This is a genomic window from Thermoflavifilum thermophilum (assembly GCF_900116565.1).
GTDB classification, from domain to species: domain Bacteria; phylum Bacteroidota; class Bacteroidia; order Chitinophagales; family Chitinophagaceae; genus Thermoflavifilum; species Thermoflavifilum thermophilum.
This window is the reverse complement of the sequence record NZ_FPCJ01000001.1, coordinates 2,091,554-2,149,224: the sequence shown is the minus strand read 5'-3', so window position 1 is coordinate 2,149,224 and position 57,671 is coordinate 2,091,554. Positions and strand designations below refer to the sequence as shown.

The 57,671-nt window shown below is 45.7% G+C and carries 46 protein-coding genes and 1 tRNA gene (2 of these 47 running past the window's edge); 25 read left to right on the top strand and 22 right to left on the bottom strand.

The genetic code is table 11. The features are described from left to right. The 5 genes from BM367_RS09195 to BM367_RS09175 form a co-directional block, all read left to right on the top strand. On the top strand, positions 1–1,834 hold the 3' portion of the coding sequence (locus BM367_RS09195; RefSeq protein WP_092460037.1) for a helicase-related protein. Its footprint begins 1,382 nt before the window's first position; the window shows 1,834 of its 3,216 coding nt (coding positions 1,383–3,216); its start codon lies beyond the left edge, outside the window; it ends in the stop codon at positions 1,832–1,834. Positions 1,835–1,837: 3 nt separating this feature from the next. Then, positions 1,838–5,416: an Eco57I restriction-modification methylase domain-containing protein gene (locus BM367_RS09190; RefSeq protein WP_092460034.1), complete on the top strand. Its 3,579-nt coding sequence runs from the start codon at positions 1,838–1,840 to the stop codon at positions 5,414–5,416. Further along, a complete protein-coding gene (locus BM367_RS09185) occupies positions 5,413–6,333 on the top strand; it encodes a DUF3800 domain-containing protein (protein WP_092460032.1) in 921 nt (306 codons plus the stop codon). Before BM367_RS09190 ends, BM367_RS09185 begins: the two co-directional genes overlap by 4 nt. Then, positions 6,317–6,532, top strand: coding sequence for a hypothetical protein (locus BM367_RS09180; protein WP_092460030.1), 216 nt, complete (start codon positions 6,317–6,319; stop codon positions 6,530–6,532). The genes BM367_RS09185 and BM367_RS09180 overlap by 17 nt, the downstream gene beginning before the upstream one ends. Positions 6,533–6,640: 108 nt before the next feature. Then, positions 6,641–7,021 carry a transposase gene (locus tag BM367_RS09175; protein ID WP_092460028.1) on the top strand — a complete coding sequence of 127 codons (381 nt, stop codon included), beginning with the start codon at positions 6,641–6,643 and terminating at the stop codon, positions 7,019–7,021. 67 nt (positions 7,022–7,088) lie between these two features. Here BM367_RS09175 and BM367_RS09170 read toward each other — a convergent pair whose 3' ends face one another. From BM367_RS09170 to BM367_RS09160, 3 genes are all read right to left on the bottom strand, one after another. After that, on the bottom strand, positions 7,089–7,760 hold the full coding sequence (locus BM367_RS09170; protein ID WP_245759953.1) for a 7-carboxy-7-deazaguanine synthase QueE: 672 nt from the start codon (positions 7,758–7,760) through the stop codon (positions 7,089–7,091). Between the two features lie 10 nt (positions 7,761–7,770). After that, positions 7,771–8,718, bottom strand: coding sequence for a bifunctional methylenetetrahydrofolate dehydrogenase/methenyltetrahydrofolate cyclohydrolase FolD (gene folD / locus BM367_RS09165; protein WP_317039285.1), 948 nt, complete (start codon positions 8,716–8,718; stop codon positions 7,771–7,773). 77 nt (positions 8,719–8,795) lie between these two features. Continuing rightward, positions 8,796–10,406: a phosphoenolpyruvate carboxykinase (ATP) gene (locus BM367_RS09160; RefSeq protein WP_245759952.1), complete on the bottom strand. Its 1,611-nt coding sequence runs from the start codon at positions 10,404–10,406 to the stop codon at positions 8,796–8,798. 276 nt (positions 10,407–10,682) lie between these two features. On the opposite strand from BM367_RS09160, the gene BM367_RS09155 reads away from it, so the two are divergent. The 7 genes from BM367_RS09155 (at position 10,683) to BM367_RS09125 (ending at position 19,014) form a co-directional block, all read left to right on the top strand. Then, a complete protein-coding gene (locus BM367_RS09155; protein ID WP_092460024.1) occupies positions 10,683–11,972 on the top strand; it encodes an aminopeptidase P family protein in 1,290 nt (429 codons plus the stop codon). Continuing rightward, on the top strand, positions 11,969–12,805 hold the full coding sequence (locus BM367_RS09150) for a CDP-alcohol phosphatidyltransferase family protein (RefSeq protein WP_092460022.1): 837 nt from the start codon (positions 11,969–11,971) through the stop codon (positions 12,803–12,805). Before BM367_RS09155 ends, BM367_RS09150 begins: the two co-directional genes overlap by 4 nt. After that, positions 12,802–13,071, top strand: coding sequence for a phosphoribosylformylglycinamidine synthase subunit PurS (gene purS / locus BM367_RS09145; RefSeq protein ID WP_092460020.1), 270 nt, complete (start codon positions 12,802–12,804; stop codon positions 13,069–13,071). Before BM367_RS09150 ends, purS begins: the two co-directional genes overlap by 4 nt. Positions 13,072–13,074: 3 nt before the next feature. Next, positions 13,075–13,785, top strand: coding sequence for a 16S rRNA (cytidine(1402)-2'-O)-methyltransferase (gene rsmI, locus BM367_RS09140; protein ID WP_092460017.1), 711 nt, complete (start codon positions 13,075–13,077; stop codon positions 13,783–13,785). 86 nt (positions 13,786–13,871) lie between these two features. Continuing rightward, positions 13,872–14,330 (top strand): PepSY-like domain-containing protein, encoded by a 459-nt coding sequence (locus BM367_RS09135; RefSeq protein WP_177224173.1) that lies wholly within the window; start codon positions 13,872–13,874, stop codon positions 14,328–14,330. Positions 14,331–14,359: 29 nt separating this feature from the next. Next, positions 14,360–16,300 carry a M1 family metallopeptidase gene (locus BM367_RS09130; protein WP_245759951.1) on the top strand — a complete coding sequence of 647 codons (1,941 nt, stop codon included), beginning with the start codon at positions 14,360–14,362 and terminating at the stop codon, positions 16,298–16,300. Positions 16,301–16,722: 422 nt separating this feature from the next. Then, positions 16,723–19,014, top strand: coding sequence for a bifunctional alpha,alpha-trehalose-phosphate synthase (UDP-forming)/trehalose-phosphatase (locus BM367_RS09125; RefSeq protein ID WP_092460011.1), 2,292 nt, complete (start codon positions 16,723–16,725; stop codon positions 19,012–19,014). On the opposite strand, the gene BM367_RS09120 is transcribed toward BM367_RS09125, so the two are convergent. Beyond that, the gene (locus tag BM367_RS09120) at positions 19,001–20,779 is read right to left on the bottom strand and encodes a glycoside hydrolase family 15 protein (protein ID WP_092460010.1); all 1,779 of its coding nucleotides are present in this window, start codon (positions 20,777–20,779) and stop codon (positions 19,001–19,003) included. The genes BM367_RS09125 and BM367_RS09120 overlap by 14 nt on opposite strands. Positions 20,780–20,928: 149 nt before the next feature. On the opposite strand from BM367_RS09120, the gene mnmA reads away from it, so the two are divergent. Further along, complete coding sequence (gene mnmA, locus BM367_RS09115; RefSeq protein ID WP_092460009.1) at positions 20,929–22,035, top strand: tRNA 2-thiouridine(34) synthase MnmA; 1,107 nt, start codon at positions 20,929–20,931, stop codon at positions 22,033–22,035. Between the two features lie 183 nt (positions 22,036–22,218). Here mnmA and BM367_RS09110 read toward each other — a convergent pair whose 3' ends face one another. Beyond that, on the bottom strand, positions 22,219–23,490 hold the full coding sequence (locus BM367_RS09110; RefSeq protein WP_092460008.1) for an alpha-hydroxy-acid oxidizing protein: 1,272 nt from the start codon (positions 23,488–23,490) through the stop codon (positions 22,219–22,221). Between the two features lie 280 nt (positions 23,491–23,770). Between BM367_RS09110 and BM367_RS09105 the strand changes: the two genes are divergently transcribed. Then, positions 23,771–24,505 (top strand): hypothetical protein, encoded by a 735-nt coding sequence (locus tag BM367_RS09105; RefSeq protein ID WP_143103997.1) that lies wholly within the window; start codon positions 23,771–23,773, stop codon positions 24,503–24,505. Here the strand turns inward: BM367_RS09105 and BM367_RS09100 are convergent. Genes BM367_RS09100 through BM367_RS09090 form a run of 3 tightly spaced genes read right to left on the bottom strand, consistent with a single transcriptional unit; the run spans position 24,502 to position 30,157 of the window. After that, complete coding sequence (locus BM367_RS09100; RefSeq protein WP_092460004.1) at positions 24,502–25,725, bottom strand: RsmB/NOP family class I SAM-dependent RNA methyltransferase; 1,224 nt, start codon at positions 25,723–25,725, stop codon at positions 24,502–24,504. The genes BM367_RS09105 and BM367_RS09100 overlap by 4 nt on opposite strands. Positions 25,726–25,736: 11 nt before the next feature. After that, complete coding sequence (odhB, locus tag BM367_RS09095; protein ID WP_092460002.1) at positions 25,737–27,392, bottom strand: 2-oxoglutarate dehydrogenase complex dihydrolipoyllysine-residue succinyltransferase; 1,656 nt, start codon at positions 27,390–27,392, stop codon at positions 25,737–25,739. A 23-nt stretch (positions 27,393–27,415) separates the two neighbouring features. Beyond that, positions 27,416–30,157, bottom strand: coding sequence for a 2-oxoglutarate dehydrogenase E1 component (locus tag BM367_RS09090; RefSeq protein WP_092460000.1), 2,742 nt, complete (start codon positions 30,155–30,157; stop codon positions 27,416–27,418). A gap of 225 nt (positions 30,158–30,382) precedes the next feature. Between BM367_RS09090 and rpsT the strand changes: the two genes are divergently transcribed. Beyond that, the gene (rpsT, locus tag BM367_RS09085) at positions 30,383–30,655 is read left to right on the top strand and encodes a 30S ribosomal protein S20 (RefSeq protein ID WP_092459998.1); all 273 of its coding nucleotides are present in this window, start codon (positions 30,383–30,385) and stop codon (positions 30,653–30,655) included. 176 nt (positions 30,656–30,831) lie between these two features. Here the strand turns inward: rpsT and BM367_RS09080 are convergent, their stop codons facing one another. From BM367_RS09080 to pruA, 3 genes are all read right to left on the bottom strand, one after another. Then, positions 30,832–31,782, bottom strand: coding sequence for an aldo/keto reductase (locus BM367_RS09080; protein ID WP_092459996.1), 951 nt, complete (start codon positions 31,780–31,782; stop codon positions 30,832–30,834). Between the two features lie 91 nt (positions 31,783–31,873). After that, the gene (locus BM367_RS09075) at positions 31,874–32,284 is read right to left on the bottom strand and encodes an OsmC family protein (protein WP_092459995.1); all 411 of its coding nucleotides are present in this window, start codon (positions 32,282–32,284) and stop codon (positions 31,874–31,876) included. 139 nt (positions 32,285–32,423) lie between these two features. After that, positions 32,424–34,055: an L-glutamate gamma-semialdehyde dehydrogenase gene (pruA, locus tag BM367_RS09070; RefSeq protein WP_092459994.1), complete on the bottom strand. Its 1,632-nt coding sequence runs from the start codon at positions 34,053–34,055 to the stop codon at positions 32,424–32,426. A gap of 98 nt (positions 34,056–34,153) precedes the next feature. Here pruA and BM367_RS09065 point away from each other — a divergent pair, with 98 nt between their 5' ends. After that, complete coding sequence (locus BM367_RS09065) at positions 34,154–35,173, top strand: hypothetical protein (protein ID WP_092459993.1); 1,020 nt, start codon at positions 34,154–34,156, stop codon at positions 35,171–35,173. On the opposite strand, the gene BM367_RS09060 is transcribed toward BM367_RS09065, so the two are convergent. Both BM367_RS09060 and BM367_RS09055 read right to left on the bottom strand, forming a co-directional pair. Further along, complete coding sequence (locus BM367_RS09060; RefSeq protein ID WP_143103995.1) at positions 35,160–36,182, bottom strand: hypothetical protein; 1,023 nt, start codon at positions 36,180–36,182, stop codon at positions 35,160–35,162. The two genes, BM367_RS09065 and BM367_RS09060, sit on opposite strands and share 14 nt — an antisense overlap. Before the next feature lie 252 nt (positions 36,183–36,434). Next, the gene (locus BM367_RS09055) at positions 36,435–39,734 is read right to left on the bottom strand and encodes a TonB-dependent receptor (protein WP_092459990.1); all 3,300 of its coding nucleotides are present in this window, start codon (positions 39,732–39,734) and stop codon (positions 36,435–36,437) included. A gap of 200 nt (positions 39,735–39,934) precedes the next feature. Here BM367_RS09055 and BM367_RS09050 point away from each other — a divergent pair, with 200 nt between their 5' ends. Continuing rightward, positions 39,935–41,155, top strand: coding sequence for a bifunctional 3,4-dihydroxy-2-butanone-4-phosphate synthase/GTP cyclohydrolase II (locus BM367_RS09050; protein WP_092459979.1), 1,221 nt, complete (start codon positions 39,935–39,937; stop codon positions 41,153–41,155). Between the two features lie 129 nt (positions 41,156–41,284). Next, positions 41,285–44,821: a chromosome segregation protein SMC gene (smc, locus tag BM367_RS09045; RefSeq protein ID WP_092459977.1), complete on the top strand. Its 3,537-nt coding sequence runs from the start codon at positions 41,285–41,287 to the stop codon at positions 44,819–44,821. Between the two features lie 5 nt (positions 44,822–44,826). Here smc and BM367_RS09040 read toward each other — a convergent pair whose 3' ends face one another. Beyond that, complete coding sequence (locus BM367_RS09040; RefSeq protein WP_222842607.1) at positions 44,827–45,618, bottom strand: NIPSNAP family protein; 792 nt, start codon at positions 45,616–45,618, stop codon at positions 44,827–44,829. Between the two features lie 215 nt (positions 45,619–45,833). Here BM367_RS09040 and BM367_RS12115 point away from each other — a divergent pair, with 215 nt between their 5' ends. From BM367_RS12115 to BM367_RS09020, 4 genes are all read left to right on the top strand, one after another. Next, entirely contained in the window at positions 45,834–46,034 is a 201-nt protein-coding gene (locus BM367_RS12115; protein WP_143103994.1) for a hypothetical protein, read from the top strand. A 127-nt stretch (positions 46,035–46,161) separates the two neighbouring features. Next, positions 46,162–46,443, top strand: a complete 282-nt coding sequence (locus BM367_RS09030) for a sterol desaturase family protein (RefSeq protein WP_092459963.1) — start codon at positions 46,162–46,164, stop codon at positions 46,441–46,443. 58 nt (positions 46,444–46,501) lie between these two features. Continuing rightward, positions 46,502–46,924, top strand: a complete 423-nt coding sequence (locus BM367_RS09025; protein WP_092459962.1) for a DoxX family protein — start codon at positions 46,502–46,504, stop codon at positions 46,922–46,924. A gap of 68 nt (positions 46,925–46,992) precedes the next feature. Continuing rightward, positions 46,993–47,718 (top strand): hypothetical protein, encoded by a 726-nt coding sequence (locus BM367_RS09020; protein WP_092459961.1) that lies wholly within the window; start codon positions 46,993–46,995, stop codon positions 47,716–47,718. 7 nt (positions 47,719–47,725) lie between these two features. Here BM367_RS09020 and BM367_RS09015 read toward each other — a convergent pair whose 3' ends face one another. Further along, positions 47,726–49,897 carry a beta-glucosidase gene (locus BM367_RS09015; RefSeq protein ID WP_092459953.1) on the bottom strand — a complete coding sequence of 724 codons (2,172 nt, stop codon included), beginning with the start codon at positions 49,895–49,897 and terminating at the stop codon, positions 47,726–47,728. Positions 49,898–50,038: 141 nt separating this feature from the next. Between BM367_RS09015 and BM367_RS09010 the strand changes: the two genes are divergently transcribed. Beyond that, positions 50,039–50,131, top strand: a tRNA-Ser gene (locus tag BM367_RS09010). A gap of 168 nt (positions 50,132–50,299) precedes the next feature. On the opposite strand, the gene BM367_RS09005 is transcribed toward BM367_RS09010, so the two are convergent. Genes BM367_RS09005 through BM367_RS08980 form a run of 6 tightly spaced genes read right to left on the bottom strand, consistent with a single transcriptional unit; the run spans position 50,300 to position 54,232 of the window. Next, a complete protein-coding gene (locus BM367_RS09005) occupies positions 50,300–51,085 on the bottom strand; it encodes an anti-sigma factor (protein WP_092459951.1) in 786 nt (261 codons plus the stop codon). A 60-nt stretch (positions 51,086–51,145) separates the two neighbouring features. Further along, entirely contained in the window at positions 51,146–51,703 is a 558-nt protein-coding gene (locus BM367_RS09000) for an RNA polymerase sigma factor (RefSeq protein ID WP_092459949.1), read from the bottom strand. Between the two features lie 36 nt (positions 51,704–51,739). Next, a complete protein-coding gene (gene def, locus BM367_RS08995; RefSeq protein ID WP_092459948.1) occupies positions 51,740–52,321 on the bottom strand; it encodes a peptide deformylase in 582 nt (193 codons plus the stop codon). Positions 52,322–52,351: 30 nt separating this feature from the next. Then, positions 52,352–52,765 carry a Holliday junction resolvase RuvX gene (ruvX, locus tag BM367_RS08990; protein WP_092459947.1) on the bottom strand — a complete coding sequence of 138 codons (414 nt, stop codon included), beginning with the start codon at positions 52,763–52,765 and terminating at the stop codon, positions 52,352–52,354. A 10-nt stretch (positions 52,766–52,775) separates the two neighbouring features. Then, positions 52,776–53,645, bottom strand: coding sequence for a 4-hydroxybenzoate octaprenyltransferase (locus BM367_RS08985; protein WP_092459946.1), 870 nt, complete (start codon positions 53,643–53,645; stop codon positions 52,776–52,778). Beyond that, complete coding sequence (locus BM367_RS08980; RefSeq protein WP_092459945.1) at positions 53,642–54,232, bottom strand: RNA methyltransferase; 591 nt, start codon at positions 54,230–54,232, stop codon at positions 53,642–53,644. Before BM367_RS08980 ends, BM367_RS08985 begins: the two co-directional genes overlap by 4 nt. A gap of 22 nt (positions 54,233–54,254) precedes the next feature. Between BM367_RS08980 and mutS the strand changes: the two genes are divergently transcribed. Together mutS and BM367_RS08970 are read left to right on the top strand one after the other, a co-directional pair. Continuing rightward, on the top strand, positions 54,255–56,918 hold the full coding sequence (gene mutS / locus BM367_RS08975) for a DNA mismatch repair protein MutS (RefSeq protein ID WP_245759950.1): 2,664 nt from the start codon (positions 54,255–54,257) through the stop codon (positions 56,916–56,918). 92 nt (positions 56,919–57,010) lie between these two features. Continuing rightward, complete coding sequence (locus tag BM367_RS08970; RefSeq protein ID WP_092459943.1) at positions 57,011–57,493, top strand: Dps family protein; 483 nt, start codon at positions 57,011–57,013, stop codon at positions 57,491–57,493. Positions 57,494–57,500: 7 nt separating this feature from the next. On the opposite strand, the gene kdsA is transcribed toward BM367_RS08970, so the two are convergent. Further along, positions 57,501–57,671: the final stretch of a 3-deoxy-8-phosphooctulonate synthase gene (kdsA, locus tag BM367_RS08965; RefSeq protein ID WP_245759949.1), read on the bottom strand. It continues 711 nt past the right edge of the window; only the last 171 of its 882 coding nucleotides appear in the window; its start codon lies off the right edge, out of view; its stop codon occupies positions 57,501–57,503.

Below are 57,671 nucleotides of genomic sequence, written 5' to 3'. Positions count from 1 at the left end.
AACAGAAATTGTGAAATATTTTTCAGAAGATATGAAAAAACAAGGCCTTAAATTTCCTGAGGTAAATGATCCCAAGCCCTTATACTATCAATTGAATGAAAAAGAAGATAGCATATTTAATGAAACCATAAAGCTGATATCGCAACAATTAACCTACGCACGTTACACACCCTTGCTACCTAAATATTACAAAAAGTCAATACAACCACTTGAGGAACAGTCCCAGATAAATATGGGGAGATTTATGAAGGTTTTGCTCGTCAAGCGGCTTGAAAGCAGTTTTCATGCTTTCAGAAAATCTATTGATAGATTTATTCACTCTTATGAAATTTTCATTGATGCATACAAAGAAGGATCTGTTTATTTTAGTAAAAAATATGCGAATAAAATTTTTGAATTCCTTGAAAACGATGACGATGAATCAATTCAACGTTTGCTTGATGAAAACAAAGCCGATTGTTATGATGCAGCCGACTTTTCAGAGGCTTTTTTAACAGACCTTACAAACGATTTGAAACAACTGAAAAAATTACAATCACTATGGTCACAAATTACACGAGATCCGAAACTGCTTGCTTTTCTGGATAAACTCTCAAAAGATAAAATTTTAAACACAAACAAGCTTATCATCTTCACTGAATCAAAAGAAACAGCAGAATATCTTACCGAAGAAATCAATAAAAAATTTGGCAATACAGGCAAATTCACCTATCCGGCCCTGTGTTATACCGGTTCCTCCCGTGAAAGTGTGCGTGACAAAGTCGTAGAAAATTTTGATGCAAAAGTGAAAAATCCTAAAGATGATTATCGAATTCTGATAACTACAGAAGTCCTTTCAGAAGGCGTAAACTTGCATCGGGCCAATGTGGTTATCAACTACGATATTCCGTGGAACCCAACCCGCATGATGCAAAGGGTTGGACGTATTAATCGGGTGGATACAAATTTTGATAAAATTTACACCTTCAACTTTTTTCCAACAACACAAGCTGATAATGAAATCAAACTTAAAGAAATTGCTGAAGCAAAGATACACGCCTTTTTCACCCTGCTTGGTGGTGATGCCGCACTACTGACCGATGGAGAACCTATTGGTTCGCATGAACTGTTTAACAGATTGATTTCCAAGAAAACACTTACGGGAGAAGACGAAGCAGAGGAAAGCGAATTGAAATACCTGAAGGTTATAAAAGATATAAGAGACAATGAACGAGATCTTTTTGAAAAAATAAAACGATTACCTAAAAAAGCCCGAACAGCTAAAGAAAGCCCCCAGGAGAAAGGCGCCCTCCTCACCTACTTTAAACTTGGGAAATTGCATAAGTTTTACTTGTCTTCCCCCAACAACGATACCCGGGAATTAGATTTTATAAGCGCTGCAGAATTGCTGGAGAGCTCACCGAATGAGAAAAAAGAACAATTGCCAAAAGATTTTTTTGAGCTTCTTGATAAAAACAAAGAAGCCTTCAGGATGGCCACAACACAAGAAACAGCAGAATATAGTCAGCGACGTGGCCGTGATAAAACATATCAGATACTGAGGATTATAAAAGCAACTTTACATCAATCGCAACAGCTTACTGACGAACAAGAAGAATATCTTAAACAGCTGGCAGAGCAACTGGAAGCCGGTGCAATACCTAAACAAACTGCCAACAAAGCATTTCATGCACTGCAACAGCTGCAACAGGAACTTATTCATCCGCTTAAAGTGGTAGCTGCTTTGCAAGCTCACATTCCCTTGCGCTTCTTACAAGCTCATTATGTCGGGCAAAACCTGAATTTAACTGCTAAACGGGAAGTTATTTTATCAATGTATTTAAAAGGAGAATAAACTATGGATAAGACGCAAGCACAAAAAATCATAAAGGATACCTTTGAGAATTCTTTTAATAAAGCAAATTTCCAAAACTTTGTCAAAAATCTCCTTAATAATGTCGAGTCCGCTCCATTTACCTATCAGGGCAATTATATTCCCGATGCTTACAAAGAATACATTATATCGCTGGAGCGTTTGTACAAATATACCGATGGAGAACATGAGATTGACATCCTCGTCGTACAACTAAAAAAACAGACATCGATTGAGCGTGCCCGCACCATGCAGCGCAACTTTATTGCATGGTACTTAAACGGCAGCCGAAAGGGGAAATTGAAAGATGCAGCCCTCGTGGCCTTTGTATCACCAAACAGTGAAGATTGGCGCTTTTCCTTTGTCAAAATGGATTATCGTTTTGAAGAAACTCCTTCTGGAAAAATAAAAGTAAAAGAAGAATTCACCCCTGCCCGCCGATGGTCGTTTCTGGTGGGTGCGAATGAAGCCAGCCACACCGCCCAGAGCAGGTTTATTCCCCTGCTTATGGATGATGAGCATAAGCCCACCCTGGCGCAACTGGAAGAGGCGTTTAACATTGAAACCGTTACCAAAGAATTCTTCCTGAAATACCGTGAGCTTTTCATCCGTACCAAAGAGGCGCTGGATGAGGTGGTGGCACGTAACGAAAAGGTCAAAGCCGATTTCGATACCAAAGAGATAGACACGGTCAACTTTGCTAAAAAGCTGCTTGGCCAGGTCGTTTTCCTTTACTTTCTGCAGAAAAAAGGCTGGTTTGGGGTTGACAGGGATGCCGATTGGGGCACCGGCCCGAAAGATTTTTTACGGCGACTATTCAACAGGGAATACGGCCCATACCATAATTTTTTCAACGATATTCTGGAGCCGCTTTTTTATGAAGCCCTGCGGGTTGATCGCAGCCACGACGACCACTACTACAGCCGTTTTAACTGCAAAATACCATTCCTCAATGGCGGCTTGTTTGACCCCATCGGTAATTACGACTGGGTGCATACCGATATTACTTTGCCCAATGAACTTTTTTCAAATGATGTAACAACCAAAGAAGGCGATATAGGCAACGGAATACTGGATATATTCGACCGCTATAATTTTACTGTTAAGGAAGATGAACCGCTGGAAAAAGATGTTGCCATCGATCCGGAGCTTCTGGGAAAAGTGTATGAGAAATTCAATGCCATCCGCCCCGACAATTTTGAAGAATACAAAAAAGCATTAAAAAACGCGAGCAGTAACGAGGAAAACAAATTCAACAAAACATTTGGCGTTTACTACACCCCGCGCGAAATCGTGCACTACATGTGCAAGCAAAGCCTCATCCATTATCTCTATACCTGTGTCGAAAAAGCCGGACTAACAGAATCTATCAAAAAACAAGACATTGAAGACCTGATCGAAGTAGGTGAGATGATAACAGAGCACGAGGCAACTGCAAATATCAAAGAGCAGAAAATTAAAAACGGTTCCCAAAAAACCTCTAAATACAACAGCCTTCTGGCCAACAGCATAAAGGACCACGCCGCCACCATCGATAAATGGCTTGCAGATATTACGGTTTGCGACCCGGCTGTGGGTAGTGGTGCCTTTCCGGTGGGGATGATGCACGAGATAGTCTGTGCCAGAAACATATTGTCAGTTTTTATATCAGAGCAAAATCGAAACGATTACGCATTCAAACGCCATTGTATTGAACATTCGATTTACGGCGTTGACATCGACCCGGGGGCTGTGGAGATTGCTAAGCTAAGGCTGTGGCTATCATTGGTGGTGGAAGAGGAAGATATACGGCAGATAAAACCCTTACCAAACCTCGATTATAAAATTGTGTGCGGCAATTCACTGCTGGGTTTGGAGAAGAATTTGTTTAACGATCACTTGTTTGCCGAACTTGAAAAACTTAAACCTCTGTACTTTAATGAAACCAATCCTACTGACAAGCAGAAATACAAAAAGCAGATTGATGATTTAATTAGCCAAATCACCAATGGTCATAGCGAATTTGACTTTGAGGTGTATTTTTCAGAGGTGTTTCATCAAAAAGGTGGCTTTGATGTGGTGATTGGCAACCCGCCGTATGTCTCTACAAAAGGTGTTGATAATGAATTTAAAAAACAGCTGGAAAAATATTTTGGTTTTGCTGATGACCTTTACAATCATTTCTACTTTAAAGGAATGGAAATTCTTAAACAAAAAGGAATTCTGGCTTTTATTTCTTCTAAAACTTTCTGGACAATTCAAACCAAGAAAAATTTGCGTGAATTCATTTTAAGAAACCAATTGCTTAGTTTGTTTGATACAGCCAATCCTTTTGAATCGGCAATGGTCGATACAAGTGTAATACTTGTAATGAAAAATGCTAATGCTGAAAATTATACTTTTACATATTTAGACGGAACTAAGGATATACTAAATCCATCAAAAACAATCGGTAATATTGAATATTACCGGCAAGCACCCAATCGGGTATTTTATCCAATTACTGATTACAATCTTAAAATCTTTGAAAAATACGGCAAAAAAGTAAATGAACTGCTCAATAAATGGTGGGATAAAATTTCTACAAGCAAAAACATAGAAAAATACAAACGGGAGTTAGAACAATACCGCAATGCATTGAAACCCGGTGATATTACCCTGCTTGGGTTAATTACAGAAGGTGGAGTGGGTATACAAACTGGAAACAACGGCAAATATATAGGTGTGTTGGAAAGAACCAAATGGGCAGAAAATGTAAGGAAGCAAAGACCTGAAAAACTGTTGCTTGCCACAGAATTTTGCAAAAAAAATAATATTACCGGCAAACAAGAAGCTCAAAGATATTTAGAGACTCTTAGCGAGCATGAAATAAGAAATCTGTTTGATGATTTAAAGGAAAAATACGGCAGAGATGTTTTCGGACAGGGCTGGCTTTACAGAATAGTTAGCCCTGATGAAATTGCCGATGTAGAAGCACTTACAGAAGACGAAAAACTCAACGGTATAAAAGGAAATAGAACCTTTGTACCCTATGACAAAGGCGATAAAGACGGCAACCGCTGGTATGCACCTACGCCGTATTATATTGATTGGAGCAGGGAGAATGTGAAATTTTTGAAAGAAAATTCCGGTAAAAAAGGCGAAGGAATGCCTGTTGTACGAAATCCGCAATTTTATTTCCGGGAGGGGTTTTGCTGGAATAATGTACTTTCTGATGAAAAAATAAAATGTAGAATGAAAGAAAAATCTGTTCATTCTACAGAAGCCATGACCTTTATTTCTTTATTAGAAAATATTTTGCCTAATTACTATTTAGTTTGCATGCTGAATTCTACTTTTTATGGACAATACAGAATGCTATTTATTAATACATCGCATCATTTAACTACAGGTGACGCAAAAGAATTTCCGATTATCATTCCCAATGAAACCCAGCTAAAAGCATTTGAAAGCATTTTCAATCGTGCCGTAGAGATACAAAAGCAAAAATTTGTGGGTAAAATAAGCGAGCCGGAAGCGGAATTAAAATTAAATGAAATACAAAAGGAGTTGGATGAGATGGTGGAGGGAATGTATTTGAAATGAAAAATATAGATTTATTTGAAAACGAAATAAATATGAAAACCTACATTTGTTTTAATGATGAATCAGGCAGTTGGAATGATGAGAGAACCAATTTTTATATTAGAGCATCACTTTTGGTAGATACCACCCAATTAAAAGATATTGAGAATGATATTATAAGCATTAGAGAAAGTTTACAACTTGGTAATTTGAATGAAGAAATAAAATGGCAGGATTTATGGAGATTAAGAAATTGTTTTAAGCAAAATAAAGATCCTTCCGACAAAAGATTAAAATCTATCTATTCATTTCTAAAAAAATTAGGTGGAGATTATCATCAGTTAATTGAATATTGCGATAGAGTTCTTTCTCTTCTTAATGAATCAAAATATGATTTCAAAATAATTTTGACTTTCACGGAAAAATCAAAATATCCCAACCATAAAGAAAAAGATATATATAAATTTCACATACAGGATCATCTGGAAAGGATTCAAATGCAATGTAGTAATTCGATTGTAATTGTTGTTTATGACAGTATAGATGATAATAAAAAGAAATTATTTAAAGCTATTCATAACGAAATTATTACAAATGGAGATTTTATAAAAGAATATAACTCAATTTATGAGTCACTTCTTTTTGATGACTCATATGATAACAAACTCTTACAAATGATGGATTTTATTGCAGGGACTTTTGCTGGAACGCTGACCTCGATAAAAAAACAAGACTCAAATAACTATCAAAAAGCGGTTGAATTTTTTTGTAATTATATTTATCCAAAACTTTGTAAAGATAAAAAAAACGAGATATGGGGAAGTGGATTAAAAGAAACACCAGGAAATAATAATATTAGAGAAAATTACAGGAAAAAAATGGATTCAATATTTTCACAAAGAGGAAAAGACGAAATTAAAGATGATTTTCATTTTTAGAAGACTAACAGCCAACAAACCCATCTTTCGTCAGATAGAATCGCTGGTGGATAAAATCCTTGAGGCAAAAAAGGTAAGGGCGTATCGCAATACGCCCCAACCGGATACCAGCGAATGGGAGAGGGAAATAGATAGGTTGGTATATAGGTTGTACGATTTAACCGATGATGAAAAAAAGATAATTGAAAATCAAAAATGAAATACCCCCCCCAACAAACACCATCGCCGTTCCATCCGATTGCAAGGATACGATTATTCCTCTGCCGGTGCATATTTTATTACCATTTGCACAAAAAACCGTGCATGTTTGTTTGGTGAAATTGAAGATGGGGAAATAATTTTGAATGATTGGGGAATAATCGCCCAACAATGTTGGTTGGAAATACCGAATCATTTTCCGAATGTATCGTTGGACGAACATGTGATCATGCCAAATCATATTCATGGGATTATGATTATAAATGATGATAACAATAATACACGTAATGTAGGGGCAATTCATGATGTAGGGGCAATTCATGAATTGCCCCTACCACAACAACCACCGGATGCATACCAACGGCGTAAAATGTTATTGCCCAAAATAATGGGTTATTTCAAAATGAATGTGGCAAAACAAATCAACATATTCCGCAATACCCCTGGACAACCCATCTGGCAACGGAATTATGATGAACGCATCATCTAAAACAACAACAAAAACCATGAAGGCAGGCCCTTCGTGTACACGACAGGATACAGTCTGAATGGCTGCATTACGGAATCTGCACGTATTTATGCAGCTGCAGGGACAGCTCCCATTGCGGATGTTGCTGGATGTAATCAATGATCAGGGGAGTCATGCGTTCGCGGCGACTCCATTCCGGCTGCAGATACAGCTTGCATGCAGGCGTTACTTGTCTGGCGTGGGTTTCGGCCCAGGCAAAGTCTGACCGATGATAGATGACCACCTTGAGCTCATGGGCTTGCTGGCAAACGCTTTTCAGAGGGGATTTAAATTTTTTGGGGGAAAGGCAAATCCAGTCGAAATCACCCACGAGCTCGTGTGCTCCAGAAGTTTCCAGATGAACCCGAAAGCCTTGTTGATGCAGGGCCTGGCACAAAGCTCTCAGATCGTAAAGGGTGGGTTCGCCGCCGGTTATGATGGCCATGCGCGCGGGATGAAGAGCAGCCTGGTGAGCAATTTCTGTGGCTGATAGCACAGGATATCCTTCGGCCATCCAGCTTTCCTTTACATCGCACCACACACAACCCACATCGCAACCCGCCAACCTGATGAAAAAAGCGGCTTTGCCCTGATGAAAACCTTCGCCCTGCAGGCTGTAAAAAGTTTCCATCACAGGGAGCCGGTCGGGATCAGCCGCATTCAGCGGACAGGCCGTGTCCGCCACCTTCAGGGGTTTGATATGTGCTGTGTCGGCATGCATTTCTGCAAAGTTAGGATGAAACCCGCGATCGGGCTCGTTCGGCATGCAATTGGGCAGCCTGGTAGGTATTGCTCAGCAAAGCCGCAATGGTCATGGGTCCCACACCACCCGGCACCGGTGTGATGTAGCTGCAGCGGGGTGCCACCTGTTCGAAATCCACATCGCCCACCAGGCGAAAACCCGATTTTTTCGATGTATCGGGCACCCGGTTAATGCCTACATCCACCACAATCACTCCCTCTTTCACCATATCAGCTTTCAGGAAAGCCGGTCTGCCGAGCGCAGCCACGATCAGATCAGCCTGGCGGGTGAGCTCCGGCAGGTTGCGCGTCTGTGAATGACACAGCGTAACCGTGCAATTGCCGGGCTCGGCATTGCGGCTCAGCAGCAGGCTCACCGGTGTACCCACAATATGACTGCGGCCTATGACCACCGCATGCAGCCCCCGTGTTGGAATCCGGTAATGCGCCAGCAACAGCATAATCCCTTTTGGCGTAGCCGGCACAAAGCCAGGCAACCCGTTGGCGAGCCGGCCCATATTCACTGGATGAAAGCCATCCACGTCTTTATCGGGATCAATGGCTTCAATGACCTGCTGTTCGTTGATATGCGCGGGCAAAGGCAGCTGCACCAGAATGCCATCTACACCTGCATCGGCATTGAGTTCGTGGATTTTTTTCAACAATTCATGTGCAGATATCGTTTCCGGAAAACGAATCAGACTGCTTTGAAAACCCACCTGCGCACAGGCTTTGATCTTGGAAGCCACATAGGTTTCGCTGGGCGGATGATGGCCCACAAGAATGCAGGCCAGATGTGGCGGACGCCTGAACAAATTACGTTGCGATTGCCATTGTTCCGCTAACTGTTGCTGGATGGCCTGCGAGGCAATACGACCGTCGAGTAATTGCATGCGCAAAGATACGGAAGCACCCGCAAATCGCTGCAGATGCGCCACCCAACGCTATCAGCTATTTACCGGGATTTCTGGCCCCGGTGGTACATCTGAATGAAGGGATGGATCATGCAGAATGATTAGAAGCGCGAAATCGGCCCCGCCTGCAGGATTTTTTCGGGCACTTGATTAGCGAAGCGCTGAAAATTTTGTTGAAAAGCACGTGCCAGCTGAGCAGAAGCCTGTGCATAAGCCAGGGGATCATCCCAGCTGCCGCCCGGTTGCAGCCAGCTATCGGGCACGCCCGGACAATGCCGGGGCACCATGAAGCCAAAAACCGGATGGGCTTCAAAACATGCATCATTTAGCTTTCCGGCAAAGATGGCCGACAGAATTCCTCTCGTAATGGGCAATGGAATGCGTTGCCCCACGCCATAGGGACCGCCCATCCATCCGGTGTTGATGAGCCAGCATGACACGCTGTGGTGTTGAATTTTTTCCTGCAGCATGCGGGCATACACTGTAGGATGCAAAGGCATGAAAGGTGCACCAAAACAAGTACTGAACGTGGCTTTGGGTGAAAGCACGCCGGTTTCGGTACCCGCCACTTTTGCCGTATAGCCCGATAAAAACTGATAAATGGCCTGGGGCACGGTGAGCCTGGCTACTGGCGGGAGCACACCATGGGCATCGCAGGTGAGAAAGAAAATCCACCGCGGCGCAGGTCCACAGTGGTCTTCCACATGATGGGGAACCCGGGTTAACGGAAAAGCTGCGCGGATATTCTCCGTGATGCTTTGATCTTCAAAATTCAGGCGTTTGGTACCGGGGTAAAAACGCATATTTTCCACCAGCGTGCCCTCGCCTATCGCAGCTGCAATCACAGGTTCGGTATCGGGATTCAAATGAATGCATTTGGCATAACAGCCTCCCTCGAGGTTGAAAATACCCGTTTCATCCCATCCATGTTCATCATCGCCAATCAGCCTGCGGTCGGCCGTACAGCTTAGGGTAGTTTTGCCCGTGCCGCTGAGGCCGAAAAATAAGGCCGATTGACCCTGTTCATCCATATTGGCCGAACAATGCATGGTAAGCACGCCCTGCTGCGGCAAGGCATAATTCATGGCCGTGAAAACAGCTTTTTTGATTTCGCCGGTATAAGCCGTACCGGAAATAAGGATCAGCTTTCGGGTAAAATGCAGGGCAATGCAGGGCTGTTGGGCGTGATCAGTAGGCCTGCCCGCCGGACAGGCAGGCCTGGTAAAATGAGGTACGTGCAACACCAGCCAGTCATAGGCATCATGCAAATCTGAGCTGCGCGGCAAAAACAAATGATGCACAAACAAATCGGCCCACGGCAGTTCACTCACCACACGCAGGCGCTGGCGCCATTGCTGGCTGGCACCTATCCAGGCATCCCGCACCCACAACTCGCGACCCTCCAGATATGCCAATACTTCTTGCAAAAACACCTCAAATACATCTTCATCCATGGGTTGATTGATGGTGTTCCAATCAACCTGTGCTGCAGTGAACGCATCCCGCACAATATAGCGATGCTGCGGACAACGACCGGTGTAGGTACCCGTGCTCACCACTAAAGCCCCCCTTTCGTCGAGCTCACCCATGCCGCGTTGCAGAGACTGATGAATCAACTCTTCAGGAGATAATTGATAATGCACATGAGCCGCATGAAACCACGGCTCCTGCTGATCAAAATCGAAAGACATTCCCATGTCTTTGGAAAGCATGCAGACTCAGATTTTGCAGTGACCAATGTTGCTAAGTTCGCAGGAATATTCGAAAATTTCAAAACAGCAGCTTTTTTGGAGGTCATATTTTTGATGTATTCTAAAATTGCATGTTGTTTATTTACAAGATTCAACAAATCTATTTCACCGGAAATAAAAAAACCATCATTGGCCTGAAATATTTTGAAGGGATTGAATCATCCGCACACAACTCATCCGCAGAAGCCATAGTTTTGCATACATCTGCATCATTTTATACACCTAAATCTCTCAGGCATGAAATACCTTCCGGTGAATCCACAGTTGTTTATCACCAACCGCAAACGTTTCATGGCGCGCATGTTGCCCATGTCGATCGCCATTTTTCATTCCAATGATGAAATGCCTTCCAATGGCGACGCTTTATACCCTTTCCGGCAGAACTCAGATTTGTACTGGCTTTGCGGCATTGAGCAAGAAGATACGATGCTGATTTTGTTTCCCGATCATCCCGATCCCAAATACCGGGAAGTATTGGTGCTGGCCCGCCCCGAACCGCTCAAGGAAAAATGGGATGGTCATCGGTTACGGGCCGATGAAGCCCGCAAGATTTCAGGCATTCAGACGGTGATCTGGCTGGATCAGATAGAAGGCCTGCTGCAAGCCTGGATTCATCTGGCCGATCATATTTACATCAACACCAATGAAAACGACCGCAAACGCAGCTGGCTGCCCACCCGCGATTATCGTTATGCAGAAGAGCTGCGACGAAAATATCCGGCTCACGATTTTCAACGGGCGGCTCGTATCCTGGCCAGGCTGCGCTCGGTAAAAACGCCTTATGAAATTGAGTTGATGCGCATAGCCATTGATATTACCCATAAAGCATTCCTGCGCGTGCTGCAATTCATCCGCCCGGGCGTGATGGAATATGAAATTGAAGCTGAAATCTGGCATGAGTTTCTTCGCAACCGCGCTACAGGTCCGGCTTACAGCTCCATCATTGCCAGTGGCGACCGGGCCCGGGTTTTGCATTATGTGTTCAATGATCAGGAATGCGAAGACGGCGAGCTGGTGTTGATGGATTTCGGAGCCGAATATGCACGCTACTGCGCCGATCTCACCCGCACGGTGCCCGTGAACGGCCGTTTCACCGCCAGACAAAAAGAGTTGTACAACACCTGTCTGCAATTGCAGCGATATGCCATCGGCTTGCTGAAACCCGGCATCACCCTTCACCGCTATCACGAACTGCTGGGTGATGAAGCCACCCGCCTGTTCCTGAAAGCGGGTCTGCTCACAGAAAGCGATGTCAAAAATGAAGACCCGGAAAACCGCGCCTATCAAAAATATCTTTACCACGGCATTTCCCATTTCCTGGGCATTGATGTGCATGATCTGGGCAGCAAAACCGAGCCTTTGATTCCCGGCATGGTACTCACCGTAGAGCCCGGCATTTACGTAGAAGAAGAACAGATCGGTATTCGCATTGAAAACAATATCCTGATTACGGAAAACGGAAATGAAGATCTGATGCAGCAAATCCCGGTAGAAGCCGAAGATATTGAACGCCTGATGCGTAAATGATGCGCATTTCGGCATCGGCTGCTGGTGTTGCAGATGCTGGATTTATCCCTTATCTTGCCGGCTGTATGAAGCAATTACCCAATTTGCTTACGCTGGGAAACCTGTTCTGCGGTACGCTATCGCTCGTATTCATTCTTCAATCGCCCTGCTATATCTCCAGCTATAACGGACAGGATTACCTGGTTACGGCCCCCGAGCCGCTGTTCTGGGGATCTGTATTGATAGGCATGGCTGCGATTCTTGATTTTGCGGATGGATTGGTAGCCCGGTGGATGAAGGCTGCATCCGAGATGGGCAAGCAGCTGGATTCCCTTGCCGATGTGGTCACTTTCGGTGTGGCACCGGCCATGATTTTGTTTCAGCTTTTGAAAAATGCCTACATGCAATTGCCCGATGCCATCAATGTGAGCATCATCAATCTTGCCTTTACCCTGCTGCTGCCCTGCTTTGCTGCCTGGCGGCTGGCGCGTTTCAATATCCAATCATCCGGCCAGCATTATTTTACCGGATTGCCCACGCCCGCTGCTGGTTTGCTGATAGCGTCTTTCCCGCTTGTGTTGCTGAAAGATACATTTCATCTATCCACTTATCTGCAAAACATCTGGATTTTATATGCCATTCTCATTTTACTCTGTTACCTGATGGTCAGCCGCATTCCTATGTTTTCATTCAAGTTTAGCCATTTCGGCTGGAAACAAAACTGGTATCGCTATGTGTGGATCCTGCTGTTCCTGGCAGGTATCATCTGGCTGGGCACAGCTGCCATTATCGGCGGATTTGTACTGTATATTCTGTTATCTTTGCTGGCCAGAAAACAACTGCTTTCCGAATGAAATTCATTGCACATATTGATGTGATGCCGCTGAAGGAATTACTGGATCCGCAGGGAAAGGCTGTGCAGGCGGCATTGAAACAGCTGGGCCTCAATCAGACTGAAGATGTACGCATAGGTAAACATATAGAACTCACGTTGGAATCGGCCGATGCTTCAGAAGCCCGGCAAATAGCAGAGCAGGCATGTGAACAATTGCTGGCCAATCCGGTGATGGAATATGCGCATATTCAGATCGTGCCTGCACCCGATAGCCAAGCCTCATAACTCATGCAGCTGTATGTTGTACCCACACCGGTAGGCAATCTGGAAGACATTACGCTTCGCGCCCTGCGTGTACTGCAGGAGGTAGATCTTATCCTGGCTGAAGATACCCGCACCTCCGGTTTTCTGCTCAAACATTATCAGATTGAAAAACCACTACGCGCTTATCATCAGCATAACGAACATGCCATTGTGCAGTCATTGGTCGAGCAAATGAAAAAAGGCACTACCATGGCCTTGCTCAGCGATGCCGGTACTCCGGGCATTTCGGATCCAGGATTTTTGCTGGTTCGCGAAGCCATTGCAGCCGGGATTCCGGTGATATGCCTGCCCGGACCCACTGCATTTGTGCCTGCCCTGGTTTGCAGCGGCTTACCTATGCATCGGTTTTGTTTTGAAGGTTTTCTGCCAGTAAAAAAAGGCAGAACGCAACTCTTGCAACAACTGAGCAAAGAAACAAGTACTTTTATTTTGTATGAATCACCGCATCGCCTGCTGAAAACCATGCAGGATCTCATCCATCATCTGGGTGAAAACCGCCGATGTTGCGTAAGCCGTGAAATATCGAAAAAATTTGAAGAACACCTGCGGGGCACATTGCATGAAGTATTTACTCAACTTCAGCAAAAAGAAATACGCGGTGAATATGTGCTGGTCATTGAAGGAAATCAACATCCTGAAAAACCTGCAACTGATGAGCACATCGCACATGATTGAATGAATGATAGTTGTGTAAATCCATGGGGCGGATGATCAATATCATCCGGGAATCTGTAAATTTGAAATTCAAATCTGCTATCATCATGAAATGCAAGTATGGGTACACCTGGTTTTTTGCTTTGATTATGTTTGGCATGATTGCACATACATCTTATGCTCAGATCGGAAAAATTCCTGATGCCGTTACACAGGCATTTGAAGAAAAATATCCGGATGCCAGCGAAGCTACATTTGTAAATAAACTGGTAGAAACAGATGTAAGCTTTCAAATCAAAAATGTGCATTACAAAGCCCGCTTCAGCAATAAAGGCGAATGGCAAGCCACGTTGCAGGAATCAAGCTTTGCAGAATTGCCGGAAGCCGTGCAGGACGGATTTCATAAAAGCAAATATGCAGATTGGGATATTGAATCAGTATATATCCTGTATCAACCCGATAAACCGATAGAATATCGGATTGGTGTATCGAAAAATGCCATCCAGAAGAAAAACCTGTACTTTAACAGCAAAGGCAGATTGCTGCACGACAATATCACACTCTGATTATCCTCATTTTTCTAATGATACATCTTATGAGAAACAGGATGTTTGGGTTGCTTTTTTTCTTTTTGGGGGAATGCCCTTTTTCGCTTTTTGCTCAAAACAATTACTGGCAACAACGTGTACATTACACCATACATGCACGTCTGGATGTACACACCAATCGCCTTACCGGACAGGAACACATTGTGTACGAGAATCATTCACCAGATACTTTAAAACAGGTATTTTTTCATTTATACTGGAATGCATTTCAGCCCGGAAGTATGATGGACATACGTAGCCGGGAAGCGGGAAAATTGATTTTAGGAATAACACCTCAGGGCGATACCATCCGCGACTGGGATAGCCGGGTGCGTGATCGAATTGCGCATCTAAAACCCGATGAAATAGGCTACGACAGCGTTACGCACATTACCATGAACGGTATTGCCCAACCTTTTGAAACCAAAGAAACTATTTTACAGGTACATTTAACAAAGCCCATATTACCCCATCAGCAAGTTATTTTCGATGTGGATTTCAAAACACAGGTGAATATACAAATCCGCCGCAGTGGCCGCGATAATGCAGAAGGAGTGCGTTATTCCATGAGCCAGTGGTACCCGAAAATTTGTGAATATGATCAGCAGGGATGGCATCCTACACCTTATGTGGGCCGCGAATTTTATGGCGTTTGGGGCGATTACGATGTGTGGCTTACGCTGGATAAACATTATGTGGTGGCGGCAACCGGATACTTGCAAAATCCGGATGAAATTGGCTATGGATATGAGCGACCGGGCACCCGCGTGAAACCTGCAACCGGCAATGAACTGACCTGGCACTTCGTGGCTCCTAACGTGCACGATTTTGTATGGGCCGCCGATCCGGATTATGTACATCTGGTAGATACGGCTCATAACGCTGCGCATACAGCCATTCACGTGTTTTACAAAAAAGATCCGATCACATCCAAAGATCAGGACTGGCAAAACCTGCTGAAAGCTGCTGTGCGTGTATTGCCATTTATGGAACAACATTTCGGACCTTATCCCTATCATCAATATAGTTTTATTCAGGGAGGTGATGGAGGCATGGAATATCCGATGGCCACATTGATCAAGGGCCCCAGCCTGGGTACGGCTTTTCATGAATGGATGCACAGCTGGTATCAGATGATGCTGGGCACCAATGAATCGCTCTATCCCTGGATGGACGAGGGCTTTACCACCTGGGCCGAAGGCAAGGTGAGCTATTATTACTATCATCAGTTTGCAGACAGCATCTTTCAAAACGAATCAGAAAAAATAGCTTTCCTCCAACGCCTGGATACAAGTTTACCCCGCGGAGAATCAGGCTCCTACAAAGGATATTATGCATTGGTAAAAAGCGGATTGGCAGAACCGATGACCACCCATGCCGATCATTATGAAACCAATTTCGCTTACAGCCAGAATGCTTATTCAAAAGGTGCGGTGTTTCTGGAACAACTGGGCTATATCATCGGCGATAGCCTGCGCAATCAAACCTTATTGAATTATTACTGGCAATGGCGATTCAAACATCCTACGCCGATTGATTTCATCCATGTGGCCGAACAAACCAGCGGCCTGAAACTGGATTGGTATCTGGAATATTGGATTTACACCACCAAAACCATTGATTATGCTATTGAACAGGTACAACCCGAAGGCAATGCCACAAGAATTGTATTGAGAAGAATTGGACAAATGCCCATGCCTATTGATTTGCTAATTACCTTCCAAAACGGAAAACAACAATTGATCTATATTCCGCTGGATTTAATGTTTGGTACAAAACCTCAGGAAAATCGTGCAATACCTCGCACCGTATTGCCTGCCTGGAGATGGACGGATCCTGTATATGAATTCAACCTGCCGATTAGTTTTACACAAATCCGTTCTGTACAGATTGATCCATCTAAACGCATGGCCGACATTGATGAAAGCAACAACGTGTATTTGAAATAAAATCATGAAATGCAAACTCACATGCTGATGATGAATGGATGAATGAAAACCATGAAGGTTCCTGCTCAGCACATACTTTACATGCATACAAAACAAATAAGCACATTAAATAGTGTGAACATTCACTTCAATTGTGAGGAGTACGTGTGTAAAATCAAAAACTTATTTTTACCATCACCATAAGCATTGATAATTCTATCTTAAACCCGCATTTTCATCATCATGCTCACATCTGCATCCGGCATGAATTATGCTTGGTTGTTTAGGTATAGCAACATATGTGTATTTCAGACAAAAAACCGGAGAAGCTGTAGTCGAATTCCGGTAACTCAGTCATTTTTTGTAATTTTGTAAAGATTCACAGCCTCCGATTTTTTTATAGACAGAAACGTTCATTCAAACGATGTTAAACCCTGACGCAAATGCTTTTCAGCAGACGGAAAAACAAACAAAAAAACATACCGTATATCACCAGCTCTCTGCCCAGCTTCGATGAAGGAGGGTTGCTGACAGAAAGGCGAATCATTATTGTTTCTAACAGGTTACCGGTAAAAGTAGTCATCAACAAATCCGGACAATTTCAGCTTCAGCCCAGCGAAGGCGGATTGGCAACAGGGCTGAGCAGTGTGTATAAACGCAATGATAACCTGTGGATCGGCTGGCCCGGCGCCTTTCTGGATGAGCGCCAGCGCGCCCAGGTGCAACCCTTGCTTGAAGCTGAAAAATTATTACCTGTTTATTTGACGGAAGAAGAGATCGCCGCTTATTACGAAGGCTTTTCAAATGAAACACTCTGGCCGTTATATCATTACTTTCCTTCCTATACCTTGTACAAAAAGGATGATTGGGAGATGTATTGTGCGGTGAATCGCAAATTTGCCGAGCATGTGTTGCGTGTGGCGCGAGAGGAAGATATTATCTGGGTGCACGACTATCAGCTTTGTCTGGTGCCCGAACTAATCCGGCAACAATTGCCTAATGTGACGATTGGCTTTTTCCAGCATATTCCGTTTCCGGATTTTGAAATCTTCCGTTTGCTGCCCTGGCGGAAGGAAATACTGAAAGGCCTGCTGGGTGCTGATCTGATTGGTTTTCACACCCTCGATGATACTAAGCATTTCATCGCCTCATGCTCACGCCTGCTGAATCTGGAAGTGATGATGAATCGAATAGTTGTGGAAGGCCGCGAAGTGATGGTTGATACATTCCCGATGGGTATTGACTTTGAAAAGTTTCAGCAATGGGCACGCAAAGAACGCACCCTGCAAAATGAACGACGGCTGCGAAGCCTGGTGGGCTCGTTGAAAATTATGATTTCGGTTGACCGGCTCGACTACAGCAAAGGTATCCTGAACCGCCTCGAAGCATTCGAACAGTTGCTGGATCGCTACCCCCACATGCGTGGAAAAATTTCATTTATTCAACTTGTGGTTCCTTCACGCGATCAGGTGCCACAATATCGCTGGCTGAAAGATGAAATCGATAAAAAAGTAAGCTCCATCAACAGCCGCTTCAGCAGCTTTGGATGGACACCCATTTATTACTTCTACCGTTCCTTCCAGATGGACATGCTATCGGCTTTGTACAAAACAGCCGATATTGCCATGATTACACCCATGCGCGATGGAATGAACCTTGTAAGCAAAGAATACATAGCCAGCAAAATTGATCCGAGAGGTGTGCTCATTCTCAGCGAAATGGCAGGCGCTTCAAAAGAGCTGCTGCATGCTATTATTGTGAATCCGAATGATATTGAAGCCATGGTGGATGCCCTGTTGCAAGCCATCGAAATGCCGGAAGAAGAACAGGTTTACCGCATCCGTGCCATGCAGGAAATCATTGCTAAATACAACGTATATCACTGGGTGAATTTATTCATTGAAACTTTGGAAGAGGTGAAACAACAACAAGATAAGCTAACCACGAAAATGCTGAACAGACAGGTTACAGAACACATGATCAGGCATTATGCACAAGCTCGTAAACGCATTTTGTTGCTTGATTACGATGGTACTTTGGTGCCTTATTTCTCCGACATCAATCAGGCTATACCCGATCGGGAGCTAAAACGATTATTGCTGGCACTTGCACGCGACACGCGTAATCGGGTTGTGGTTATCAGCGGACGAACCCACGAAACCCTTTCCAAATGGCTGGGTGATCTTCCGGTTGACCTGATTGCCGAACATGGCGTGTGGAGAAAAGATCATGGCCAGGACTGGCAAAAGTTCACAGATCTGAGCACTGCCTGGAAACCCAGCATTCGCCATATTCTGGAGATGTACATGCACCGCACGCCCGGGTCGTTTATCGAAGAAAAAAGCTATTCGCTGGCCTGGCATTACCGCAACGTAAGTGCAGAACTCGGAGAAGAAAGAGCTCGTGAATTGATTGATAACCTGAAATTCTTTTCTTCTCATCATGGTTTGCAAGTACTTTCAGGCAATAAGGTGATTGAAATCAAAAATGCTGAAGTCAACAAAGGAAAAGCTGCACGGGCGCTGCTGAAGGAACAGCGGTATGATTTCATTCTGGCTATCGGCGATGATGCCACCGATGAAGATACATTCCGGGCTATGCCTTCACGGGCTTATACCATTCGCGTTGGAAGCACGCTTTCATTAGCCCAATATTACCTGCGTTCCTATCAGGAAGTGCGGGCATTGCTGAATAATTTTGCTGAAGCTAATGTGGAAGAGCTCATAAAAAAATAGGCTGATCAATCTTCTTGGCAATCCGGTAAGCTGCATTCATCACACCCACATGGCTATAGGCCTGTGGAAAATTACCCCACTGGCTACCATCGCGTGCATCCACATCTTCACTCAATAAACCAAGATGATTGGTATATTTCATCAATTGCTCAAAATTCTCCTGTGCTTCTTTCACACGCCCCATATGAGCCAGCACTTCTACATACCAGAATGCCGTAACCAAAAAAGTTGTTTCAGGTTTGCCAAAATCATCTTCATGTTTATACCTGTAAAACAATCCATTTTCTGCTTTCAGATGTTGTTCCAAACAACGCAAATGATCTTTGGCGCGCTGTGATTTCGGATCTAAGTAATTCATCAATATGAGCTGCAGCGTGCTGGCATCCAGATGTCTGGAACCAATGGCTTCGGTATATACCCGACGCTGCGGATCGTAGCATTGTTCAATTTTTTCAGCAGCTTTATTTCTTAATTTAACAGCCAGCTGACGCAGTGATTTATGTTGAATTTTTTCGGCCATCTTCATAGCAGCACAGGCACCAGCCCAATGAAATAGATAAGTATAACAATGATATTGCCTGATGTTGCGAAACTCCCATAACCCTGCATCAGGCTCATCCATCACAGCTTCAATCTTATGCAAAATGTTGCTTACCCATTGTGCAGCATCCACCCGGGCGCGATATTTAATGCGGTTATCTACATACAACGGCAGCAATGAAACCAATATTTGACCATAAGTATCGTTTTGAATTTGTTCGGCTGCCTGATTGCCAATACGCACGGGCTTATTGCCCAGATAACCTTCCAGATCAATTTCCCGCTCAGGTAAATATGATTCACCCGTAATGCTGTACAATGGCTGAAAACGCTCCCGGCTGGAGACTGCAATGTTTTCAAAGAAATGAAAATATCGCTCCAGCTCTTCGAAGTGTCCGATATGGTTAAAAGCCTGCAGGATATAATATGCATCCCGCAACCAGCAATAGCGATAATCCCAGGTGCGGCCGCTGCCGTTGGCCTCGGGCAGACTGGTGGTGCTGGCTGCAATGATGGCTCCCGTGTCTTCAAACTGATGAATTTTCAATGCAAGGGATGAGCGGATGACTTCTTCCTGATAGATATTTTCAATGCCGGTGGTTTGAATCCATTGTCGCCAGTATTCGATGGTTTTTTCCAGAAAATAATCGGCTGTATGCTGCAAAGGTGCTTCCAGCGGCGAACCATACGTCAGTACCAGATATTTGTTTTCATTCAATACAAAATGCTTGTTTTCATCAATATAGGTTAAAGGCACATCGGTTGTGAGTCGCACGGGATCACTCAACCCGTGATATTCCATGTGATTGCTGCCTTTGTAGGGATGAAGCGCAATCTGTCCGTAATTACCCATCGGCCTGCAGGTAACCCTGATCAAAGGCCTGCCTTCGAGCAATTCAATTTTTCTGATAAGCATCAGGGGCTTGAAATACCGCTCATACTGCACAAAGCGCGGTGCAAAATCAATCACCCGATAACGCCCCTGTGCACAGCTTACTTCAGTAACCAACACATTGGTATTGTCAATATAATATTGCCTGGAGGTGAATTCTCCCTGCGGACGAATGGAAAACTCACCTCCTTTTGATTTATCGAGCAATCCCCCGAAAATAAAACTGCTGTCGAACCTGGGCCAGCAAAGCCATTCAATATTGGTATTCAGATGCACATGCGCGATGTAGGAACAATTGCCAATGATACCAGTTTCATACACATGTCGGGCCATAAGCAGGATGGATATTTTGATTTTACATAAAACACAAAACTAATAAAGGTTATGTGAAGCCACGCAGGGTATTGGGTCTGGGAAAGATTGACAGAACCCAAACAAGAAGGCAGAAATAAAGGGTTAAATTTGCATGAAATCCATTTCCGATGAGCAAGCATGGCAGGGTATTGGTAGCTATGAGTGGCGGTGTGGACAGCACGGTTGCTGCGCTGATGCTGCATGACCAGGGATATGAAGTGGTGGGTGTAACCATGAAAACCTGGGACTATGCCACATCGGGCAGCAGCAAAAAGGAAACTGGCTGCTGCAACCTGGATTCGTTCAACGATGCCCGGGCCGCAGCGGTAAAGCATGGCTTCCCGCATTATATCATTGACATCCGGGAAGAATTCGGCCATTTTGTGATCAATAATTTTATCGAAGAATATCTTTCCGGACGAACACCCAATCCCTGCATCCTCTGCAATACCCATATCAAATGGGAAGCCCTGCTTCGACGGGCCGATGCCCTTCATTGCGATTATATTGCTACCGGTCATTACGTGAACCTGAAATACGAAAACGGCCGCTACTTTGTATCTAAAGGCGTGGACGAAAACAAAGACCAGAGCTATGTGATGTGGGGTTTGAGCCAGGAATGCCTGAGCCGTACGATATTTCCGCTGGGCAAATACCACAAAACCGAAATCCGCGAAATGGCACTTGCCTACGGATTTCCAGAACTGGCCAGGAAAAGCGAAAGCTATGAAATCTGCTTCATCCCGGATAATGATTATCGCGGATTCCTGAAGCGAAAGGTAGAAGGGCTTGAAAGCCAAACCCGCGGAGGTAAGCTGGTTTGGCAGGATGGTACGGTTGTGGGTGAACATGAAGGTTATCCGTTTTATACCGTTGGCCAGCGCAAAGGACTGGGCGTGGCCCTCGGTAAGCCGGCCTATGTTACCGATATCATTCCGGAAACCAACACCGTGGTGCTGGGCGAAGAACGCGATCTGTACCGCCCGACTATGGAAGTTTATAAGCTCAACTGGATGAAATATCCCGGATTGAATGCCGACATGCAGGCAACCATCAAAGTGCGCTATCGCGACCGGGGCACACCGGGTGTGCTGCATGCAGGTACCGATCCATTGCGGGTAGATTTCGATACACCCGTGAAAGGTATTGCTCCCGGCCAGTCGGCCGTGTTCTACGAAGGCGATGATGTGATCGGCGGAGGCATTATCCTGAGAAGCGTGAAGGAGAAGCATTAAAAAATCAGAAAGACAATCAATCCTTCACCACGCTGATCCTTCATGTTTAATTTGATTTCAGGATGCAATAAACAAATCTGAACTCCCTTATTCGGCATAATTACCCGCGCTTCCATTGGTGAAACCACTCAGGAATACATGCTGATTGATCTTTGCAACCAGATGGGAAGAATAAGACTTGATCTATTCTGGTTTAGCAGCGCGGTAAATTTCCGCCTCTTTGATTTCATCCAGATTTCGACAGCCAGATAAACGTGCGGTTAGCTCAAAGTCATTCCAGATGTTTTGGATAACTTCTTCCACTCCTTTTTGTTTTCCTATGGCCAGCCCATACACATAGGGTCTTCCCAGCAATACGGCATCTGCGCCCAGCGCCAGGGCTTTAAAGATATCGCTGCCATTGCGAATCCCACTATCTAACAGTATTTTATAGGGACGTGGTACCGCTTTTCTGATTTCCTGCAAAGCTTCGATTGATGCGATAGCGCCATCTACCTGCCTTCCTCCATGATTGGAAACGATGATTCCATCTGCCCCTGATTCCTTTGCTTTCCGTGCATCCGCAGGATGCAATATTCCTTTGATGATAACCGGCAGGCGGGTTTGGCTTTTTAACCAGGCTATACGCTCCCAGTTAAGAGAAGGGTTGGTATAGATACGGGTAAAAAGTTTGGCTGCCTTTAATCCTTGCCTGAGCCGGCCTTTATATCTGAGACCTAATTTCAACACGTGCCACATGGTGTGTAACGTAAAGGAAGGCTTAACCGCATCTTCATGCGTATCCGCTTCCCATCCGTTTTGGAGATATTCTTGAAAAACAGGATCCGATGTATATTGAGCGATACCGAAACCATGCAGAAACGGAAGATATCCGCGTGTCAGATCGCGTGCTCTCCATCCCAGCATGGGGGTGTCTACTGTCAGTACAATAGCCTTGCAGCCGCAGTTTTCCGCCCTTTTCACAAAGGAAAGGACGAGATCGTCTGATTTGCTCCAGTATAGCTGGAACCACTTGTCTGTATTTCCCATTATGCGCGAGCAGCTTTCCATGGAGTTACCGGCCTGATTTGAGAAAATAAAAGGAGTGCCCATGGCGTGACAAGCAGCCGATACCATGAGATCCGCCCGGGGATAAATCATATCCAGCGCCCCGATAGGTGCAAGCAGAAGAGGAAATGACAACGAGGTTCCGAATAGCACGGAAGAGTAATCAGCCGCGGAATTGTCACGCATCATCCGGGGAATAATAGCTATTGCATCAAAAGCCTTGCGGTTGCGCGTCATTGTGGCTTCATCGGATGCGCCACCATCTACGTAAGCCCAAGCGTTGGGCGACATTTTTTTCCTCGCTTTTTCTCTCAAAGCCGATGCATGAAAGGGAATGCGGGAAGTCTTCCCCGAAAACCCACGGATGTAGATTTCCCTTTGTCTTTCAAAAGCAGATTTCGATTTCATGTTAAATCATTTAAGCAGAACAATATGACTGCTATACCGGTATGATTTCTCTTCTGCTGATCCATGCGCTTTTTAAGATACAGCCGTTTTGCTTTCAACCCAATAAAATTTAGAATTTAGATGATGGATAACTTGTTTTTTAACCTGATACGATGCAGACTCCCTAAAATTTCCCTTTTCAAAACTTTCATAAACCTGTTGCCAAAAAATTTTACCATCTCATACTGAATCCTTTATTTTTGATATTGGCATGCGCACAGGGTTTCTGCAAGCGAAACATATGCTGGCTGGCGTTGGGCTGGCTGGAATCATCATGCTTCTCAGCTCATGCCATAAATCTGAACAAGTTCCTCCGCCTGATATGGGCTATGCCTATTTTCCGATATATGTGGGTATGGAAAGGCACTATTGGCTGGATTCGATTGTTTACCACGATTTTGACGGAAGCGTGGATACTTCCCGCTATGAAGCGTGGGATCGAGTGGATACCAGTTATACGGATGATTCCGGACAAACGGTATTTCGTATCCTGCGGCAACTGCGCCCGCTCGGCTCCGCCACCTGGCAACCGAATATCAGCATAGCCATTACCTTGCTACCCCGGCGCATGGAATGGCTGGAAGGTAATTTGCGTTTCATCAAGCTGATTTTCCCTGTGCGAGACAATGCCAGCTGGGACGGAAATGCTTACATCGAAACCAACCTAAACCCCGACCTGCAATACCTGAGCGGCTGGATCTATACCTACCAACAGGTGAATCAGCCCGCTTCTCCTGGTGGAATTCGTTTTGACTCTACCCTCACGGTGATGCAGGCCAATGATTCGTTGCAAAGCAATACCTATGCTTTTCGCACCTACAGCATCGAACAATATGCCCGGGGAATCGGCCTGGTGTACCGCCATTTCATTCATTGGGAACAACAATGTGCGGGCTACGATTCGCAGGGTAATTGTCAGGCCCTGAAGCCTCGCAACGGTGTGGAAATAATCCTCAGCCTGAAAGATACCCTTTAGGATGCCCGAAACAGCGCAACAAACATGGAATCCCCGCCTGCCGAATAACCGGTGATAAGAGTGCTATTTACATACGTGAGTCCCATTTGCCGGATTTCATCGGCCACATCTTCGTTTTCCCTGCGAAATACCGAACAGGTGATGTAGGCCAGATAGCCACCAGGTTGGAGATGGCGACAGGCTTGTTTTACAATGGAAATCTGTCGGTTATGAAAATCCTTAAGTTGCTCCGGAATGAAAAAATGCAGTTGTTCAGGTGTACGCGCCCAGGTGCCGCTGCCACTGCAGGCAACATCGGCAATGATCAAATCAAACCGTTTGCTACCCAGGATGTTATCAGAAGCTTCGGCTTGGGTTACATCTAACACAGCCGACTTGTATTTACGGATGCCGGCCAGGCGAAAGCGTTGGCGGAGATTGGTCAAAATGGAAGCACGGATATCGGTAACCACGAGCTGCTGCATCGGGAGATGATCGGCCAGAAAAAGCGATTTACCCCCGCTGCCGGCACAGCAATCCCATACAGTCCACACATGCGATGGGTCTGCCTTGCCGGCAGGCAGCTCCTCTATGAGCCACTCCATGACCTGCTGGGATGCCCAATCCTGCACCACATAATCCACACCTTCCCGGGCACGCAGCAACCGATGCAAATTGGTAGCTGCGGGAACCGCTAACGTGTGACGACTCACGCGGACAATCGGGTCGGGCAATACCGCAAACCCACCTTCATGCCCCGGCCTAATACGAATGAACACGTTGGGCTGCTGCAAATAGCTCACAGCATAAGCTCGGGCATCCACTCCCGGACTTAACTCCGATGCCCAGGGAAAAATGTCCTCCGGCTGAAAATCAGCAAACCAGCCGGCTCTTTCCAAAGGATTGGCAAAAGCTGTTGCCTGCAGCCATTCCGGCCGCAATTCCCGAATAATCGGGGTTGGATCTTGCTCACAAATTAAAAATCCAATCATCATCCGGTCTTCTACGCTCCTACCGGAAAAGCTTTTCCCCAACCGAAAATAATCGTAAAGCAGAGCTGATATGTAACGACGATCACGCGAGCCCAACTGCGGAGCATGTTCACCCGACGACGAACACCAGCGAAACTTGTTTTTCAAAAAAAGATGCAGTGGCATATCGCCAGCCGACAGGTATTGCTGCAGCCATTCAATCGCTTTTTGCAGATAGAAACGGACCAGGGTGGAAGGGAGATGGCGCATAAGCAGATGAGCTAGAGTTCCAGCAAGGTTTTCACCGGATCTCTGCCAGATAGCAACTGCTGCGGATTTTCCAACAATTCCTTCACCCTGACCAGGAAACTCACCGACTCACGGCCATCGATGATGCGATGATCATAACTCAGGGCCACATACATCATGGGACGCGCTACAATCTGTCCGTTGATAACCACCGGACGTTCCTGAATTTTATGCATACCCAGGATAGCCGACTGAGGCAGGTTGAGCAGAGGTGTGCTCATCAGCGAGCCAAATACACCGCCATTGGTGATGGTAAAGGTGCCACCGGTCATCTCCTCCAGGCTTAGCTTGCCTTCGCGTGCTTTGGTAGCCAGCTCCAGCACTTTTCTTTCAATTTCAGCCATGGAGAGGCTTTCGGCATTGCGGATTACCGGCACTACCAATCCGCGCGGCGTGCTTACTGCAATGGAAATATCGCAGTAATCATGGTATATAATTTCGTCGCCATCGATATAGGCATTCACAGCTGGCCATTCCTGCAGGGCATAACAACAGGCCTTGGTAAAGAAACTCATGAAACCAAGGCTTACCCCATGTTTTTCCTTAAAAGCTTCTTTGTACTGGTTGCGAATCTGCATGATGGCACTCATATCCACCTCATTGAAGGTGGTGAGCATGGCCGTGGTGTTTTTGGCCTCTACCAGGCGACGGGAAATGGTGCGCCGCAGGTTGCTCATGCGTTCCCGGCGTTCGTTGCGGCTAAAAGCCTGTGTGCCGGTGGATGCGGGTTGTGCTGCCGGCTGTGCGGGAGATTTGTCTGATGGCTGGGCAGGTTTTTCGATGGTGATTCCGGGGCGCTGCAGTGCCGCACGCACATCTTCCTTGCGGATTTTGCCAGATGGGCCACTGCCCCGCACTTCGGCAGGGGAAAGATGTTGATCGGCCATCATAGCTGCTGCCACCGGGGTAGCCCGGAGGGTAGCAGGTGAAGCCGGAGTCTCAACGGTAATAGGAGGTTGATCTGAAGATGCCGGTTCGGGTGCAGATTGGGTCTCAGGCTGGGCAGCAGCAGATGCACCTTCCACCGATGGTTCAATAATGGCAATGATGGCTCCGATAGGTATATCATCTCCTTCTTTAGCCTGGTGATGCAACCATCCACTGGCTTCTGCACGAATTTCAAAGCTGGCCTTTTCCGATTCCAGCTCAGCTATTACTTCATCCAGCTGCACTAAAGCTCCATCGGGCTTCAGCCAGCGGGCCAGAGTAACCTGCTGAATAGACTCGCCCACCGATGGCACTTTTACTTCCAGCGATTCGCCGGAGGGCTGGTGCGTGGAAGGCTTGGGCTTTACATCTGAGGCCCGGTCATCTGCAGCCGGTTGTTCCTTTACAGATGCGGCTACTGTTTCCCGCTTAGGTTCCACAGCATCAGCAGCCTGCTGCAAAGGTGCTGCATCCGTATCAATTTCAGCGATGGCAGCTCCTACCTGCACATCAGCTCCATCTTCTGCAAGAATATGAAGGCGACCGGCAACTTCTGCGCGGATTTCGAAACTGGCTTTTTCCGACTCAATTTCAGCTATCACTTCATCCTGCTGTACATAATCACCTTCTTGCTTCAGCCATCTGGCAATAGTCACTTCATTGATCGATTCGCCGATGTGCGGTACGGTTACTGCTTGCATATTTTCTTTTTGTTTTTAAGGTTTTACGACAGGCTAAATGCCGTTTCAATGATTTCTTCCTGTTCCTGATGATGAATCCGGGCAAAGCCCGTAGCCGAGGCTGCGCTGGGATTGCGGCTGATGATACCGAAACCGAAGTCTCCTATTTTTAGGTTGAGTTGTAAATAACCCGCAGCTCCCATATTCAGGGGCTCTTCTTGCACCCAGAACCAGCTTGCCTGCCGATATTTTTGAATCAGTTGTCTGATTTGCCGAATGGGCAATGGGTAAAGCTGTTCGAGCCTGATGATGGCTACATCCTGACGATTGTCTTTTTCCTGCTTTTCTTTGAGTTCGAAATAAATTTTCCCTGAGCAGAACAATACTTTGCGGATCGTATCCGGATGTTTGCTTGCCTCTGGATCATCTATCACTTCCTGAAAACGTCCCTGTGTAAATTCCTGTATTTCGCTGTAGCTTCCGGGGTGACGCAGATTAGCCTTGGGCGACATGTTGATGAGCGGTTTGCGGAAAGGCCAGGCCAGTTGCCGGCGCAGGGCATGGAAAAAGTTGGCTGCCGTGGTAATATTGGTTACCACCATATTCAGCTCGGCACACATTTGCAGAAACCGTTCCAGGCGTGCACTGGAATGATCCGGCCCTCCGGCTTCATAACCATGCGGCAGCAACATCACCAATCCGTTCATGATGCCCCATTTCTGCTCGGCACTGCTGATGTACTGGTCAATAATCACCTGGGCACCATTGGCAAAATCGCCATACTGGGCTTCCCAGATGCTGAGCACATGTGGATTGGCCATGGCATAGCCATATTCATACCCCAGCACCGCTAACTCACTCAACAGCGAATTGTAAATGAAAAATCTACCCTGCTTTTCGCCCAGCCGGCTTAACCGGTTATATTCTGCATTGGTTTGCTCATCGTAAATGACAGCATGACGATGGGAAAAGGTGCCCCGCTTCACATCTTCACCACTCAGCCGCACATCTTTCCCTTCTACCAGAATTGAAGCATAGGCCAGCAATTCGGCTGTTGCCCAGTCAATCTTACGGGACTCTTCAAACAATTTGATTTTATCCTGCAACAGGCGCGCTACTTTTCGCAATGGATGGAAGTCATCAGGCCACTGCATAATCCGGTAAAACAAATCCTGCAAAAGCTTTTCATCCACCGCAGTGGCGGGCGACTGCTCAAAATCCTCTTCCGTAGCCGCACGCAGTTCACTCCACCACTTTTCCGGTTGCTGATAGGTATATGGCAAAGGTTTTTGCTTCACTTCATCAAGCCGCTCCTGCAAGATTTGCCAATAGTGTTTTTCCATTTCCCTGGCCAGTTCCTGGGCTTCATGGTCACCCTCTTCCAGCAGCCGACGGGTATAAACCTCACGCGGATCCGGATGTTTTTCAATGAGTGCATACAGATGGGGCTGGGTAAACTTGGGCTCATCACCTTCATTGTGACCATGCCGGCGATAGCACACCATATCCACAAAAATATCTTCATGGAACTGTTGCCGGTACCGCGTGGCAATTTCTACGACTTTTACCACCATCTCCGGATCATCGCCATTCACATGAAACACGGGCGCCTGAATCATCGTGGCCAGCGAAGTACAATAGTCGCTGCTGCGGGCATCATCAAAATCAGTTGTAAAGCCAATCTGGTTGTTAATCACAAAATGCAGGGTGCCACCGGCATAGTAGCCTTTTAGTTTGCTCATCTGCAGCAGTTCATATACAATACCCTGGCCGGCAAGAGCAGCATCACCGTGTATCAACAAAGGCAAAATCTGCTGATAGTCGCTCTGATACAAAGTATCGGCCTTGGCACGGGCAAATCCCACCACCACGGGGTCCACAGCTTCCAGATGCGAGGGATTGGGACAAAGCTGCAGATTGATGCTGTGGCCGGAAAATGTGTTGATCTGGCTACGAAAGCCCAGATGATATTTTACATCACCACTGCCCATGTAATTGTCGGCTGGCAGGGCGCCTTCAAATTCACTGAAAATCTGTTCATAGGTTTTGCCCAGGATATTGGCCAGCACATTCAGCCGACCCCGATGAGCCATGCCGATGACCACTTCTTTCACACCCAGCGATCCGGCCATATCAATCAGGGCATCCAGCGCGGGAATGGTGGTTTCGCCTCCTTCCAGTGAAAAACGCTTCTGACCAATGTATTTGGTGTGCAGGAATTTTTCGAATACCACACCTTCATTCAGTTTTTCCAGAATCCTGCGTCGCTTCTGCAATGATAGTGGCTGCTGCAGGGTAGTTTCCACTTCACGCTGAATCCAGGCTTCCTTTTCCGGGTCGTTGATGTAAGTAAACTGGACTCCAACATTGCCGGTATAGCATTTTTTCAGGAACTGCAGGATATCACGCAAAAGAGCTTTGCCAAGCCCCACCGCATGCCCGACATAGAAGGGCGTATCCAGATCAGCTTCCGAGAGTCCAAAATATTCCAGCGCCAGGTTGGCCCGTCTGTCCTTACGCGGGCGAATGGGATTGGTAGTGGCCACCAGATGGCCCTTGCGACGATAAGCTGCAATCAGCCGATAAACGGCAAGTTCTTTTTCAAGCTGCTGTTCATTGAGTTCACCAGCAACCGATTTACCGTCGGCATAACTCACGGCAAAATCAAACCCTTCAAAAAAGCGTGCCCACTCGGGATCTACAGCTGCAGGATTTTGCTTGTATTCCCGGTAAAGCTGCTCGATATATGCGGGATGAGAGTGGGTCACAAAAGAAAAGTCGTTCATAATTCTCGGTTTAATCCCGTGGAGTGAACCTTCCGAATCTGGGAAAGGGCAGGTATTTTTGCAAATATCGTGCGTTTTTTCATTTCCCGAAAGCCAGCAAGCTATTTTAACGGAGGTTTTCAGGTTTATGACCTACCTGGCTAACATGAATCCTGAAAACAAAAAAACATCTTGCAATAAAAAAATCCCTAACTTTGCCAGCTCAAATTTGAATATTCGTTTGTTATGGCAAATCATCAGGCAACGAAGAAAGATGTCCGCAAGTCCCGCAAACGCAGGCTGCATAATCGTTATTACGCCAAAACCACCCGCAATGCCGTGCGTGCTTTGAGAGCGCTTACCGACGCTGAACAAGTGAAGGGAAAATTACCAACCGTGATTTCCATGATAGATAAGCTGGCCAAAAGAGGGGTCATCCATAAAAACAAAGCATCCAACCTGAAATCCAAGCTCATGAAAAAAGCGCATCAGTTAAGCGCTGAAAAGGCTCATGCCTAAATGCTTGGGCAATAACCTCTTCAGGATTTTATCGTTTGCTTTTGGGCTTAGGGGATGTATCCACCGCAAAGGAGAATGCTTTGCGGCTAAAAAACTTGTATGCATACTTCCCCCGCAACTTCAACAATTTCATCTATCCCTGGCAGCATACATATCTGATTTTGCAGTGCCTTATGTCATGCACTTGCAGCATTCAATGCATCTATCTGAGAGCTATCTAATGAGAGCTGTGCGCTTTGCATGATTTCGGTGAGTTGATACACATTGGTTGCACTCACGATGGCCGAAGTTACGTCGGGTTGTCTGATGAGCCAGGCCAGCGCTACCTGGGCGGGCGTGGCTTTGGTTTCCCTGGCTATTTGATCGAGTGCGTTCAGAATTTTCAGCCCCCGCGGATTCAGATATTTTTTAATGACCTGCTCGCCCCTCACGCTTTTTTGTGCGTCTTCCACCGTGCGGTATTTGCCACTTAAAAATCCACTCGCCAGTGAATAATACGTCATCACACCCAGATGTTCTCTCTTACAAATAGGACGGTACTGGGTTTCAAAGCTTTCCCGATCATACAAATTATACAAAGGCTGCAAACAAATATATCGCGGAAGGTTGTGTTGCCGGCTGATATCAAGAGATTGTTGCAAACGTTGCGGTGAAAAATTCGATGCACCGATGTACCGCACCTTTCCCTGCTGAATCAGTTGCTGATAGGCTTCCAGCGTTTCTTCAACAGGTGTATCTGGATCATCATAATGTGAAAGATACAAATCAATATAATCTGTTTGCAATCGCCTGAGGGAAAGTTCGGCCTGTTGAAGAATGTGCTGGCGGGACAGGCAATTTTTTTCTTTTCCCATTCCACTTCCCACTTTGGTAGCCAGGATGAGCTCATGTCGCTTGCCAGTGCGTTTGAGCCATTTGCCAATCAAAGTTTCAGACTCACCGCCCTGATGGCCGGGCACCCAATGGGAATAACTGTTGGCTGTGTCTATAAAGTTAAATCCCATTGCTACCCAATGATCCATTAAACGAAAAGATGTTTGCTCATCGGCTGTCCAGCCAAATACATTGCCTCCGAAGCAAAGTACAGAAACCTGTAGATCGGTATCTCCCAGTGTTCTGTAGTGCATGGACTTGAAATTTAAATAACAATAACAAAAACAGCAGACCAGCCGGTAATTACATCATTCGCTGATCTGCTGCATAAAGAAATTTGTTCGTTTAAAGCAAAGTAGCTTCCAGTTCAATTTTGGTATTGAGTAATTTGCTGATCGGGCAATTGGCCTTTGCATCTTCTGCACATTGCTGAAATTTTTCCTTGGAAATGCCGGGTACTTTGGCTTTTAAAGTGAGTTTGGAATACGTAATGGCGCCATTTTCCAAAGCCACTTCGGCCGTGGTTTCCAGGCTTTCGGGTGTAAACCCTGCATCGCCCAGCACAAAACTAAGTTTCATGTTAAAGCAACCTGCATGTGCAGCTGCAATCAGTTCTTCGGGATTGGTGTAGGTACCATCCTCAAAACGCGATTTGTAATCATAAGGTGTGTTGTTCAAAACCTTGCTTTGGGTGGTTAGTTGGCCGGAACCTGTTTTGCCGGCACCTTTCCAAATCGCTGTGGCTGTACGTTTCATATGATCAGTTTTAAAAGTGAATAAATCAATAGATACTTATTTAAAAAAATTATGCATGTAATTTAACATCACAAATAATCAGCCAAATTGTTGACATACACTTCTACACTTCATCTATGATTTACTTTAGATTGACATTTTAAGATTCTTTCATGAAAGGATATCGGTAATCCAGCACGGGTACAAAAGTTTCCTTGATGGTACGCACACTCAGCCAGCGGTATAGATTCAGTATGGATCCTGCTTTATCATTGGTGCCTGAAGCCCTTGCTCCACCGAAGGGTTGCTGACCTACCACCGCACCGGTGGGTTTATCATTGATATAAAAATTACCTGCACTGTTCACCAGTTTTTGTTCAGCCAGCAGAATGGCTTTGCGATCGGTAGCAAAAACTGACCCGGTTAAGGCATAAGGTGAAGTGCGATCAACCAGATCCAATGTTTCTTCATAGTGTTTTTCATCATACACATATACCGATAACACGGGACCAAAGATTTCTTCTTCCATTGTTACAAAATGCGGATCTTTGGCTTCAATCACAGTGGGTTCAATAAAATATCCTTCCTCTTTGCTCGCATTCCCGCCTACCAGAATCTGTGCCTGTGGGCTTTTTCGTGCTTGTTCAATATAACCTGTAATTTTATCGAAAGCCTTTTCATCAATCACCGCATTCATGAAATTCCTGAAATCTTCCACTGTACCCATTCTGATGGTTTTAACCTCATGGATTAATTTATCTACAATTTTATCTGCCAGATTGGAGGGCAGGTAGGCTCGCGATGCAGCCGAGCATTTTTGTCCTTGATATTCAAAAGCACCTCTCACCAAATTGGCCACCACCGCATCTATGTCGGCTGAAGCATGCGCTATTACAAAATCCTTGCCTCCGGTTTCACCTACAATGCGCGGATAAGATTTGTAACGGGCAATATGCTGTCCGATCTTATTCCACATGTCTTGAAACACTGTTGTCGATCCTGTAAAATGCACGCCTGCAAAATCAGGATGATTGAAACAAATTTCACCTACCGTTGCACCAGGAGCAAAAACCAGGTTAATCACACCAGCGGGAAGACCTGCTTCAATCAAAATGCGCATGAATTGCTGAGCTGCGTAAATCTGGTTTTCCGCGGGTTTCCAAACCACTACATTGCCACACATGGCGGCCACAGTAGGCAGATTTCCGGCAATGGAGCTAAAGTTAAACGGCGTAATAGCTACCACAAAGCCTTCCAGCGGACGATATTCCATGCGGTTATAGACTCCATGTGGAGAAATCGGTTGCTGTGCATAAATTTCACTGAGATAATGTACATTAAACCGCAGGAAATCGGCCAGTTCGCATACCGCATCAATTTCAGCTTGAAATACATTTTTACTCTGCCCCAGCATGGTGGTGGCATTCATAGCATACCGGTACTTATCCGTAATCAGATCTGCAGCTTTTAAAAAAATGGAAGCCCGGTGTTCCCATGGCATAGAAGCCCAGGCCGCTTTTGCCTTCAGGGCCGCATCAATGGCAGCCTGCACATGGCTGGCATCGCCCTTATGATAATACCCCAGGGTATGTCGCAATTCATGCGGAGGATGAATGGCAATCCGCTGTCCTGTGCGCACTTCCTGACCATTGATATACATGGGAATATCCAGCTCTTCAGCCTTGTGATGTACCAGTTGCTGTTTCAGCAACTGCCGCTCCTGTGACCCCGGAGCATAGGCATAAACAGGCTCGTTTTGTGGTTCGGGAAAATAAAAATAACCATTGCTCATGAACAATAGATTTTCTACAAAATTACAATTTCACACCGGAAGTTTCCGATAACCAGGTATGAATGGAATTGGCTAACTTGAGCTGTTTTTGCACAGAAATGACTGTGATTTTACATATCCGCTTTCTGACACGCCTGCTGATAAAAGCATGGGATATTATCCGGAAAAGAAAAACCGAAACGCTTCGCGCCAGAAAATGTTTATGGCATATTGAGCAGGAAAAAGCTCAGAAATTTCCACCTGAGATTTTTGAAAAAATTGCGGTAAGCTACGGTATCTACGAATCTGTGGTGGTGGAAGGATTTTGCAGGTTGCGTGGACGAAAGGCATCAGCTGCTGAAAAAAAACGTTTTGTTTATTATTTCATCTGCAGTTCGTTGTTTGATTATTTTGTGGACGACATGCGTATGCCTTTTGAGCGGATAGCCATGCTTTCCTTTAAGCCTGAAGAAGAAACAAGTACCACATTCGAGGAAGAGGTATTTCTGGATGCCCATCGCTGGTTGCGAAAACAAGTAAACGATACTCAGGGATATGAGATATGCAGTCATGCGTTGTTTACTGCGCAAAAAGAGTCGTTACTTCAGTTTGATAAGGATCTACCTCCATCAACAGTTCTGGATATTACATTCCGCAAAGGCGGATATGCTGTACAACTTAGCAGTTATTATTTAGATGATAAAGTTCCGGAAATTGAACGAAAAATCTGGTATCAGCTGGGTGTATTGATTCAGCTGACAAACGATCTGTACGACGTCTGGAAAGATGCTTCACAACAAATCCGTTCATCTGTACTGGCAGTGCAGGATATGCATCAATTTGTCCGCATCTTCCATCAACAAGTGGAAACATTATGGGAACTGATCAAACAACATCCTGCCCGCAAGTCAGCCAAGCAAAATTTCTTATTGCACATTGCTGGTACGCTGAGTTTTGGATATATTGCCATGGACCAGCTTACTCGTTTGCAAGGCGACCAAAATTATTTGCCTGCCTATGATTCCGCACATCGAAAAGACTGGATCATTGACATGGAAAAAGTTGAAAATCTAAAGTTATGGTTGAAAACAACCCGAAAATTGTATTACCAGGGATTGCAAAAAGTTAATTACCACTAAATTTATATGTCATGATATATTCAAGTAATAATGCATCCACATAAGCCGGAGAGGAAAAATAATATTTGATAAAACTAAGTGGAGTAAACCATCGTTTAAATGGGTTGCGCAACATAGCATAAAAACCAGCTTCGAAAAATATAGCACAAGATTGCTGTTCGATTTCTTCTACCCTATTGGCATCTATTTGCATCATTACCTCAGGCTTAGTTCCAAGGCGCATCAATGAAGTGTAAAGGATGATGCTATCCATTGCACAATTCGTGTGCTGCAAACATCGGATAGCATCCATTTGCAACTGCTTTATATAAGGCTTCATCCATTCTGGATGTGCTATGTGCCACAACCTTGCTGCATGATAAATCAACACAGGTGGTCTGGCATAATGGGGGGAAATGTAGGCTGCATCGAGTATATATTTTCGTTCCTGAAGCATATCTTCCAACCATTTCATGCTGGCACTATCATACCGATTGAAAGAAATATGATAAGAATATAGCAGAGTCAACACATTACATAATACACAAAAATCCACATCCACAGGCATCTTTTCCCCAAACCATGTATTGTAAAAAGGTAAGTGTTTATATTTTTTGTAAGTATTTCTGATTTGATGATGCATGGTATTGGCATATTCCGTTAAGTATGCATGATATGCCTTCATAACACTATCAGGTGGATGCATGGCCAGCCAGATCATGCTGGCATCGTCTGCATCGTCGGACAATGCGTTGATATAGCGAAAAGGCTTTAATAAAAATGAATTTGGAAAAACCTCTGGTGGATCAACCGGCCAGAAATTATAGGTAAGTGGATGTTGAGGTTTTTGATAAAAAGCATAAGCATGCTGTGCACGTAACAATATACTATCCGCCACAGGCTGGAGTGAATCTGGTAATTCAGCCCTTACCTGTCGCAACGTATAGCAGGTTATCGCAGTAAAAAAAATGTTGTTGTCTTGTTTGGGCCGGTGAGGAAATGCTGCATAATAACGAAAAGACGTGAACATACCCTCATAATAAAAACCATCGCTCCTAACTTGCCAACTATCGATGCGATGAAGAAGAAAAGAAATAACACTGGATTGTGCATTAGATTGCAGAATCATTCCAAAAATGAGCATCCCCTGCAGGAGCACACATATTCGCATACCAGCAATGCATTTATTAAGCAAGATAGAATATGCTATTTAAAATAATAAAAAAATCCCGCAACGCTATATGAGTTGCGGGATTGATAAGAAAATGTTTTAACTAATTGCTTAAAAACTATATCTGAGGCCAAGCTGCATATACCATGTACTGGACGGACTAATTACATTCTGGAAAGCATGATCAACCAGCACACCACCTATGTTTTGTAAATTATATTGTGGTACACCATTGCTATCAAGTCCTTTGAAAATAAGTGGATTACGTGTATAAGTGGTTTTCACAATTCCCCAATTCTTATTGATCAGATTAAGAAAGTTCAGGATATCAATCGAGAATTGAAGATTGTGTTTGGTTTGACTTTTTCCTGTAACAATGTAAAAGTCCTGCAGGAATTTCAGATCCAGCTCATTGTACCATGGATACAATGCGGCATTTCTTTCTGCATATTGTCCACGATGCTTTTTCAGATAAGGCGAGCTGCTGATAAATCTTTCAAAGGCTGCCTGCTGATCCTGGGGTGTGAAGGTAACGGTATTTCCGTTTGCATCTTTACCTGTATATTGAAGGAAAGTAATCTCGCTGGCAGATTTTGGGATATACATCAAATCGGTAGAGTTGTTCCCATCGTTATTTAAATCCCCATTTATCACAAAGCTGTAATTTCCATTATTCTCACCCTGGTAGAACAAGGAAATAGTAGTAGCAAAGTGCTTTGCATATTCAAACCGATAAGAAATATCAGCTACTACGCGATGGGGTACAAAATAGGAAGAATATCCCAGTTCTACTGCATTGGAAGTGCCTACGTTTGGATTTGAGTTCCACACTGAAGTTGCCTGTGAGCCGGGATTATCGGTTACAGATTTCGATTGGGTGAAAGTATAGGCTATTGAACCATAGAAGCCATTCGAGAATGATTTGCTTAACTGGGCTGTAATGGAATACGCATAACCTTTGTTGGTATTGCCAAGCACGATAGCTGTTGAAATATTGTTGTAATAATACCGGTTGGAGCTTGAAGTGAAGGCTGGGCGGGTAAATCCAGGAGCATCCGTCACTGTTCCATCCGGATTTTTCATATTTGCATTACGCATGCGCACAGCATGGATATCCTTTGTGTACATAGCTTCCACAGTCGCAACCAGGCCATTACCCAATGATTTATCTACAGCCAGATCTGAACGCCAGATTTGTGGGAACTTGAAGTTAGGTTCAATCAGCACAATATTTGCCGGAACCGTTCCCGATGGAGTTTTGGGGAAATTATTCAGGTAAGCATTGGGATCAGGATTGAATTTGTAATTAACCAACTGGGTTGGATCTGTGATGCGCACGCTGTTTTGATACATTCCACTGTTGGTAGGCATATTGGTTAACCACACAAAAGGAATGCGACCTGTGAATATGCCTGTACCTCCACGTACAATCAAAGTATTGTCTTTTTTCACATCCCAACGGAATCCAACTCTCGGAGAAAACAATACCGAACCCTTAGGCCATTTACCGGTAGTATAATGCGTCATATTCCCGTTCTCATCTGGAAATGTTAATGCAGTAATGGCTGGATTTTCAAGAGGTTGTTGGAAATAAACGGGCTTATCTGCACGAAGTCCAATAGTCAAACGCAATGCCCGACTCACATCATATTGATCTTGTACATAGATGCCCAGCTGGCCAATTTTTAGATTGGCAGAATATACGCCACCACCTGGATTTACAAGGGAATAGGTATATGCATAGTAAACGGGTGCCTGATTGGTAATAAAATCGTTCAAGGTATTGTACACGTAATAACTTTCCGATCCAGGCATAAACATATTACCTACCCGTTGATATTCAAAACTGGCTCCTGCTGTAATTGTGTGATTTTTATAGTAATAAGTGAAATTTTCGGTGGCACTGAATATATTATTGATGACATCGTTGTGATAGGTGAATGGATCCATTCCCACACTGATGTAGTTATTCCCATTGCCATCAAAAATATCTATAGTGGGAAACACTTTACCAGGAAAAGTGCGGGTACTGCGAATGCGTGTATAAGCTAACAAGAACTGGTTGGCTATCTTATTGTTAAAATTGCTATTCAATTCAGCAGTTGCCGTACGCACAATATTCTTAAATCCATAATTGGAATTGGCAAAAGCCATGGAATTATTGCTAAAACGGTTGTTGGGCAAACGACTTACTGTACCTGTACGACCCGTTACCTTAAAACCTCCACCATTTGGAATGCTGCTTCCGTTAACTTGCTGATCCTGTGTACCCACAAAATCGCTGTATTTCACCGTGAGTTTATGTTTGGTGCTAATGTTCCAGTCGATTTTTGCCAGCAGCTTATGGTTCTTTGATTCAAAATTGGGGAAATTGTCGTAGGCACCCGGATCGTAATTGTAGGTGTTTTTCAGAAAATCAGCGAGTTTTTTCAATGAGTCAATGGGTGTAGATGAAACGGTTCCCTGGCCCGATCCACCCTTCGGAGAATATGAAATACCGGGCGAATTGCCTTTTTCGAATTCTGCATTTGCAAAGAAGAAAAGCTTATTTTTAATGATAGGTCCGCCTAATGTGGCGCCATAAATGGAATGTGAGCTGTTGACAATTTGATTCTTGATATTCACGTCACCCACATGCGTTCCAATAAAATGCTGGTTGCGGTAATATCCGTATGCAGAACCATGAAAAGTATTGGTACCACTTTTGGTAACTGCGTTGATACCCGCACCTGTAAAGCCTGACTGGCGCACATCATAGGGGGCAATGTTCACCGAAATTTGATCATAAGCATCCAGCGAAATGGGTTGATCCCCACCACCTGGCAATGGATCCGAGCTCAGACCAAAATTGTTGTTCAGGTTTGCTCCATCTACTTGCAGATTGTTGTAACGTCCATCTCTACCGGCAAAGCTGGTTCCGTTGGCTTGTGGCGTCAATTTTGTGAAATCCACAATGCTGCGGCTTACAGTAGGCAATGTGGATAATTGCTCCACGTTAATAACTGTTGACGCCCCGGTGCGCTCCTGTGCTAATTTTCGCGCACTCACCACAGTAAGCTCCTGCAGTTGTTTACCGGTTTGTGCAAGCTGAGCAGATAGATTGTAAGGCTCACCCAACCTTAGTTGAATTCCTTCATATACACCTGTCTGGTAGCCAATGTAAGAAACTTCCACACGATAGGGGCCTCCCACTCTCATGCCCTGTATGGCAAAGGTTCCATTGGCCTGTGTAACCGTTCCATAAACAGTTCCTGAGGGGAGATGGATGGCTTTGACGGTAGCACCCACCAAGGGTTGTCCATTGGCATCGGTAACGGTGCCTACCAGGCTGCTCGTCGTAACCTGCCCTGCGGCAGTGAACAGCGCTAACATCCATAAGCAGGTAAGCAAGAGTAATTTTTTGTAGTGCATAGTGCAAAGGTTTTGGTTTCTGCCTGCAAAAAAAGTAAATAATTTTCTAAATAAAATGAACAAATTATGAACTCTTTAACCGTCGTTTTGTCAGCCAAGTCAAACTTTCTGTAAAAATAACCCGGGCATGACCCTTCCTGGAACGCGCTGAACGAAAAGCCTGCAGAGTTGTTGTAATTTTGTTTATTTAAATATCTGCTATGTTAGATACAATCGAATCAGCCATTGAAGATATCAGGAAAGGCAAGCTGGTGATTGTGGTAGATGACGAATCGCGTGAAAATGAAGGCGATTTCGTAGGAGCTGCCCACACGGTGACGCCCGAAATCATCAATTTCATGTCCAAACACGGCCGTGGCCTGATCTGCGCTCCCCTTTCGGCCGAGCGCTGTGATGAACTGGGTCTTGATCTGATGGTGCAACACAACACAGCTCCACATCAAACACCCTTTACCATATCCGTTGATCTGTTAGGGCATGGCTGCACCACCGGTATCTCGGCACACGATCGAGCCAAAACCGTTCGTGCCCTGGTGGATCCGGCCACCCGAAAAGAAGACCTGGGGCGGCCCGGACATATTTTCCCGTTGCGGGCCATGCCGGGCGGGGTATTGCGGCGAGCAGGCCATACCGAAGCCACGGTTGATCTGGTTCGACTGGCGGGCTTTCCTCCACCACACGGTGGCGTACTGGTTGAAATCATGAACGAAGATGGTACCATGGCCCGGCTGCCGGAACTGAAAAAAATTGCCGAAAAATTCGACCTCAGGCTCATCTCTATTCAGGACCTAATTGCTTATCGCCTCCGCACCGAATCATTAATCGAAGAAATAGTGCGCGTGAAAATGCCCACCAAATACGGATTCTTCGATCTCGTGGCCTTCCGGCAAACCAATTCGGGGGATGTTCACCTGGCTCTGGTAAAAGGCCATTGGGAAAAAGATGAGCCTATCCTGGTGCGTGTGCATTCTTCTTGCTTCACTGGCGATATCCTGCATTCCCTGCGCTGCGACTGTGGCGAACAATTGCATGCTGCCATGCAAATGGTAGAAAAAGCCGGCAAAGGCGTGGTATTGTACATGAACCAGGAAGGCAGGGGTATCGGACTTATCAATAAACTCAAAGCCTACAAGTTGCAGGAAGAAGGAAAAGATACGGTGGAAGCCAATCTGGCTCTGGGTTTTAAAATGGATGAACGCGATTATGGCGTAGGTGCTCAGATCCTCCGTTATCTGGGCGTTACCAAAATGCGCCTGATGACCAACAATCCCAAAAAACGCGCTGGCCTGAGCGGCTATGGCCTGGAAATCGTAGAAAATGTGCCCATCGAAATCCCACCCAATCCTTACAACGAGTTTTATCTGAAAACAAAACGGGATAAAATGGGACATGAAATTCTGCAAAATGAAAAGCCATCCTGAACATTAGTTCTTACGGATGCATATGGATCTGTTGCTCAGCCATTTGTGCGCAACAGATCAACGCCATATCATGCGTGTTTCCCTCGTAAATACAATTCCTATTATTTTTGTTGCCCTAAAATCAATGAAGTGCGACTGAAGACGCTTGAAATCAAAGGATTTAAAAGTTTTGCTGACAGAACCATCATTTATTTCGACGAACGAATCACCGGCGTGGTAGGCCCCAATGGATGCGGCAAAAGCAATATTGTGGATGCGATTCGCTGGGTAATTGGTGAACACAAAATCAGCAACCTTCGATCGGATTCTCTGGAAAGTTTAATTTTCAACGGTTCGAAAACCCGCGCAGCCAGCGGTGTAGCTGAGGTTTCACTCACTTTTGAAAATACACGGAATATTCTTCCAACTGAATTTACCACTGTTACCATCACCCGTCGTTTTTACAAAAACGGCGAAAGCGAATACAGGCTCAATGATGTAACCTGCCGTTTGAAAGATATTCAGAATTTGTTTCTCGATACCGGCGTCAGCAGTGATTCCTACGCCATTATTGAACTGGGCATGGTGGATGATATCATCAAGGATAAGGATAACAGTCGCCGGCGCATGTTCGAACAGGCTGCAGGTATTTCTGTGTATAAAACACGTAAAAAAGAAGCCAAACAAAAACTGGAAGCCACTGAAAATGATCTAAGCCGCATTGAAGATCTGCTGTATGAAATCCAGCATAACCTGAAAACGCTGGAAAGCCAGGCCCGCAAAGCCGAGCGCTATCAGGAAGTAAAAAAAGAATACAAGCGTGTGAGTATTGAACTGGCAAAAGCTGTATTGGAAAGTTTTCATCTGAATTTTCAACAGCTGGAGCAACAACTCAATGATGAAACCCAGCGCAAAGCCAGCCTGGATGCTACCATAGCCACACAGGAAGCTGGTTTGGAACAGGATAAAAATCAACTTATTGATCTGGAAAAAGACCTGCAGACCACCCAGAAGGCTGTCAATGATTTGCAAAATCAGATCCGCACAAAAGAAAGCGAACAACAACTGGCGCGCCAGCGCTTGAATCATCTGCAGGAAAAAGCCCATCAGCATACCGAATTTCTTTCTCGGGCTGATACACAGCATCAGCAGCTGCAGGAAACCCTTGCCACACTTGCTTCCCAGCTGCAAACCGAACAACAGCAGCTGCAACAGATGGAGGCTTCCAGACAATCACTTTCCGATGCCTATCAAGCAGCCCGTCAAAACTGGGAAACCCATAAATCAAAACTGTCGGCCTTGCAACAAGCCCAGCAGGAGCTGCGCCGCCGGCAGTTTGAACTGGAAAAGAAAATGGCTGTAGGCGATACCTCCCGGCAGAATACCGAACGCCTCATCCGCCAATACGAACAGGAATCACAACAACGGCAAACACAATTGCAACAACTGCAGGAACGCAAACAAAATCTTGCACAATCTGTTGAACAAATTCAGCTGCAACTGCTACAACTCAAAGAGACACATCAAAACAAAAAACAACAAATCCTTTCCCTGCAACAAGCCCTCGATCAGCTCAGGGAGCAAATGCGCGAGAAAACCCGCCTGCATGATGCCCGAAAAAATGAATATCAACTGCTGAAATCATTGGTTGATAATCTGGAAGGCTATCCGGAAAGTATTCGTTTTCTGAAAAAACAATCGGGCTGGTCTGCCCACCCATTGCTGCTTTCCGATGTATTGAATGTACAGGATGCTTATAAAACAGCTATCGAAAATTTGCTGGAACCTTATCTGAATTATTACGTAGTGCAGGATATCGCAGAAGCACGCGCTGCCATTGAGCTGCTCGACAAACATCAGAAAGGCCGGGCCAGCTTTTTTATTCTCAATCAGCTTCCTGCTGTTGTGCGCGATTCTTCCCAGATGCCCGAGCCTGCATGGATTCCGGCGATGCAAGTAGTGGAAACAGCTGAGCCTTATCTGCCTTTGATCAGCCATTTGCTGGGACATGTGTATCTAACAACAGAAATACCAGAAAAACCCAACGGCAAGCTGACAGATACGCACATGGTGGTGCTGGATAAAGAAGGAAAGATTATCTACGGCAACTACTTTGTTACCGGCGGTTCGGTGCGTACTTTCAGCGGATATAAAATCGGTCGGGTTCATCAATTGGAAAAATTGCAGCAGGTTGTCCAAGAACTTGAAAACGAGATCCAGCAACTGCAACAACAAATTCAGGCACATCAGCAACAAATCACCGAAATCACCCACCAGCTGCATGAACGTGAAATCACACAATTACAGGATCAATTGAATCAACAGGAAAAACAACTTTTTTCCTTGCAAAACCAAATTGAACAATTTGAACATCAACATCAGCAAAATGCCGGCAGAATTCAGGGATTGCAACAACAGCTGCAGGAACAACAACTACATATCCAGCAACTGCAGCAAGCTCTTCAGGAACTAAACCTGGAACAAACAACCTTCCAGCAAAATTTTGAGGAAGTACAGCGACTTGCTCATGAAGCAGAAAAAAATTATCAATCTGCCCAACAACAATACAACGAACATCAGATCCTGTTCACCCGCCAGCAAAGCAAGCTTCAGTCTATCCAACAGGAAATACAATTCCAACAACAAAAATTAACCGAACTTCAAAAAGGCATTGAACAACATACGCTTCAACAAACCGAAACAGAAACAGCTATCACCCAAACCCGTGAGCAACTGCAGCAGATTGAACAAACGCTTGTGGATTTGATTCGTGAGCGCGATGCACAAATGGTGGTCGTGCAGCAAAAAGAAAAAGTTTATTATGATTTCCGGGCAGCATTGAATGAAAAAGAAGCACAACTCCGGCAACTGCATCGCCAACGTGAACAATGTGAGCAACTGCTGATGCAGATCCGTGATCAGCTGAGTCAGGTAAAACTGCAGCTGGCATCACTGAAAGAACGCCTGCAAGTGGAATTCAAAGTAAATCTGGAAGAAATTATCGATGAGCCCCGGCAGACAGAGTTATCTGTGGAAGAATTGCAGGCTGAGGCAGACAAATTTAGAAAACGGCTGGAAAATATGGGAGAAGTGAATCCCACCGCCATCGAGGCTTATCAGGAAATGAAAAAAAGATATGAATTTATTGAAACACAAAAGAATGATTTGCTGCAAGCCAAAAACTCGCTACTGGCCACGATTGAAGAAGTTGAAAACACGGCCAATGAACGTTTCTTGACTACTTTTGAAAAGATTAAAGAAAACTTTCAACGCGTATTTCGCTCTCTTTCTTCAGATGAAGATCAATGCGATCTGATTTTAACAGATCCCCAAAACCTGGCTGAATCTCCTATTGACATTATCGCAAAACCCAAAGGTAAAAAACCTGCATCTATCAGCCAGCTGTCCATGGGCGAGAAAACCCTGGTGGCTATAGCGCTGTTATTTGCAATCTATCTGATTAAACCTGCACCTTTTTGCATCATGGATGAAGTGGATGCACCGCTTGATGACGCCAACATTCTGAAGTTCACCAACATGATCCGTGAATTTTCAGAGCAGTCTCAGTTCATCATCGTTACGCATAACAAACAAACCATGGCCGCTGTGGATGTAATTTACGGCATAACCATGCAGGAAGCCGGTGTAAGCAAACTGGTACCGGTTGATTTTCGCAGCCTCAACTGATTTGATTATAAATCGGAGAATGATAATGGATGCAAAAAAACAATATCGGCATGCGATACATTATGCTGATATTCGGGCAGGGCTGAAAGATGACGCCACACAGAATCGGCGCTAAAAGCTTTCCAGTGTGCATTTCGGGCATCCATATCTTCAAAGGCCGTCATGTACATCAGATTGGGCATGTGGCAGCCACTCAACACCTGTGCGTAAAACACCGCCTCAAATCCCAACCGATCAAAAATTTTGATTTCGCCGCCGGCATTAAACATCTGTATTTTGTTCAATCCATAAGCTTCATCCGGACTCTCATAACTGCGTAATTCATACACACGTTGAGCAATCGGCGCATGTAATCGCGGTTTATGGATGACGGGCATATCCGGGAAAGCCCGCAACACGATGGTTTCCATCCGTGCATAGGGTGGCCGGGATGCCGGAGCCCGGCTATAATCGGGCACTTTGTTCCACCAGGCCGTGTCATGCATCAAGGCCTGTTCGGTGTTTTCCCACTGCGCGAGCGACCGATAAGGAGTAAGCACATACAATCGCTGTTCGCCCGTATCGGCCGGCCTGATCATGCTGAACACACCTACCGGCCGAATGCCAAGTGCATGCATAAAAGGAACATACACCTGCTGCAAAAAATCTTCCGTCGCCTGTATAGATTGTGTATCTGCAAAATGATATACACGTATTACATAGTAAAGTCGTTCAGCTGAATGATGGATGGTCTTAGACTGTGCCAGGCTGCACAGAAAAAAACCTGTAGTCAGCAACAGTAAATAGAATGATTTCATGGCCGATATTTCCTGTCCGGCAAAGATAATTTGATTCTTTTCACACGCCATGGTTTTCATTCAAATCAGGTAAATTTACATAGTTGCAAAATGCCATTCTTCAATGGATACGCTGCTCGACATACTCCGTCATTTCCAGCCTTATGCAATAGCCATTGTGTTTCTGTTGGGCTATTTGGCAGAGCATGTATTCCCGGAAAAAAATTTCCCAACGAATGGCATCACAATATGTTGAATATCGGCATCGGATTACTCAACATAGTGTTTGTGCTGGTGGCCGGATATGGGTTTCAACAGTATATGTAATGGATAAATCAAATACCAGTGGGGTTATTTCGCTGGATTCATTTGCCTTTCGGGCTGGAGCTGATATTCTCATTTATCCTGATCGACTTGTTTATGTACGGCTGGCATAGGCTCAACCACAGCTGGAAATTTTTTATGGTATTTTCATCGTTTTCATCATAGCGATACCGCATTGAACAGCCCTTCAGCAATGCGATTTCACACCGGTGAATTATTTTTTTTTCATTTATTGCAAGGATGTTGGTTTTCCCTTTGCTGGGCATCTCAGTTGCGGCTATTGTGGGATATGGCCTTGTACTGTTTCCAGTAATTGTCTTTCATCATTCCAATGTTCATCTATCTACGGTGTGGGATCATCGCCTTCGTCGATTTATTGTCTCGCCCCGCATGCATCGTATCCACCATTCCGATATTGCCCGGGAAACAGACTCTAATTTCAGTTCTATACTACCCTACTGGGATCGAATCTTCGGGAGATACATCCATGAAACCAACCATCTGATTCGTTATGGAGTGTAGCATTTTATTTTTTTTATTTTTCTGATATTTTTATGTACTACATTAAATATCATTTCCGATGGCCAAAACGCACTCTTCTGTTGATAGCTGGCTGTGGCTGATTCGGCTGATTCCCGGTTTTACTTTTTTTCTGGAAGGATTGCAAAAATTCATATACCCCGATACCCTGGGTGTGGGAAGGTTTATACAAATAGGCATTCCGCATGCTGCGTTCTGGGCGCCGGTTACGGGTGCCACGGAAATGCTGTTTGGCTTGTTGCTCATCGTGGGATTGTTTACCCGGCTGGCCACCATACCCCTCCTGATTGTGATGGCTGTTGCTTTCGTATACACCAAGTGGCCATTGCTCATTCACAAAGGTTTTCTTCCCATGTTTCATGAATATCGCACTGATTTTGCCATGACGCTTTCCCTGGTATTTCTGCTGATTGCGGGAGGTGGAAGCTGGTCGCTGGATCATGTCCGCAAAAAGCATGTCTGATAGCTATAACCTTTGGCCGATTGCAAAATTTCTCGTAAATTTTCTATTTCATAAAAAAGAAAAGACCTATGATAAACCTGAATCCAACCTGGTTTATAGAAGGCTATGTGGATTTTGAATTGCAGAAATATCGGTTGCTGGCTTATTTGCAGGAAATTAACAAGTACTTCAATCAGAATAAGTTGTATCCCCAGCTATCCGATGTGATTTTTCATTACAACAATTTGCTGGCTTTCCGCAATAACAAACAATTTTTACAGGAGCAGTTTCCCAAAAGAATCAGCCAGATTGATTTGCAGCGGTTGGAAATTATTTATGAAGAAATGCTGCAAGACAACGAACTGATGCAGGAGCTAGAACTCATTACCAGCTTTGCATTGGAAGAGCTGAAACACACTATTGACAATGGCGTGCAGATTTATGAATTCATTGAACAACAAATAGCCATCGAACCCGTAGGTATTCTGCCATTGTATAAAAATGAAGGATATGTGCTGTTGCATTATCAGGGTGTAACCGAAGTAAAGGTTTACGTATATCACATCACTTTGTTCGAACATCAAGCTGCCCGGTATAAAGGGATTCGCATGGAATATGTGAATTCTTGGAGCAAATCGCGTTTCACAACGTATGAAAGCCTGAAAAAAGAAATCATACACACGCATCGCATGCTACCCAATCCGGCTGTTTATCTGGTAAAAAGCAAAATGCAAGTGCCTTTTCAGGAAACCCTGTTGCCTATTGCCAAACGCTTGTTGATGCGCACCCTTTCTGAATCAGATAGCATTGCCTGATCATTTGTTATTCAAAATCAACCTGGCCTTTCAGCCGGATATCTTCCGATGAACTACCAATGAGGATATCAAACCGGGCCGGGTCCATGACCCATTGCATGCGATGATCATCAAAATAGCTGAAGGCTGAACGGGGTAGTCCGATGGTGACAGTTCGACTTTCACCAGGCTGCAGAAATACTTTCTGAAAGCCTTTCAGTTCTTTTTCCGGCCTCACCATGCGGGGATGTTCTTCATGCACATACACCTGTGCCACTTCCGCACCCGCCATTTTCCCCGTATTCTGCAGGGTGAAACGCACGGTTACGCTGTCCGGACCTGATTTTTCAATCTGCAGCTGATCGTATGCAAAAGTGGTGTAGGATAAACCATGTCCAAAGCAAAACTGAGGCTGTACGTGATAGGTATCGTAATACCGGTAACCAACAAACAAGCCTTCGCTGTAGTACTCAAATCCATTTTTGCCGGGATAGGAATCAAAGCGGGCGGTGGGGTTGTCGGCAAGGGTTTTGGGGAAAGTCATCGGCAATTTTCCGGACGGATTCACCTGGCCAAACAAAATTTCAGCAATAGCTTTCCCGCCTTCCATACCGGGGTACCAGGCCTGTACGATAGCAGGTGCCTGCTCAATCCAGCGGGTCATATCCACCGGACCTCCACCCATCAGCACAATGGCTGTGCGGGGGTTGGCTTTCAGCACAGCCTCCATCAGCGTATCCTGGTCAAAAGGCAAATACATATTGGGTTTATCCACTCCTTCCGCATCAAAGGCATTGTCGTCCCACGCATCGGAATAGCCATGGATCCAGCCACCCACATAAATCACAATATCGGCCTTACGCGCAGCTTCTACCGCCTGCTGAATCATCGTGGGATCGGCATGAAAACCCCGGGCAATCCGATATCCCGGCGCATAAACCACACGCACCCGATTTCCCACCAGATCGCGGATTCCCTGCAGAGGCGTGATTTCAAACAAAGCAGGCACCTGTGAACTACCGCCGGCCCTGGCATTTTTCCAATCGGCACTGGCCCCGATAACCGCTATGGTTTTGATTTTCTTCGCATTAAAAGGCAAAAGGTGCTGATCATTTTTTAACAACACAATGCCCTCCTCCGCCACTTTCAAGGCTATGGCCTGATGTTCGGGTGTGTTGCGCACGCCTTTGGGTCGCAGGCTGTCGAACTTATGCACTTTAAACATCACATACAGGATGCGCCTGACCTTTTCATCAACCACCGATTCGGGAACAATTCCTTGTTTCACCAGGCTGATCACCGTATCGCCCATAAAAAACTTATGATAATCCGGATGCGGCAGCATGCTCAGGTCGGTACCCATTTCCAGGTCGGTGCCATTCATCAGGGCTTCCATGGTGTTGTGCACTGCCCCCCAGTCGCTGACAACCAGTCCTTTGAAGCCCAGTTGCGATTTCAGGATGTTGTGGATCAAATAGGCATTTTCCGTGCAATACTGACCGCGGAATTTGTTGTATGCACCCATCAACGTCAGCACGTGCCCTTGCTGCACAGCTGCCTTGTAGCCGGGCAGGTAAATTTCCTGCAAGGCTCGCTCGGGCATATCCACGTTGATGGTAAAACGATCGGTTTCCTGGTTGTTGGCCAGATAATGCTTTACACAGGCTGCAATGCCCTGCGATTGAACACCCTGAATGTAACCCACCACCATTTTTGAGATCAGGTAAGGATCTTCGCTCATATATTCAAAGTTGCGGCCATTGAGCGGTGTGCGGATCACACAAATGCCGGGACCCAGGATTACATCTTTGCCTCGTGCATTGGCTTCACTGCCCAGCACAGTCCCGAATGCATAACCCAGCTGCGGATTCCAGGTAGCGGCCAAACACACACCTACAGGCAAATAGGTTACCGAATCATCCACTTGCAGCTCCGTCCAGCCCCGCCCATGCTCCATGCGCACCCCATGAGGCCCGTCTGACATGACCAATTCGGGAATACCCAACCTGGGTACACCTCCGCTGGTAAACGATGAGCTGGCATGAATCATATTCACCTTTTCCTCCAGCGTCATCAAGGCTATCAGGGAATCAGCCTTTCGGTAAATAGTGGAATCGTCAAGCGTCTGGGCAGTTAGCCACAAAGGAATGCAGGTGCTCACAAGCATGGTGAGCATCCATCTAAGATTGCGAACATTCATATCTCGGAGTTTGGTTTATGGGTAAATAAAATCCAGGTTTAAGGCCATAAAAATAGAAAAAAATCAATCTCCTCAGGTGATGAATAATTTTTTATCAAATACCCGACTATTCCTCAGGTTTGCTATCTTTGCGGCAGGCTCGGAAAGGTGCAGGAGTGGTTTAACTGGCACGCCTGGAGAGCGTGTGTTCCGGCACAACCGGAACCGAGGGTTCGAATCCCTCCCTTTCCGCCATCTTTCGTGTTTAGCCTAGATGGATTATCCAAACAAGAAGTTGTAGATCTTCCCAAATTAATAAGCCTTAACGTTACAAACGTTTTACCAAAGACAGGCAGATTAATGCTTTCACCTGTAAAAAATCAGGAAGTTTTTTGGCTTTTATCCTCACCAGACGGTCTATAATTATCCATTCACTTTACCCATCACATACATGGCTGATAGCGTGGGTGTGGGGCTACCACCTTCTTTTTCAAGCGTGATGGCAAAGGCCTGCACTGGCTGTTTAATAACGGCCATTTTTTGAACAGGAATATCTGAAGGAGCCGTGGGATATATGCCTGCTGAAACGGGCTTGCCGTCTATGATAGCCCAGAGCTGATATTGCTTACCGGTAGGGGGCGGAGGCATCAGGTTGGGCAGCAAATACACTTCGCCGTTGTTTTTATTCCAGTAAACCGTAGCCATGAAATCCGGATGCTGAGCAACTCCTTTCAACAATACGGGAGTATAATCGGGCGTTTGCAATATCTGCAAGGCCAGTGCATATTGGCTCACCTGCTGCTGCAAATGTGCCTGCTGTGCCTGCAGTTTTTCTGTTTCTTCCCTCACATGCTGATATTGTGCGTAAAACATCACATTCAATATCACGCTGCCAATCAGCAGAATCACACAGGCTGCCATCAGATAAGGCATGATGGGATGTTGCAACAAACGCCTGCCCGACCCGGCAGATACCCGCGAAGATGAAGATTGCAGCTTTTGCCAAATCTTTTCTTTCAACACTGCAGGAGGCTGCACAGCATGTAAAGATGCATACTGCTCCAGCGTTTGCTCATACATCTCTATGGCCTGCTGCACTTCCCGATACTGGCGCGCATAGGCTCTTACCTCGGCTGCCTCCTGCTCGGAGAGCATGCCCAGCACATACAACTCAATGATACCGGATGATATGTATTCCTGAATATCCAAAGTCCCGTTAGGTTTTAACCCATTTTAAATTTTTCGTTTGTACTTCAATCATTGTTTATGTTAAGTTCGTTTTTCCTGTAAGATTTCTCTTAGCTTCAACAATGCATTCCGGATGCGGGTTTTCACGGTTCCCAGCGGCACCTGCAGCTCTTTTGCGATTTCTTCCTGGGTGTATCCCCTGAAATAAGCCTTTTCAATCAGCATGCGCTGCTCTTCGCTAAGCATGTTCAACACATTTTTCAATCCCATCTGATCAACCATCATGGAACTGCTCATTTGGATGGAATTACCAATATGTACGTTGCTTTCCAGAGACTGGTTTTTCTCCTGCTGGTGATAGGTTTTGGATCGAAGCATATCAATGGCTGTGTTGCGGGCGATATGCAGCATCCAGGTAAATAATCTTCCTTTTTGCGGATCGTAGCTGTCAATGCGATTCCAAATTTTTACAAAAATTTCCTGCAACAGATCATTGGCTAATTCCTGTTCATTTACAACTTTCAAAACCACACCATACAGTGCTGCGGCATAATGATCATACAGATACCGAAAGGCTTCTTCGTTTTTCTTCCGAAGAAGGGTAATCAAAACTTCTTCACTGTAGGGTGCGGATGACAATCTCTGCCGGTTTTTAATCTGAGATAAAGATATGGATTAAACTTTTGCAAAAATCATTTTGTAATTCACTTCCACCTTTCCTTTGGCAATATCATCCAGTTTCTTCCGCAGCAATTTTTTCTTTAAGGGTTTCAGGTAATCGATAAACAATTTGCCTTCGATATGATCGTATTCATGGAAAATCACTCTTGCTGTAAGTCCGCTGTAAGTTTCTTCATGCGGCTGGAAATGTTCATCCACATATCGGATCTTCAAAGTCTGCGGACGTAAGATATCTTCTCTGATTTTGGGAATGCTCAGGCAGCCTTCGTTGTAAGGCCATTCTTCCCCATTTACTTCCAGAATGCGGGCATTGATGAATACTTGTTTGATACCCTGTTCATCACCAAACAACAAACGTTCTTCCTCATCAAAATGATCGGTCATTTGTTTGCTATCTACCAAAAACAATCGAATAGGTACGTTTACCTGTGGAGCAGCCAGTCCTACTCCATTGGAAGCATACAAGGTTTCCCACATGTTTTGAATCAACTCGGACAAACCCGGATAATCAGGCGTAATATCTTCACATTTTTTCCGCAATACGGGATGCCCGTAGGCCACGATTGGCAATACCATGGATTACTTGCTTTTAGATGAAATTCAAAATTACAAAACCGATTGGAGATAACCCTGCAACAGGATGGTGGCACTAACTTCATCTACCAATGCTTTGTTTTGCCGGGCTTTTTTCTTCAGTCCGCTATCCACCAGGGTTCGGCTGGCCAGCTGCGAGGTAAAACGCTCGTCCACGGCTTCTACCGGGACATTGGGGAAATGCTTATGCAAAATGCGGATCATCTCGCGCACATGAGGCGTGGCATCCGTATCTCTGCCCTGCAAATCGAGCGGCAGGCCGATGATGATTTTTTCTACCGGTTCCTTACGGATGTAATCTTTCAAGAAAGGAATAAGGGCATGGGAAGCTACTGTGGTTAAACCGGTGGCAATCATTTTCAGCGGATCGCTCACTGCCAGGCCGGTGCGTTTTTTCCCGTAATCAATTGCTAAAATTCTTCCCATGCGGGTAAGTTTATGAAACCGTGATAAATAAATCCAAAATCACAAATACGGCAAATACGCAGCTGGCAATGCCATTGGTAGTCATAAAGGCAATATTTACCCGGCTGAGATCGTCGGGATGCACCAGTCGATGCTGATACCAAAGCATAAAAGCAAACCAGCCTGCCCCCATCCAATACAACCAACCAAATCCCGCCAGCCAGCCGGCAGCAATCACGCCCACCGCACTCAGCCCATGCAAAAATGAAGATACCTGCAAGGCTCGTTTCTTACCCAGCCATACTGGCATCGAGTAAAGATGCAACGACTGATCAAAAGCTACATCCTGGAGCGAATAAATGATATCAAAACCGGCAACCCAGCAAATCACCACACCGGAATACATCAATGGCAACCAGTGAAAACGGCCTGTTACAGCCAGATAAGCGCCTATCGGGGCCAGCGACAGGCCCAGCCCCAATACCAGATGCGAAAACGCCGTAAACCGCTTGGTGTAACTATAGCCCAGCACCACAGCCAGCGCCACGGGAGAAAGATAAAAACAAATGGGATTGATGAAATAAGTGGTGCAGACAAACAACACAACGTTCAGGGCAGTAAATATTACTGCTTGCGGATAGGTGATTTTGCCGGTGGGCAATTCGCGCTGGGCCGTTCGCGGGTTGAGCCGGTCATATTCCAGATCGAGAATGCGGTTGAAAGCCATGGCGGCGCTCCGGGCAAATACCATGCATAAAATCACTTTGCCAAACAAGGCCCAGGAGAATGGATAATGCTGCCATCGCACAGCCAGGAAAAAACCAATCAGCGCAAAGGGCATCGCAAAAATGGTGTGGCTGAACTTCACAAACGACAGATAGCGCAACAAGGAAGTTTTCATAGATCTTCGATATAGCGATGGGTTTGCAAATCAAAAGAAGACGCACGCCCCTGTGGAGAACGGATGTATTTCACCAGCAAATCCCACAGCACCACACCCACACTCACGGCAATGTTCAGCGAATGCTTCATGCCAAACTGGGGAATTTCCAGGCAGCCCTCCACTTCCTGCAAAACTGGTTCCTGCACGCCGTGCATTTCATTGCCAAAAACCACGGCTATAGGCCGGGAAAAATCGGGCTGAAAATCCTGCAGATATCGGCTATGGGTAGCCTGTTCCACTGCCCACACTTCATATCCCTGCTGCTTCAGCTGCCGGATGGCCTCTACTGTGTCGGGATGGTGTTGCCAGGCTACCGTTTCGGTGGCACCCAATGCGGTTTTGTGGATGTCCCGATGGGGCGGCCTGGGTGTATAGCCACAGAGCCAAATGGCCTGAATCTGAAAGGCATCGGCCGTACGGAATACGGCTCCCACATTGTGCATGCTTCTGACCTGATCGAGTACAACCAGCACGGGCAGCTTTTCAGCCTGTCGGCATTCTTCCACGGTCTTGCGGCCGAGTTCGGCCATGGTGAGCTTGCGCATGACGCTGCAAAACTACTACAGAATGAACAATGAGCGCACCTGCAATCATTTGCTAACTTTGTTCACCACCATGAGCCAGTCCAAAAACACCCTGACTCCGCTGATGCAGCAGCACAAAGCCATCAAGGCACGTTATCCGGATGCGATCCTGCTGTTCCGGGTGGGTGATTTCTATGAAACTTTTTACGAAGATGCTGTAATTGCCTCACAGGTGCTGGGCATTGTGCTTACCAAACGTTCCAATGGCGCGGCGGCATCTGTTGACCTGGCAGGATTCCCCTATCATGCGCTGGATACCTACCTCCACAAGCTGGTGAAAGCCGGCTATCGGGTGGCCGTGTGCGACCAGCTGGAGGATCCCAAACAAGCCAAAGGCGTGGTGAAAAGAGGAGTTACCGAGCTCGTCACACCCGGTATTGCCCTGCATGAAAAACTGCTGGAACACAACGCCAATAATTTTTTAGCGGCTATCCATTTTGGGGAAAACCAAATCGGACTGGCTTTTGTGGATGTCTCCACCGGTGAAATGCTGGTGGCCGAGGGCGATCAGGAATATGCCGATAAGCTGCTGCAAAGCCTGCGCCCGGCTGAAGTGGTCTTTGCCCGTCCATTGCAAAAGAAATTCCGCCAGCAATTGGGTCAACGATATTATACTTATCCGCTGGAAGAATGGATTTTCAGCTACCCGTATGCCGAAGAGCTGCTCATCAAGCATTTTCATACCCATTCCCTGAAAGGCTTTGGCATTGATCATCTGAAGGAAGCCATTGTGGCGGCCGGCGCCATTCTTCACTACCTGCGCGATACGGAACATCCTGACCTGCAGCATATTACCACCATCCAGCGGATTGACCGGAATGATTTTCTGTGGATGGATAAGTTCACCCTGCGCAACCTGGAGCTGGTGGAGCCCCTATCCGAACAAAGTCGCAGCCTGCTGCAGGTGCTGGATCATACCCTTACCCCTATGGGTGCCCGCCTGTTGAAACGATGGCTGTTGTTTCCCTTGCAGGATATCCATGCCATCAACGAACGGCTGGATGCAGTTTCAACCCTGATTAAAGATGAGCCCATACGCCGACAACTAAATGTGCTGCTCAAGCAAATGGGCGATATGGAAAGGCTGGTGGCGCGTATTCCCCTGCGGAAAATCACCCCGCGGGAAGTATGGCAGTTAGGTAAAAGCCTGCAATTAATGGAACAAATCCGGCAATTGTTTGCCCCCACATCCGACCAACCCTATCCAGATGCCTATTTGCGCCGCCAGGCCGAGCAGATCAACCCCTGTCCGTCGCTGAGTCAGAAAATTTTCCAAACCCTCATAGAAAATCCACCCTCGGTAAGCAACAAGGGCGGTATCATCCGGGAAGGCGTCCATGCGGAACTGGATGAGCTGCGCCGGCTGGCACACAGCGGCAAAGCCTATCTGCAGGAAATCCAGCAAAAAGAAGCCGAACGCACCGGCATCCCTTCGCTGAAAATTGGCTTCAACAATGTGTTTGGCTATTATCTGGAGGTTACCCATGCCCATCGCCATAAGGTGCCGGCCGACTGGATCCGGAAACAAACCCTGACCCAAGCCGAGCGTTTTGTAACGCCCGAACTGAAATCGTATGAAGAAAAAATCCTCGGAGCAGAAGAAAAAATCCTGCTGCTCGAACAACAGATTTTCGATGCACTCGTGCAAAGCATGCAGGACTATATTCCCGCTCTGCAAGCCAATGCCCAGGTGATTGCCCGACTCGATTGCATCCGCTGCTTTGCTGAAAATGCCCTGCAATTTCACTACCGCCGGCCAGAACTGCATGAGGGTGAAACACTCGAAATCCGCGAAGGGCGCCACCCCGTCATTGAACAAAGCCTGAAACCGGGAGAAAACTACATTCCGAATGATGTGTATCTGGATTGTTCCACCCAGCAAATCATTATCCTCACCGGCCCCAACATGAGCGGTAAATCAGCCCTGTTGCGGCAAACAGCCCTGATTACCTTGATGGCACACGTGGGCAGCTTTGTGCCGGCCAGCTCGGCCAAAATCAGCCTCACCGATAAGATTTTCACCCGGGTAGGCGCTTCCGATAATCTGAGCGGCGGCGAATCCACTTTTATGGTGGAGATGAATGAAACGGCCAGCATCATCCACAATTTCACCCAACGCAGCCTGGTCATCCTCGATGAAATTGGTCGGGGTACCAGCACTTACGACGGCATTTCCATTGCCTGGAGCATCGTGGAATACCTGCACGACGGCACACCGGATCATCCCAAAACCCTTTTCGCCACGCATTATCATGAATTAAACGAACTGGAAAAACACCTGGAACGGGTGAAAAATTTCCACATTACCCACACCGAGTCGGGCAACAAAATTATCTTCCTGCGCAAGCTGGCCCCCGGAGGCAGCCGACACAGCTTTGGTATCCATGTTGCCAGAATGGCAGGCATGCCGCCCGAACTCGTGAAACGCGCCGAAGAAATTCTGCATGAGCTGGAAGCCCGGCAGCCAGAAAAAGACGCTCCCGGCCATACTATCCCACCTAAAGCGCATTACCAGCTCAGCATATTCGATGAACAAACCCTGATATTTCAGCAAATCAGGCAAATGCTGCACGAAGTAGATATCAACCGCCTGACCCCAGTGGAAGCGCTGATCAAACTGAATGAAATCAAAAAACTAATCCGTTAGTTTTTCTGCCGATAAACTGACAAGCTGGCTTCGGCATCATTATTGCCATATTTAGAGCGAAATCAATTGTTTATTTATTAAAACTTAATATTATGAAAGCAAATATCGGCATCCCCGAAAAAAATCTACAGGAAGAAGCCAAGATGCTAAACACGCTGCTGGCTGATGAAACCGTGCTATACATTAAAACCCGGAACTATCACTGGAATCTGGAAAGCCCCAGTTTTGCGGAAATTCATCGCTTTCTGGAAGAACAATACACCACGCTGGCTGGCATGATCGATGAACTGGCCGAACGCATCCGCCAGTTAGGACATTATGCGGTGGCTACGCTGGAGGATTATCTGAAACTGACCAACCTAACGGAAGGGCAGGTGGGAGAAACCCAGGAAAAAGCGCTGCAAATCTTACTGGATGATCATGAAACGCTGATCCGGGAAATTCGCAAGATGGCCAAGGAGGCCGATGAAAAATATGAAGATGCTGGAACCAACGATTTCCTGGTGGGCCTGATGGAAAAGCACGAAAAGATGGCCTGGATGCTGCGCAGCTACCTGCCCAACCGCAAATCCTGATACAAACTTAACTCGTCTGGAGTGCCCGGCGTATCCGGAGTAATTTTTCCAGCAGCGGCTCCATCAGCTGCAAAGCCAGCATATTGGCTCCGTCTGACAAGGCTTTGGCGGGTTCGGGGTGGGTTTCAATGAATATGCCATCGGCTCCGGTGGCAATGGCTGCGCGCGCAATGGTTTC

Bases quoted from the DNA above. Each gene is read 5' to 3' on its own strand.
- BM367_RS09190 (WP_092460034.1), top strand. From the start codon at position 1,838: ATGGATAAGACGCAAGCACAAAAAATCATAAAGGATACCTTTGAGAAT.
- BM367_RS09185 (WP_092460032.1), top strand. From the start codon at position 5,413: ATGAAAAATATAGATTTATTTGAAAACGAAATAAATATGAAAACCTAC.
- BM367_RS09180 (WP_092460030.1), top strand. From the start codon at position 6,317: ATGATTTTCATTTTTAGAAGACTAACAGCCAACAAACCCATCTTTCGT.
- BM367_RS09170 (WP_245759953.1), bottom strand. From the start codon at position 7,760: ATGCATGCCGACACAGCACATATCAAACCCCTGAAGGTGGCGGACACG.
- BM367_RS09160 (WP_245759952.1), bottom strand. From the start codon at position 10,406: ATGCTTTCCAAAGACATGGGAATGTCTTTCGATTTTGATCAGCAGGAG.
- BM367_RS09155 (WP_092460024.1), top strand. From the start codon at position 10,683: ATGAAATACCTTCCGGTGAATCCACAGTTGTTTATCACCAACCGCAAA.
- BM367_RS09150 (WP_092460022.1), top strand. From the start codon at position 11,969: ATGATGCGCATTTCGGCATCGGCTGCTGGTGTTGCAGATGCTGGATTT.
- purS (WP_092460020.1), top strand. From the start codon at position 12,802: ATGAAATTCATTGCACATATTGATGTGATGCCGCTGAAGGAATTACTG.
- rsmI (WP_092460017.1), top strand. From the start codon at position 13,075: ATGCAGCTGTATGTTGTACCCACACCGGTAGGCAATCTGGAAGACATT.
- BM367_RS09135 (WP_177224173.1), top strand. From the start codon at position 13,872: ATGAAATGCAAGTATGGGTACACCTGGTTTTTTGCTTTGATTATGTTT.
- BM367_RS09130 (WP_245759951.1), top strand. From the start codon at position 14,360: ATGAGAAACAGGATGTTTGGGTTGCTTTTTTTCTTTTTGGGGGAATGC.
- BM367_RS09125 (WP_092460011.1), top strand. From the start codon at position 16,723: ATGCTTTTCAGCAGACGGAAAAACAAACAAAAAAACATACCGTATATC.
- BM367_RS09120 (WP_092460010.1), bottom strand. From the start codon at position 20,779: ATGGCCCGACATGTGTATGAAACTGGTATCATTGGCAATTGTTCCTAC.
- mnmA (WP_092460009.1), top strand. From the start codon at position 20,929: ATGAGCAAGCATGGCAGGGTATTGGTAGCTATGAGTGGCGGTGTGGAC.
- BM367_RS09110 (WP_092460008.1), bottom strand. From the start codon at position 23,490: ATGAAATCGAAATCTGCTTTTGAAAGACAAAGGGAAATCTACATCCGT.
- BM367_RS09105 (WP_143103997.1), top strand. From the start codon at position 23,771: ATGCTGGCTGGCGTTGGGCTGGCTGGAATCATCATGCTTCTCAGCTCA.
- BM367_RS09100 (WP_092460004.1), bottom strand. From the start codon at position 25,725: ATGCGCCATCTCCCTTCCACCCTGGTCCGTTTCTATCTGCAAAAAGCG.
- odhB (WP_092460002.1), bottom strand. From the start codon at position 27,392: ATGCAAGCAGTAACCGTACCGCACATCGGCGAATCGATCAATGAAGTG.
- BM367_RS09090 (WP_092460000.1), bottom strand. From the start codon at position 30,157: ATGAACGACTTTTCTTTTGTGACCCACTCTCATCCCGCATATATCGAG.
- rpsT (WP_092459998.1), top strand. From the start codon at position 30,383: ATGGCAAATCATCAGGCAACGAAGAAAGATGTCCGCAAGTCCCGCAAA.
- BM367_RS09080 (WP_092459996.1), bottom strand. From the start codon at position 31,782: ATGCACTACAGAACACTGGGAGATACCGATCTACAGGTTTCTGTACTT.
- BM367_RS09075 (WP_092459995.1), bottom strand. From the start codon at position 32,284: ATGAAACGTACAGCCACAGCGATTTGGAAAGGTGCCGGCAAAACAGGT.
- pruA (WP_092459994.1), bottom strand. From the start codon at position 34,055: ATGAGCAATGGTTATTTTTATTTTCCCGAACCACAAAACGAGCCTGTT.
- BM367_RS09065 (WP_092459993.1), top strand. From the start codon at position 34,154: ATGACTGTGATTTTACATATCCGCTTTCTGACACGCCTGCTGATAAAA.
- BM367_RS09060 (WP_143103995.1), bottom strand. From the start codon at position 36,182: ATGTTCACGTCTTTTCGTTATTATGCAGCATTTCCTCACCGGCCCAAA.
- BM367_RS09055 (WP_092459990.1), bottom strand. From the start codon at position 39,734: ATGCACTACAAAAAATTACTCTTGCTTACCTGCTTATGGATGTTAGCG.
- BM367_RS09050 (WP_092459979.1), top strand. From the start codon at position 39,935: ATGTTAGATACAATCGAATCAGCCATTGAAGATATCAGGAAAGGCAAG.
- BM367_RS09040 (WP_222842607.1), bottom strand. From the start codon at position 45,618: ATGAAATCATTCTATTTACTGTTGCTGACTACAGGTTTTTTTCTGTGC.
- BM367_RS12115 (WP_143103994.1), top strand. From the start codon at position 45,834: ATGGCATCACAATATGTTGAATATCGGCATCGGATTACTCAACATAGT.
- BM367_RS09030 (WP_092459963.1), top strand. From the start codon at position 46,162: ATGTTGGTTTTCCCTTTGCTGGGCATCTCAGTTGCGGCTATTGTGGGA.
- BM367_RS09025 (WP_092459962.1), top strand. From the start codon at position 46,502: ATGGCCAAAACGCACTCTTCTGTTGATAGCTGGCTGTGGCTGATTCGG.
- BM367_RS09020 (WP_092459961.1), top strand. From the start codon at position 46,993: ATGATAAACCTGAATCCAACCTGGTTTATAGAAGGCTATGTGGATTTT.
- BM367_RS09015 (WP_092459953.1), bottom strand. From the start codon at position 49,897: ATGAATGTTCGCAATCTTAGATGGATGCTCACCATGCTTGTGAGCACC.
- def (WP_092459948.1), bottom strand. From the start codon at position 52,321: ATGGTATTGCCAATCGTGGCCTACGGGCATCCCGTATTGCGGAAAAAA.
- ruvX (WP_092459947.1), bottom strand. From the start codon at position 52,765: ATGGGAAGAATTTTAGCAATTGATTACGGGAAAAAACGCACCGGCCTG.
- BM367_RS08985 (WP_092459946.1), bottom strand. From the start codon at position 53,645: ATGAAAACTTCCTTGTTGCGCTATCTGTCGTTTGTGAAGTTCAGCCAC.
- BM367_RS08980 (WP_092459945.1), bottom strand. From the start codon at position 54,232: ATGCGCAAGCTCACCATGGCCGAACTCGGCCGCAAGACCGTGGAAGAA.
- mutS (WP_245759950.1), top strand. From the start codon at position 54,255: ATGAACAATGAGCGCACCTGCAATCATTTGCTAACTTTGTTCACCACC.
- BM367_RS08970 (WP_092459943.1), top strand. From the start codon at position 57,011: ATGAAAGCAAATATCGGCATCCCCGAAAAAAATCTACAGGAAGAAGCC.